The organism is Gorillibacterium sp. CAU 1737, from assembly GCF_039888655.1.
GTDB lineage: Bacteria > Bacillota > Bacilli > Paenibacillales > NBRC-103111 > Gorillibacterium.
Window position 1 is genome coordinate 1 of sequence record NZ_JBDQQO010000015.1, and the last position, 56,047, is coordinate 56,047.

General features: G+C 55.2%; 59 protein-coding genes, 1 tRNA gene, 2 pseudogenes and 1 riboswitch (1 of these 63 cut by a window edge). Of the genes and pseudogenes, 9 read left to right on the plus strand and 53 right to left on the minus strand.

Translation table 11 applies throughout. The features are described 5' to 3' along the window. Nucleotides 1-187 precede the first annotated feature (187 nt). The 5 genes from ftsH to AAFN83_RS20895 form a co-directional block, all read right to left on the minus strand. Nucleotides 188-2,227, minus strand: a complete 2,040-nt coding sequence (gene ftsH / locus AAFN83_RS20875) for an ATP-dependent zinc metalloprotease FtsH (RefSeq protein ID WP_347773001.1) — start codon at nt 2,225-2,227, stop codon at nt 188-190. Nucleotides 2,228-2,333: 106 nt separating this feature from the next. Beyond that, nucleotides 2,334-2,876 (minus strand): hypoxanthine phosphoribosyltransferase, encoded by a 543-nt coding sequence (hpt, locus tag AAFN83_RS20880; protein WP_347773003.1) that lies wholly within the window; start codon nt 2,874-2,876, stop codon nt 2,334-2,336. A gap of 18 nt (nt 2,877-2,894) precedes the next feature. Then, entirely contained in the window at nt 2,895-4,364 is a 1,470-nt protein-coding gene (tilS, locus tag AAFN83_RS20885; RefSeq protein WP_347773005.1) for a tRNA lysidine(34) synthetase TilS, read from the minus strand. A gap of 28 nt (nt 4,365-4,392) precedes the next feature. Then, complete coding sequence (locus tag AAFN83_RS20890; protein WP_347773007.1) at nt 4,393-5,316, minus strand: protein kinase domain-containing protein; 924 nt, start codon at nt 5,314-5,316, stop codon at nt 4,393-4,395. After that, the gene (locus AAFN83_RS20895; RefSeq protein WP_347773009.1) at nt 5,300-6,061 is read right to left on the minus strand and encodes a vWA domain-containing protein; all 762 of its coding nucleotides are present in this window, start codon (nt 6,059-6,061) and stop codon (nt 5,300-5,302) included. The genes AAFN83_RS20890 and AAFN83_RS20895 overlap by 17 nt, the downstream gene beginning before the upstream one ends. Nucleotides 6,062-6,215: 154 nt before the next feature. Here AAFN83_RS20895 and AAFN83_RS20900 point away from each other — a divergent pair, with 154 nt between their 5' ends. From AAFN83_RS20900 to AAFN83_RS20910, 3 genes are read left to right on the plus strand one after another with little or no spacing between them, the layout of a single operon-like run. Further along, nucleotides 6,216-6,569, plus strand: coding sequence for a PadR family transcriptional regulator (locus AAFN83_RS20900; RefSeq protein ID WP_347773011.1), 354 nt, complete (start codon nt 6,216-6,218; stop codon nt 6,567-6,569). Then, nucleotides 6,566-7,117 (plus strand): DUF1700 domain-containing protein, encoded by a 552-nt coding sequence (locus tag AAFN83_RS20905; RefSeq protein ID WP_347773012.1) that lies wholly within the window; start codon nt 6,566-6,568, stop codon nt 7,115-7,117. The genes AAFN83_RS20900 and AAFN83_RS20905 overlap by 4 nt, the downstream gene beginning before the upstream one ends. A gap of 29 nt (nt 7,118-7,146) precedes the next feature. Next, nucleotides 7,147-8,235: a hypothetical protein gene (locus tag AAFN83_RS20910; protein ID WP_347773014.1), complete on the plus strand. Its 1,089-nt coding sequence runs from the start codon at nt 7,147-7,149 to the stop codon at nt 8,233-8,235. Nucleotides 8,236-8,296: 61 nt separating this feature from the next. Here AAFN83_RS20910 and AAFN83_RS20915 read toward each other — a convergent pair whose 3' ends face one another. The 7 genes and pseudogenes from AAFN83_RS20915 to AAFN83_RS20945 form a co-directional block, all read right to left on the minus strand. Beyond that, a complete protein-coding gene (locus tag AAFN83_RS20915) occupies nt 8,297-9,148 on the minus strand; it encodes a phosphotransferase family protein (protein WP_347773136.1) in 852 nt (283 codons plus the stop codon). Nucleotides 9,149-9,161: 13 nt separating this feature from the next. Next, nucleotides 9,162-9,836 (minus strand): HAD family hydrolase, encoded by a 675-nt coding sequence (locus AAFN83_RS20920; protein ID WP_347773016.1) that lies wholly within the window; start codon nt 9,834-9,836, stop codon nt 9,162-9,164. A 23-nt stretch (nt 9,837-9,859) separates the two neighbouring features. After that, a complete protein-coding gene (locus tag AAFN83_RS20925) occupies nt 9,860-10,702 on the minus strand; it encodes a M55 family metallopeptidase (protein ID WP_347773018.1) in 843 nt (280 codons plus the stop codon). Nucleotides 10,703-10,739: 37 nt separating this feature from the next. Then, nucleotides 10,740-11,156 (minus strand): hypothetical protein, encoded by a 417-nt coding sequence (locus AAFN83_RS20930; RefSeq protein WP_347773020.1) that lies wholly within the window; start codon nt 11,154-11,156, stop codon nt 10,740-10,742. A gap of 37 nt (nt 11,157-11,193) precedes the next feature. Further along, nucleotides 11,194-11,880, minus strand: coding sequence for a hypothetical protein (locus AAFN83_RS20935; protein WP_347773022.1), 687 nt, complete (start codon nt 11,878-11,880; stop codon nt 11,194-11,196). A gap of 175 nt (nt 11,881-12,055) precedes the next feature. Beyond that, entirely contained in the window at nt 12,056-13,273 is a 1,218-nt protein-coding gene (locus AAFN83_RS20940) for a glycoside hydrolase family 5 protein (RefSeq protein WP_347773024.1), read from the minus strand. Between the two features lie 301 nt (nt 13,274-13,574). After that, a pseudogene (locus AAFN83_RS20945) lies at nt 13,575-13,676 on the minus strand (VOC family protein); the annotation flags it as partial. 540 nt (nt 13,677-14,216) lie between these two features. Here AAFN83_RS20945 and AAFN83_RS20950 point away from each other — a divergent pair. Next, nucleotides 14,217-14,828 (plus strand): hypothetical protein, encoded by a 612-nt coding sequence (locus AAFN83_RS20950; protein ID WP_347773026.1) that lies wholly within the window; start codon nt 14,217-14,219, stop codon nt 14,826-14,828. 71 nt (nt 14,829-14,899) lie between these two features. Here AAFN83_RS20950 and AAFN83_RS20955 read toward each other — a convergent pair whose 3' ends face one another. From AAFN83_RS20955 to AAFN83_RS20990, 8 genes are all read right to left on the minus strand, one after another. Then, on the minus strand, nt 14,900-15,805 hold the full coding sequence (locus AAFN83_RS20955) for a restriction endonuclease (protein ID WP_347773028.1): 906 nt from the start codon (nt 15,803-15,805) through the stop codon (nt 14,900-14,902). 71 nt (nt 15,806-15,876) lie between these two features. Further along, nucleotides 15,877-16,335 (minus strand): Imm30 family immunity protein, encoded by a 459-nt coding sequence (locus AAFN83_RS20960; RefSeq protein WP_347773030.1) that lies wholly within the window; start codon nt 16,333-16,335, stop codon nt 15,877-15,879. A 21-nt stretch (nt 16,336-16,356) separates the two neighbouring features. Continuing rightward, nucleotides 16,357-17,160, minus strand: coding sequence for a hypothetical protein (locus tag AAFN83_RS20965; protein ID WP_347773032.1), 804 nt, complete (start codon nt 17,158-17,160; stop codon nt 16,357-16,359). 24 nt (nt 17,161-17,184) lie between these two features. Beyond that, a complete protein-coding gene (locus AAFN83_RS20970) occupies nt 17,185-17,901 on the minus strand; it encodes a hypothetical protein (RefSeq protein WP_347773034.1) in 717 nt (238 codons plus the stop codon). After that, complete coding sequence (locus AAFN83_RS20975) at nt 17,891-18,229, minus strand: hypothetical protein (RefSeq protein ID WP_347773036.1); 339 nt, start codon at nt 18,227-18,229, stop codon at nt 17,891-17,893. Before AAFN83_RS20975 ends, AAFN83_RS20970 begins: the two co-directional genes overlap by 11 nt. Before the next feature lie 323 nt (nt 18,230-18,552). Continuing rightward, nucleotides 18,553-18,915, minus strand: coding sequence for a hypothetical protein (locus tag AAFN83_RS20980; RefSeq protein WP_347773037.1), 363 nt, complete (start codon nt 18,913-18,915; stop codon nt 18,553-18,555). 38 nt (nt 18,916-18,953) lie between these two features. Then, complete coding sequence (locus tag AAFN83_RS20985) at nt 18,954-19,415, minus strand: VanZ family protein (RefSeq protein ID WP_347773039.1); 462 nt, start codon at nt 19,413-19,415, stop codon at nt 18,954-18,956. A 172-nt stretch (nt 19,416-19,587) separates the two neighbouring features. Next, the gene (locus tag AAFN83_RS20990) at nt 19,588-20,067 is read right to left on the minus strand and encodes a hypothetical protein (RefSeq protein ID WP_347773138.1); all 480 of its coding nucleotides are present in this window, start codon (nt 20,065-20,067) and stop codon (nt 19,588-19,590) included. Between the two features lie 97 nt (nt 20,068-20,164). On the opposite strand from AAFN83_RS20990, the pseudogene AAFN83_RS22180 reads away from it, so the two are divergent. Together AAFN83_RS22180 and AAFN83_RS21000 are read left to right on the plus strand one after the other, a co-directional pair. Next, nucleotides 20,165-20,270: pseudogene (locus AAFN83_RS22180) on the plus strand (IS1595 family transposase); the annotation flags it as partial. Nucleotides 20,271-20,381: 111 nt separating this feature from the next. After that, on the plus strand, nt 20,382-20,903 hold the full coding sequence (locus AAFN83_RS21000; protein WP_347773041.1) for a hypothetical protein: 522 nt from the start codon (nt 20,382-20,384) through the stop codon (nt 20,901-20,903). A 118-nt stretch (nt 20,904-21,021) separates the two neighbouring features. Here AAFN83_RS21000 and AAFN83_RS21005 read toward each other — a convergent pair whose 3' ends face one another. The 29 genes from AAFN83_RS21005 to AAFN83_RS21145 all read right to left on the minus strand — a co-directional run bounded on the left by AAFN83_RS21005 (nt 21,022) and on the right by AAFN83_RS21145 (nt 48,786). After that, entirely contained in the window at nt 21,022-22,218 is a 1,197-nt protein-coding gene (locus AAFN83_RS21005) for an S-layer homology domain-containing protein (protein WP_347773043.1), read from the minus strand. Nucleotides 22,219-22,348: 130 nt separating this feature from the next. Next, a complete protein-coding gene (locus AAFN83_RS21010) occupies nt 22,349-22,915 on the minus strand; it encodes a GNAT family N-acetyltransferase (protein ID WP_347773045.1) in 567 nt (188 codons plus the stop codon). 182 nt (nt 22,916-23,097) lie between these two features. Continuing rightward, nucleotides 23,098-25,593: a stage II sporulation protein E gene (gene spoIIE / locus AAFN83_RS21015; protein ID WP_481810539.1), complete on the minus strand. Its 2,496-nt coding sequence runs from the start codon at nt 25,591-25,593 to the stop codon at nt 23,098-23,100. 548 nt (nt 25,594-26,141) lie between these two features. Then, nucleotides 26,142-26,215 (minus strand) — tRNA-Met (locus AAFN83_RS21020). A gap of 151 nt (nt 26,216-26,366) precedes the next feature. Beyond that, nucleotides 26,367-26,858, minus strand: coding sequence for a S1 domain-containing RNA-binding protein (locus AAFN83_RS21025; protein ID WP_347773049.1), 492 nt, complete (start codon nt 26,856-26,858; stop codon nt 26,367-26,369). 160 nt (nt 26,859-27,018) lie between these two features. Next, nucleotides 27,019-27,342 (minus strand): FtsB family cell division protein, encoded by a 324-nt coding sequence (locus AAFN83_RS21030; protein ID WP_347773051.1) that lies wholly within the window; start codon nt 27,340-27,342, stop codon nt 27,019-27,021. Nucleotides 27,343-27,464: 122 nt separating this feature from the next. Next, nucleotides 27,465-28,076 carry a spore cortex biosynthesis protein YabQ gene (yabQ, locus tag AAFN83_RS21035; protein WP_347773052.1) on the minus strand — a complete coding sequence of 204 codons (612 nt, stop codon included), beginning with the start codon at nt 28,074-28,076 and terminating at the stop codon, nt 27,465-27,467. After that, nucleotides 28,073-28,357 (minus strand): sporulation protein YabP, encoded by a 285-nt coding sequence (gene yabP / locus AAFN83_RS21040; protein ID WP_347773054.1) that lies wholly within the window; start codon nt 28,355-28,357, stop codon nt 28,073-28,075. The genes yabQ and yabP overlap by 4 nt, the downstream gene beginning before the upstream one ends. A gap of 124 nt (nt 28,358-28,481) precedes the next feature. Beyond that, a complete protein-coding gene (locus AAFN83_RS21045) occupies nt 28,482-28,748 on the minus strand; it encodes an RNA-binding S4 domain-containing protein (RefSeq protein ID WP_347773056.1) in 267 nt (88 codons plus the stop codon). Further along, complete coding sequence (locus AAFN83_RS21050) at nt 28,748-29,020, minus strand: HU family DNA-binding protein (protein ID WP_347773058.1); 273 nt, start codon at nt 29,018-29,020, stop codon at nt 28,748-28,750. Before AAFN83_RS21050 ends, AAFN83_RS21045 begins: the two co-directional genes overlap by 1 nt. Nucleotides 29,021-29,105: 85 nt before the next feature. Beyond that, nucleotides 29,106-30,584 carry a bifunctional methyltransferase/pyrophosphohydrolase YabN gene (gene yabN, locus AAFN83_RS21055; protein ID WP_347773060.1) on the minus strand — a complete coding sequence of 493 codons (1,479 nt, stop codon included), beginning with the start codon at nt 30,582-30,584 and terminating at the stop codon, nt 29,106-29,108. Nucleotides 30,585-30,693: 109 nt separating this feature from the next. Beyond that, entirely contained in the window at nt 30,694-32,271 is a 1,578-nt protein-coding gene (locus AAFN83_RS21060) for a putative polysaccharide biosynthesis protein (RefSeq protein ID WP_347773062.1), read from the minus strand. Between the two features lie 204 nt (nt 32,272-32,475). Then, complete coding sequence (spoVT, locus tag AAFN83_RS21065; RefSeq protein WP_347773065.1) at nt 32,476-33,018, minus strand: stage V sporulation protein T; 543 nt, start codon at nt 33,016-33,018, stop codon at nt 32,476-32,478. Nucleotides 33,019-33,234: 216 nt separating this feature from the next. Beyond that, nucleotides 33,235-34,329, minus strand: a complete 1,095-nt coding sequence (locus AAFN83_RS21070) for a peptidylprolyl isomerase (RefSeq protein ID WP_347773067.1) — start codon at nt 34,327-34,329, stop codon at nt 33,235-33,237. Beyond that, nucleotides 34,316-37,834, minus strand: a complete 3,519-nt coding sequence (gene mfd, locus AAFN83_RS21075) for a transcription-repair coupling factor (protein ID WP_347773069.1) — start codon at nt 37,832-37,834, stop codon at nt 34,316-34,318. Before mfd ends, AAFN83_RS21070 begins: the two co-directional genes overlap by 14 nt. 151 nt (nt 37,835-37,985) lie before the next feature. After that, nucleotides 37,986-38,216, minus strand: coding sequence for an anti-sigma-F factor Fin (locus AAFN83_RS21080; protein WP_347773071.1), 231 nt, complete (start codon nt 38,214-38,216; stop codon nt 37,986-37,988). A 93-nt stretch (nt 38,217-38,309) separates the two neighbouring features. Beyond that, nucleotides 38,310-38,873, minus strand: coding sequence for an aminoacyl-tRNA hydrolase (gene pth / locus AAFN83_RS21085; protein ID WP_347773073.1), 564 nt, complete (start codon nt 38,871-38,873; stop codon nt 38,310-38,312). 171 nt (nt 38,874-39,044) lie between these two features. Continuing rightward, the gene (locus AAFN83_RS21090; RefSeq protein WP_347773075.1) at nt 39,045-39,671 is read right to left on the minus strand and encodes a 50S ribosomal protein L25; all 627 of its coding nucleotides are present in this window, start codon (nt 39,669-39,671) and stop codon (nt 39,045-39,047) included. Nucleotides 39,672-39,789: 118 nt separating this feature from the next. Beyond that, on the minus strand, nt 39,790-41,166 hold the full coding sequence (gene glmU, locus AAFN83_RS21095; protein ID WP_347773077.1) for a bifunctional UDP-N-acetylglucosamine diphosphorylase/glucosamine-1-phosphate N-acetyltransferase GlmU: 1,377 nt from the start codon (nt 41,164-41,166) through the stop codon (nt 39,790-39,792). A gap of 270 nt (nt 41,167-41,436) precedes the next feature. Beyond that, the gene (gene spoVG / locus AAFN83_RS21100) at nt 41,437-41,721 is read right to left on the minus strand and encodes a septation regulator SpoVG (protein WP_058300453.1); all 285 of its coding nucleotides are present in this window, start codon (nt 41,719-41,721) and stop codon (nt 41,437-41,439) included. A 145-nt stretch (nt 41,722-41,866) separates the two neighbouring features. Beyond that, nucleotides 41,867-42,250 carry a RidA family protein gene (locus tag AAFN83_RS21105; RefSeq protein ID WP_347773080.1) on the minus strand — a complete coding sequence of 128 codons (384 nt, stop codon included), beginning with the start codon at nt 42,248-42,250 and terminating at the stop codon, nt 41,867-41,869. A 17-nt stretch (nt 42,251-42,267) separates the two neighbouring features. Next, nucleotides 42,268-43,113, minus strand: coding sequence for a pur operon repressor (gene purR, locus AAFN83_RS21110; RefSeq protein WP_347773082.1), 846 nt, complete (start codon nt 43,111-43,113; stop codon nt 42,268-42,270). A 72-nt stretch (nt 43,114-43,185) separates the two neighbouring features. After that, nucleotides 43,186-44,040 (minus strand): 4-(cytidine 5'-diphospho)-2-C-methyl-D-erythritol kinase, encoded by an 855-nt coding sequence (gene ispE, locus AAFN83_RS21115; protein WP_347773084.1) that lies wholly within the window; start codon nt 44,038-44,040, stop codon nt 43,186-43,188. 265 nt (nt 44,041-44,305) lie between these two features. Continuing rightward, on the minus strand, nt 44,306-44,485 hold the full coding sequence (locus AAFN83_RS21120; RefSeq protein ID WP_347773086.1) for a small, acid-soluble spore protein, alpha/beta type: 180 nt from the start codon (nt 44,483-44,485) through the stop codon (nt 44,306-44,308). A 173-nt stretch (nt 44,486-44,658) separates the two neighbouring features. Next, nucleotides 44,659-44,934 carry a biofilm formation stimulator Veg gene (veg, locus tag AAFN83_RS21125; RefSeq protein ID WP_347773088.1) on the minus strand — a complete coding sequence of 92 codons (276 nt, stop codon included), beginning with the start codon at nt 44,932-44,934 and terminating at the stop codon, nt 44,659-44,661. A gap of 155 nt (nt 44,935-45,089) precedes the next feature. Then, complete coding sequence (yabG, locus tag AAFN83_RS21130) at nt 45,090-46,001, minus strand: sporulation peptidase YabG (protein WP_347773090.1); 912 nt, start codon at nt 45,999-46,001, stop codon at nt 45,090-45,092. Between the two features lie 77 nt (nt 46,002-46,078). Continuing rightward, a complete protein-coding gene (gene rsmA / locus AAFN83_RS21135; RefSeq protein WP_347773092.1) occupies nt 46,079-46,966 on the minus strand; it encodes a 16S rRNA (adenine(1518)-N(6)/adenine(1519)-N(6))-dimethyltransferase RsmA in 888 nt (295 codons plus the stop codon). Then, a complete protein-coding gene (gene rnmV / locus AAFN83_RS21140; RefSeq protein ID WP_347773094.1) occupies nt 46,963-47,520 on the minus strand; it encodes a ribonuclease M5 in 558 nt (185 codons plus the stop codon). Before rnmV ends, rsmA begins: the two co-directional genes overlap by 4 nt. Nucleotides 47,521-47,622: 102 nt before the next feature. Continuing rightward, nucleotides 47,623-48,786 carry a ubiquitin-like domain-containing protein gene (locus AAFN83_RS21145; protein ID WP_347773096.1) on the minus strand — a complete coding sequence of 388 codons (1,164 nt, stop codon included), beginning with the start codon at nt 48,784-48,786 and terminating at the stop codon, nt 47,623-47,625. Between the two features lie 250 nt (nt 48,787-49,036). Then, nucleotides 49,037-49,221, minus strand: a riboswitch (cyclic di-AMP (ydaO/yuaA leader). Between the two features lie 334 nt (nt 49,222-49,555). On the opposite strand from AAFN83_RS21145, the gene AAFN83_RS21150 reads away from it, so the two are divergent. Both AAFN83_RS21150 and AAFN83_RS21155 read left to right on the plus strand, forming a co-directional pair. Then, complete coding sequence (locus AAFN83_RS21150; protein WP_347773098.1) at nt 49,556-50,311, plus strand: ABC transporter ATP-binding protein; 756 nt, start codon at nt 49,556-49,558, stop codon at nt 50,309-50,311. Continuing rightward, complete coding sequence (locus AAFN83_RS21155) at nt 50,308-51,552, plus strand: ABC transporter permease (RefSeq protein WP_347773100.1); 1,245 nt, start codon at nt 50,308-50,310, stop codon at nt 51,550-51,552. Before AAFN83_RS21150 ends, AAFN83_RS21155 begins: the two co-directional genes overlap by 4 nt. Before the next feature lie 223 nt (nt 51,553-51,775). On the opposite strand, the gene AAFN83_RS21160 is transcribed toward AAFN83_RS21155, so the two are convergent. Beyond that, the gene (locus tag AAFN83_RS21160) at nt 51,776-52,543 is read right to left on the minus strand and encodes a TatD family hydrolase (RefSeq protein WP_347773102.1); all 768 of its coding nucleotides are present in this window, start codon (nt 52,541-52,543) and stop codon (nt 51,776-51,778) included. Nucleotides 52,544-52,575: 32 nt separating this feature from the next. Beyond that, complete coding sequence (locus AAFN83_RS21165) at nt 52,576-53,868, minus strand: HD domain-containing protein (RefSeq protein ID WP_347773104.1); 1,293 nt, start codon at nt 53,866-53,868, stop codon at nt 52,576-52,578. Between the two features lie 297 nt (nt 53,869-54,165). Between AAFN83_RS21165 and AAFN83_RS21170 the strand changes: the two genes are divergently transcribed. After that, a complete protein-coding gene (locus AAFN83_RS21170) occupies nt 54,166-54,420 on the plus strand; it encodes an AbrB/MazE/SpoVT family DNA-binding domain-containing protein (protein WP_347773106.1) in 255 nt (84 codons plus the stop codon). Nucleotides 54,421-54,555: 135 nt separating this feature from the next. Here the strand turns inward: AAFN83_RS21170 and rsmI are convergent, their stop codons facing one another. Together rsmI and AAFN83_RS21180 are read right to left on the minus strand one after the other, a co-directional pair. Continuing rightward, complete coding sequence (gene rsmI, locus AAFN83_RS21175) at nt 54,556-55,425, minus strand: 16S rRNA (cytidine(1402)-2'-O)-methyltransferase (protein WP_347773108.1); 870 nt, start codon at nt 55,423-55,425, stop codon at nt 54,556-54,558. Nucleotides 55,426-55,469: 44 nt separating this feature from the next. Further along, a protein-coding gene (locus AAFN83_RS21180) for a tRNA1(Val) (adenine(37)-N6)-methyltransferase (RefSeq protein WP_347773110.1) crosses the window boundary here: on the minus strand, nt 55,470-56,047 show its 3' portion. Its footprint extends 193 nt past the window's final position; the window shows 578 of its 771 coding nt (coding positions 194-771); its start codon lies beyond the right edge, outside the window — the gene reads right to left on this strand; the stop codon is at nt 55,470-55,472.

Below are 56,047 nucleotides of genomic sequence, written 5' to 3' on the forward strand. Positions count from 1 at the left end.
TCAATTCTTCCGTATACGACTGGAACTTCTGTCCTTTTCTCGCCATAAAAAATGCACCCCCTAGATTTTCATCGGATTTTCCCAGGGGGTTTTTCCAATGTCTATTCTAAGGGGTGCACTTCACAAGGGGAGTCCGGCTTTTGCTATGCGGGAGAGCGCGGCCTCATGGCCCGCCTCCCTGCTTCGCTTACTTGTCTTCGTTCGGCTCGTCGTTCGAAGCACCATCCGTGCCCCGGCCGATCTCGCCAAGCTTGTTGGCTTCGTTATCTTGATCCTGGCTTTGGATGTTCACTTTGACATCATCGGCACTGATCGAAGTTTCCTCCGACGTCGTCGATTCTCCCTCTGTGAGGCCATCGTCGCCTTCGATAAAGCCGTTCTCGATCAGCTGAACGATCTGCTCCTTATCGAGGGTTTCACGGCGAAGCAGCGTCTTGGCGACGAGGTGAACCTTGTCACTGTACTCCTGCAGAAGCTCGCGAGCCCGCTCATAGCAACGGCGGATCATGACTTGCATTTCCTGATCGATCTCATAAGCGATGGCGTCGCTGTAGTTCTGCTCATGACCCAGGTCGCGGCCCAGGAAGACCTGCCCGCCTTGGGAATGGCCGAACTGCATCGGCCCCAGCTTATCGCTCATGCCGTAGTCGACGATCATGCGGCGGACGATGTCAGTCGCCTTCCGGAAATCGTCATACGCTCCGGTGCCGATCTCTCCGATGAACAGCTCCTCGGATACGCGGCCGGCCAGCAAGCCGGTCACTTGATCTAGCAGCTCGGTCTTGGTCACCACAAGCGGATCCTCTGCATCCTTCGGAAGCATCATAACATACCCGCCAGCACGTCCCCGTGGAACGATGGTGACCTTGTGAATCATATGGGCATTGCGTTCATAGTAGCCGATGATGGCGTGGCCGGCTTCATGGTAAGCCACCGTACGCTTGTCGCGCTCGCTGATGACGCGGCTTTTCTTTTGCGTCCCGACAATTACGCGGTCGTAGGCTTCTTCCACTTCCGCCATGGAGATGTCCTTCCGGTTGCGGCGAGCGGCGATCAAAGCCGACTCGTTCAGCAGGTTCTCCAGATCCGCTCCGGTGAAACCGGTGGTATAGCGGGCCAGCGTGTCGAGGCGAACGTCCTTGGCCAGCGGTTTGTTGCGGGCGTGTACCTTGAGTACCGCTTCGCGCCCCTTGACATCCGGACGATCGACGGTGATTTGCCGGTCGAAACGGCCTGGACGGAGCAAGGCCGGGTCGAGAATGTCGGGACGGTTGGTAGCGGCCACGATGATAATGCCTTCGTTGGCTCCAAAGCCGTCCATCTCAACAAGCAGCTGGTTGAGTGTCTGTTCGCGTTCGTCATGTCCGCCGCCGAGTCCGGCGCCGCGCTGACGACCAACTGCGTCAATTTCGTCAATGAAGATGATACAAGGTGCGTTCTTCTTCGCGTTCTCAAACAGGTCGCGAACCCGTGAAGCGCCGACACCGACGAACATTTCCACGAAGTCAGAACCGGAGATGCTGAAGAAGGGAACGCCAGCTTCCCCTGCTACCGCACGGGCAAGCAGCGTCTTACCGGTACCCGGAGGGCCGACGAGCAGCACGCCCTTCGGAATGCGGGCGCCGACAGCGGCGAACTTGCGCGGGTCCTTCAGGAATTCGACAACTTCCACGAGCTCCTGCTTCTCTTCATCCGCACCGGCCACGTCCTCGAACGTGACACGCTTCTTCTCTTCGTTGTACATCCGGGCACGGCTCTTGCCAAAGTTCATGACCTTGCCGCCGCCGCCCTGTGCCTGATTCATCATAAAGAAGAACAGGATGAAGATGATGATGAGCGGGAAGAGCGAGGTCAGGAACGTGAGCCAGATGCTCGTTCCTTGCTGTTTCTCGTACTGGTATTTCAAGGCTTTATTCGGATCGGTTACGGAATCGGCTGCGGATGCGACCAGCTTGTCGGTTTCATCCGTATTGGGAGCGATCGTACGGAAGGTTTTGCCCTCATAGTACGACCCATGGATGACATACATGCCGCCTTCCGGCTGAATGGTGATGGACTTGATGGTGTTGGCAGTCGACTGGTTCGCTATATTTTGCAGTTCATTTCGGAATTGACTGTAGGTCTTCTCCGTCTCCATTTCATTCTGGGTTGCAATGACACGGACGATTCCGATAATGATCAAAATAATTAGCAGATAAAAGCCGGTGCTGCGGAGGATTCGATTCATCCCCAACCTCCTCTCATGCTTGTTTTATTTTACCACAGCGCCAATTTGCTTCTCAACTGAACCGAAGGGGGGCCCTCCGGCGGCGCGGCAGGAATGAATCCAATCCTTATTCTCCCGAGTAGACGGATTCCTTGAGGATGCCCACATAGGGAAGGTTGCGGTACTTCTCGGCGTAATCGAGACCGTAGCCCACAACAAATTCATCCGGAATCTCAAAGCCCCGGTAATCCGGCTCCAGCGGAACGGTGCGGCGGGCGGGCTTGTCGAACAGAGCCACAACCTTCACGGATTTTGCGTCGCGCCCTTCCAGGAGATCAATCAGGTAGCTCAGCGTCATCCCGCTGTCGATGATGTCTTCCACGATCAGCACTTCGCGGCCTTCCACCGGTACATCAAGGTCCTTGATGATGCGAACCACGCCGGAGGAACGGGTGGAGGCTCCGTAGCTGGAGACCGCCATGAAGTCGAGCTCGAGCGGGATTGTGATCGTTTTGACCAGATCGGACATGAAGATGAACGCGCCCTTCAGGACACAAATGACAAACAGATTTTTCCCTTCGTATTCGCGGCTGATCTGTTCGCCCAGTTCCCGGATCTTCGCTTGAATCTGTTCTTCGGTGTACATGATTTCCTTAATGTCGTTTTGCAACCGTTGACCCTCCCACAATTATCCTATGAATCCATGCTGTGATGCATTCGAGCCGAGCGGTTCATCCTCGAACCCGATAAACGTCATGCAAAAGAAGAGCCTCGTCTTCTCTGTCACGACGGAATGCGCGGCTTGACGAAGGCCGGGAAGCCATAGAATGAGGCCGTTGTCCCCTTCAACAAGGGGCCAGACTTCACGTCTGCGGGCGGGGATCTTCTCATCAATGAAGATATCTTTTACCTTTTTGACGCCCTTTAATCCCAGCACCTCAATGCGATCCCCAGCTTGTCGGCTTCGAACTCGAAGCGGAAACTCCAGCGTCTCGCGATCGAATATAGCGTAATCCCGTCCGTTCCTGCCCTGGTTCGGAAGCTCCTTCCGGTCCCTCGTCGTAAACCCGACGAGTCGTCCTCCGGTCTCTTCCAGCCGAAGCGAAAAAGACCCTGCGTCATCCGCTCCTATATAATGAAGGAATGGATGCGGCTCGGATGGCGCCATAAGCTCCACTCTGTCGTATTCGCGACAAAGCTGCAGGTTCCCCGCAAGGTCGAGGGTGAAATTCGGGGGCCCCTCCCGCAGCACCGCCTCTCGAGCGAGCTCCGTCAAGGTGTAGCCGAAATCCTCCTGCTTATCCGTTCCGGTGGCAAGATAATCTAATAGTAGTTTAATCAACCGCCTTTGTAAAGCGAGATGGAGCCCCGCGAAAGCGCTCCGGGAAAAGGCAAATCCCCCTTTTGCCGGACGGACCAGCTCCGCAAAAGCGGCCTCTGCGGCTTTTGCCAGATAGGCATTCTCCGCCTGCATGACCTCAGCCAGTCGACCAAGGGTCTCCTCCAGTCGAGGATTATAAGCCGTAAGCGTCGGCATTAGCTCCAGCCGGAGCCGGTTGCGGGTGTAGACGCGCTTGAGGTTGCTGCTGTCGATTCGGTACGGAATGCCCTCCGTCTCGCAATAGCTGACAAGAGCGTCCTTGTTTATACGAAGGAAGGGGCGGATAAGTTCCACATTTGCAAAAGTTCGTTCCGCCGCCATCCCGGAGAGCCCGGCCGGACCTGCTCCGCGGAGAAATCGCATGAGCACCGTCTCCGCCTGATCGCCCGCATGGTGCGCGAGCGCGATCTTGGTCGCGCCGCATTCTCGGGCGACGGAGGCAAGATACCGATAGCGCTGCTCGCGCGAGGCCGCTTGCCCGTTCATGCCCGTCTCGCGGATGTAGGCGGGCATATCCAAGCGGGCCACGCGGCAAGGCAGGCCGAGCTCTGCGGCGCAGGTGCGGACGAGCAGCTCGTCCGCATCGGATTCCTCGCCGCGAAAGCCGTGATTCACGTGGGCGACGGTAAGCCGAAGCCCAAGCTCCGGCGCCAATCGAGCGAGCAGATGGAGGAGCGCCATCGAATCCGGCCCGCCGGAAACCGCCGCGACCACCGCATCATTCGGAACGAAGCTGCCCTCCCGGCGAATCCTTTCCTTAAGCTCTCGTTCCTGCATTGGGTTCTTCCCCTTTTCCTTACGGGCTTCACATCAAGTCTCGTATATATAAATACACCACCGAAAGAAATAGAATCGCAGATACGGCGATTCCCGTCTTGAAGCCCTTTCCGAGGGCGGAGCTTTTGCGCACGGGGCGCTTGTTCCACGAGTAGACCGTCGCTCGCCAATGCTCGCAGGCCTCTCGGCTGGACGAATAACCCCCGCCAAGCAGGCGGCGGAGGCAGGGCAAATAAGGACGGCAGGAGGCCGATGCCTCCGCCGCCTTCAAGAGCAGCTCCGGGCTGCGGTTTTGCGGCAGCAAATCACGCCGGAAGCACTCCTCGCCCGCCCCCAAGAGCCGCAGGCAGAGAATACCGAACGCAAACAAATCGTAGCCGGCATCCGCCGTCCGTGTCCCCGCGTTCCAATAGCCGCGGTCATAGATTTCGGTAAATTGCTTGACCGAGCGGCCGATCGGCGACAACCCGCCGAAGTCGACGAGATGGGCCTCTCCATAGGAGGAAACGAGCACATTCTCGGTCTTAAGATCGCCGAATACCCACCCGCGTTCATGCAGGTGGGTCAGTTGAACGAGCAGCTTCAGCCCAATCACGCTGAGCCACTCGGAGCCCTCCTTATCCAAAAAGACAGCGGATTGAAGCCCCTCTACATATTTCATCACGTAGAACGAATAACTCGTGCCCTTCCAGATGAAATCATCCGTGTCCACGAGAAATCCGGCGAGCGGGCCTCCCCCTGCCGTGATGGCCGTAAGCGCGTTCACTTCCGATTGGACGTCTGCTGCATCGAGGCCGACCTTCAGCGCATGCCTGCGCCCCTCGCAGCTGACGAGAAATACCGTTCCGTTCGCCCCTTCGCCCAGCTTGCCGAGCACGCGATAGGAGCGGCCTTTCCACTTGCCCGTCAGAATGGTTCCGGCGGCCGGTTCGGGCCTATACGACGTAGTCACTCCAAATCCCGTCCTTCTTCTGCCGATATGCATCGGTCGATTCCGTGGCTTTCTCGTGAAGCCTGCTTCCGGCACTGCCCTCCGCAAAATAACTGACGGCGCGAAGCAGCGCAGGTCCGGTCGGTGTCGTTCCCTTCATGTTTATGTTATAGAATAACTCGCCCACTTTTGCAAGGCGGTTCGACCAAGCCTGCTCCACGCGAACCTCTTCCCCCGATGTTCCGGGAAACCGGAGGACAGCCAGGCGGCTCTCGCCAGAGCGGGCTTCCAGGCTCCTCATCAAGTCGCGCACGGCTTCGCGGACGGCCATGAGCTTCGGCTTCATGCTGGCACTTGCATCGACCAACAGGGCCACCTCAAGGGCTGCCGTCTCTTCCATCTCGTCGATCACGCGGACCACTTCGGCACGCCGATCCGGCGGCAGATCGGTGAGCTCGACAGATTCTCGGCCCATGATCGCCTTCAGCTCGGCTCCCACCACCTGTCGGATCGTATGGGAGACGGTTTTACGCGTCATCATCTGCACCGTCTGCGACAGGTTAGCTGAGCCTACCATTCGGGAGAGCCCTCCTCCGGCCCGAGCAATCTCACGAATCTCTTCTGATCCGAGCAACCCGATCTCTCCTTGATCGACCACACCCACAACATTTACCGTAATTCCTTCGGACAACGCATGCGCTGCCGCCACCACTGGGCTGACGCCCACATTTGAGCAGCCGTCTGTAATCAGGATGATCTGTTTCATCTTGGGCTTGCCTCCTTGTGTCTCTCTACTTCCAGTCTTGCCTTCGTGAGAGACTTCTAAACCAGTGCCCTCCTACCCTTGAGCAACCTGTTCAAAATAGGTACTGTACACTGCAAGGTACTGTGTGGTACATTGGTCCATGAGGGGGAGGAAAATGATGGAGATTACCGAATGGGTTTCCCAGGTGCGCCGAGGACTTCTCGAATTTTGTGTCCTGCGCCTCATCGGCACAGAACCCCGCTACGGTTATGAGCTGGTGACCACCTTGAACCGCTGGGACTTCCTGGCCGTTACGGAAGGCACCTTATACCCGCTGCTGCGCCGCCTTTTGAAAGAACAGTACATCGAGTCGAGCTGGAGGGAATCCGAAACGGGCCCGCCTCGCAAATATTACGCTTTAACGGCAAGCGGCTGCGAACTGCTCGCCTCTATGTCCGCCGAATGGGAGAAGATCACGCAGGCGATTGAGGACCTGCAAACCGATAACAAAGGGAGGAACTGGCTATGAGTTGGAACCGTGAGACCTATCTGAATGCCTTTGGCGAACGCCTTCGTCATCTTCCAGAGGAAGAGCGGCTCGATGCCATCCGGGAGATTGACAGCACCATTTTCGACGGGATCTCCGATGGTCTGTCCGAAGCGGCTATTCTGAACCGATTGGGGGATCCCGTTCGGTTGGCGAAAGCCTATCAAAGCGATTATTTCCTGCAGAGGGAATGGAAGAGCCCCCTGCGAAACATTTGGCTCATGATCAGCTTTTACAGCACCACCGGCCTGCTGAGCGCGATGGTCGTTCCCTTGCTGGCCACCATCACTTACGGCTTCGGGTTTTGTGCCGCCGTCACTCCCCTGGCCGGGCTACTGCGCACGTTTGGGGTGAACTGGATCAGCATGAGCCTGGCGGGAGAAAACGACGTTCCCGCCATCTGGAGCCTTCCGTATGCACTCGTCGTGGCACTCTTCCTCGGAGCAATCGCCTATGGAACCCGCAAGCTGCTGCACCGCTATTTTCGCTTCGTCTCTCGCCAGCACCGCAAGCTGCTGCCAAATAAATAAAGAACATTAGGAAGAAAGCAGGCCTCCGTATGAATGGAACCAACCGCAAGCTTTTGTCGCTCTTGCTGTTGCTAGCCTTAGCCGCCGCAACTGCCGCATGCAAGGACAACCGTGAAGAAGGCAAGGAGCCCGTCGGACAGGCGACCCCGTCCACTAGCTCTACCACCGCCTTAGCTGAGTCCCCCTCCCCGCTCGCAGCCTCTCCCGTGAAAGAGGAATCGGCCTCCGCCACCGTTGTCCCCCCGACTGTCTCGCCTACGGATAAGCAGGCTGCTAAGGGGTCAAATCGAAAAACCGAACTCGATGAATACCTGGAGCAGGGGTACCAGGTGGAAGCCAAGCATGTGTTTATTCACGATTTCGAAGGGATCGGCAAGCTCACGATTACACCGGTAACCATAAATTCCGTAGGCGAAGGGCTGCCTCCTTTTTATTTGATCGCCTCCATGAACGGGGTAGAGTACCAGATCATGAAGCCGGAGGGGGAGGACTCGTATCCGATGCTGAGCTCCTTTGAGGCCATTGCTTTCGCCGATATCGATCCGCACAGTCTTAAATCCGGCTATACGGATATAATCGTCATCGCCGACTTTATCACCGGGGCAGGTCGGGAGGGAACGGTTCCTTTCTCAAAGGCCTTCATCTTCAAAAATGATTCGTGGGGCAACTTCCTGGAGGACAAGGAACTGGAGCATCGGATCGCGCATTCTGCCACGACCCGAACTCTTACCGTGAAGCAGGTGCTCAAGCTGGCAGAGCCCGTGGACATCAACCGCTTTCGTGGGACCTACACCCGAGAGGGGTCCTCGGAGTACCAAGCCGGAACGATCACCATCAAGCGCATTACCGACAGCCAGGTATCTTTTTCATTCGATGGACACCACGTCAACGGGGGCGAGGAAGGGCTTAAGCTCGGAAACGTAAACCTAGGGAACCTGGAGAATGCGGAAGCCTCCATCACGGAAAGCGGGCAATCGGCCATCTATCGGGATGAAGAGTACGGTTATGAGATGATCTTTTATTTCTACTCGGACGGCACCTTTGAGATAGTCGAGGACGGAGGCCCTGTCTACGGGCACAATGTTACGGCAGAGGGAATCTACAAGAAGGACCGCTAACCGGCATTGTTCCCTAGATAAAAACTTCCTACATAAAGAAGAGAGGGCGTACGCCCTCTCTTTACAGGTTTTGCTGAATAAACGAAACCAGCTGTCCCTTCTCTTCCTCCGATATTGCATCAGCGGACAGCTTTCTTGCCGCGACAGGCATAATCCATGGATAAACCTCTTCATAGGTTAATCCGGAGAGCCTCGTATACTCGTCCATGAAGGTGTCGATGACCGCTTCTCGAAAAGCAGTAAAGCTTTTTCGGAGTTCGCTAGGTAGATCTTCGGGCAGTACGGCGTACCGAATCATGATGATATACTCGGCAAGGTCTCCTTCCGGATTGCCTACCGTCGCATTCATCCAATCAAGGATGACTGAGCTGCCATCATCTCTGACCATAATGTTGCCGGGATTGGGGTCGCCATGGCAGAGGACGTGCTTGGCCGGAAGTCGGTCGAGGGCAGCCATCACCCCTTTCTTCTCCTTGGAGGTCAAATGGCTGGTGTACCGAATGTTCTGCTTAAAGCTTTCCTTTTGCGATGATAACGGATGAGTAGGTGCGGATTGGCTATGGATGGCATGGAGAATGCGAGCGGTTAGTCGGATATCCTCTCCCTCCAACTCCGAGGTATCCACGAACGGCTGCTGCAACTGCTTCATAAAACGAGCTGCCAAGGTCTCCCCATGGATCCGCTCAAACACGATTCCGGCGCGTCCTTCCACCTGCAACCATTCATAGGGGCGCGGTACAGGAATTCCACATTCCCACGCTGCGAGGGTGTTTCGGTATTCTCTTCGCATCGCCTCATCGTCTGTGTTAGGCTTGGCCAGCTTGATGATCTTATCGGCGTCCTCCCAGACGAACACTTCCGAGCAACCGCCCTCCGCTATCTTTGCTCCATCCCCAGCTCCCTTTCCCTCTATTCATTTCGCCGAGTCATAGAATGTCTCTCAACTCATGAAGGGATTCGACGATATAATCCGGTTTGGATTCATGGCTCCACGTTCTCCCGTCTCGATTCAACCAGCAAGCTGCCAACCCCTGGCGTTTCGCTCCCGCTACATCCGAAACGGAGTCGCCGATATGGATCACTTGACTGGCATCCACTGCATAATGACGAAGCATCTCTTTGAACATGGTGTTGTTCTCGTCGTTTTTGTAAGAGCGATGACGCTCCGACGTGAACAGCTGGATTTTGTAATCCTGGTGAAAGCTTGGAACCATGGCATCGTCAGCATCGCTCACGATACAAACGCAGTACTTCTTCGTAACGTGATCCAAGAAGGTAAGCGTATCTTCATAGAACTCAGACTGCGCTTGTTCTCGAAAGAGGATGGTGCTCGCTTCGGACACGTCATAGGATACCTGCGCATGCTCGAATACATCTACGAAACTTCTCTCGTAGACGTCCTTCAATAAGCAGAATGACCCTGCCTCTCTCCGCTCGGCCCAGTGCACCAGGAAACGAGACAGCAAGAGCCGAGCATTCTCCACCGCCCGTTCGGGAGTAAACCGATCTGCCAGGATCGGCTTCCAAATGTGCTGCACCCTGGATTCGACATTCACCAAGGTTTGAAACATGTCCAAACTGACCACTTTGAACTTTCCCAAGTACGATCACCCTCATATCTTTATCATTGCGAAGGTGCTTTACGTATGCATTCCCTTACATAATGGAATAACTCGGAACCGATCTCAAAGGAAGGAGCTTCCCACCTTGCTTCTTGGTTTGAAAAGCTCCCTCTCCACGAGAAAGCCTCCGGCCGTTCAAAATAAAATCCGTCGCATAGCTCAAGCCGAAAACGATAAGGACCTTTAAGGGAAACTTCCTCCAGATTGTCATAGTCATCCAGAGCACGAAGAACACCTTCCTTGATAATCGAAAAAGTCTCCTTCACACCGGGCTCCCATCCGTTTTTTTTGTCCTTCACTGAAATGTGATGAACGGTTGAAGTCAGTTCTCGGGCTTCCCTTTGTGAGGCTGCGCATCCGATATTAGCAATGTACTTGGTCCCGTGGAATTGGAGGACGGACGATCCAATCTCGGCAATGTGGCGGTCGTTCAGCCAGTACCCTTTTATGGGAGGAGATTGAATGGTATGGGGAAAATAGGCATGGTCTTCTCCTAATCTGGAGTGCTGTCCCACCGTGATAATTCCATACGGCTTCAAGAGAGCCTGTCCCCTTATCCGTCTCCAGAAAAAACAGCGGTCGGGGACATCGAATACCCGTACATTTGCGGGCAACTCCTCCAACCTTACATTGAATCCGGGAGTTCCAGCGAAATGACTGTCGTAGTAAAGAATCTCGTCCACTCCCGCTTCATTGGCCGCCTCACATACGGCCCGTACGTCGGAGGTCATCTTGTCTCGCCCGTAATCCTCCCACTTTTCTGTCCCCGTGAGCAGTTCATCTCCATTCGAATCAAAAATGCCAGATGCCCCTTCCATATCGGAAATCAGAATGAGCTGTTTCATCTTTTCCTCCTTATCAAAGGGACGCCTTTCGGCGCTCTTACTTCTTAATCGTAAACGTAAACTTCCACTTGGCACTGTTCCCGGAGTAACGTCCCCGATTTTCCACAACCTTGACGGTGAGCGCTTTTTCCTTCTTTTTCGTGATGGAGGATGCCTTCAAGGAAGCAGAGGATGTGCCCACGTCCGGGATCTTGTCCTGTTCCTCCGCATAGGCCTCCAGCTTGACGCTTTCGGTCGGTTTCAGGGTTACCGTGACGGTATCGCCTTCCCCAATTTCTTCACCATTCACATAAGCCGTGGTATACCATTCGTTCCCGACATGGTTGTTCTCCACTAGCTCGACACGGTCAAGCGTCACTTTGATCTTGACGGTCTTGGAAGCTGCGGATACCGGCTGGACAAGGAAAAGAACGAGCAAGGAGAAGACAACGAGCAGCTTGAGCTTCTTGTTCATCAAAGGGTGCCTCCCTATTCGATGATTGGAATGAACCTTAACCAGGTGGAAGGTGTGTCATTACTTCTTTAAAATAGGCATACAGGATCTTGGGGCTAAGCATGTAGAAGCCGGGGTGCAGAAATTCTACCAATAGCATGTTCGGATAGCGCGCCACTCTCGCACCGGAATCCGAATGGGTATAAGGAACACCCAGTACCTCGCAGATCACATCAAACGTTCCCCCGCAGATAACAAGGTCCGGGGCGATGATTTCGAGTTCTTGAAGGAGTAAAGCTTTATTAGCAAAGGCGTGGGTCCGAATCTCGTCCATATTGCTGACGTTTTGGCCGCCCGTCTTTTTCAAATTGATGAGAGCGAGATTCTCCAGCCCCTCCTTGATGCAAGCGGGCTGTGTGACGCCGGTATTGTAGGGAGGAAAGCCGTGATGGAACCCATAGCTCAACTCACCCAAACGTTTGAAGATGGTCAGGAATTTCATCTCTTGGATCTGCTTGTCGATAAGCTCAACCAGCGACCACTTATCGTTCTTGGTCTCGTCAATGACTTCCTTTAAGAGAAAAAGCAGCTTGGTCTTCTGCTCTGCATAGCGTTCTTCCTGAACCACCCCACCGTAGACGTAATGAGGCACTTCTTTGAAAAAGAGGTCATATTCGCCCATCAGCTGTTGATTGATCATAGTGAGGTTCCTTTCCGAACGCTTGAGAATATTGGAACCATCCATGAAGTACCATTTCACTATACCATGTGGGTATTCGGTTGTTTTTTACAATTCGACAAACATTTGCATTTCGACCTCATATTCGTGGGAAGCCATTATCTATTCTCTGCAATAGAAAAGACAGCGCGTTCCTTTAACGGAATCACGCTGCCTTCACATGAGCTTCCTCTCAGACGCTTTATTGCATCCCCTGCATAATGGCATTGATGATGCCTTGCTGGGTTACGGTATTGATCGAACGATTAAACAACCCAAAGCCATGCTGACCGTTGTAGCCATTGTCCCAGTAGACGGGAACCATTTTGTACTTCTTGGCGGTTGCAGTAACCGCTTTGGCAAAGGCGGCGCGGTACGTATTGTTGGTGGAATCATAGGTGGTCTTGTCAATGGAGCCGAACTCGCCAATTACCACCGGGTACCCTTGCGTCACAAACTTATCGTACATGGACTTGAATTGCGCATTCAGGTAATCTTCCTGACCCCAGGTCGACTTCTTGGACGGATTGGTCGCGGTCGCTCCCCATTGCGTAATGTTCCCGTTTTCCTCTCCGGCAAAATCCCACGGGGAGTAATAGTGCGCCGAGATCATGATGCGCTTTTCTGAGCTCGGAATGGTGGAGGAACGGTACGAATCGGTCGGAAGAACGAAGCCATAATTGCCTGCCGTATAGTCAATGTTCGTATTCCAGCCCGGAATGAGCAGCCATCTTGCGCTGTTATTGCCGCCGGTCTGACGTACGGTGTTCACGAAAAGCTGATTGTACGCGTTGAGATTGGCGTAATAGGACGGATTCGGATTGTTGTAATTGCCGTCAAACACCTCGTTCATCGATTCGAAGACGAGGCGCTCATTGTAATTGACGAACTTGTTCGCAATCTGCTGCCAAACACGCTGGTACTTCTCCTTAATGGCGGTTTGATTGCCGCCATTCACCAGCAGCCAGCCACCGGGGATCGTATTGTAGCCATCGCCATGGATATTGATGATGACATACAGGCCTTCATTGTAGGCGTAATCCACAACCGTCTTGACCCGGTTCAGCCAAGTCTCGTTAATCGTATAGTTGGGAGCTCCTCCAATATAGCTTAAATAGGAGACCGGGATCCGGATGGTCTTGAAGCCTGCAGCCTTCACTTTCTGAATGAGCTGAGGAGTAATGGTCGGATTTCCCCAAGCCGTCTCGCTTGGCGTGCCGTTCACCGTCGCCTCCAGTTGATTGCCCAGATTCCAGCCTGCACCCATTTCATAGACCACTTGCGAAGCCTGCAGCGAACGGAAATCGGATGTGATAGGTGTTGCCGCTGATGCTCGGGTGCTCCACCCGGTAAAGACTACGGTAGCCAGCAATACAAGGGCCAGACCGAAAACTCCACTTTTCTTCATCCTAGCGAACATATCAAACCCTCCATCTTCTAAATGATTGTGCTGCCTGTTAAACCATACCTAAGAGCATGCTCCGACAACGGGACCCGAACCTTACGTTCCCCCTCTCTACCAAATTCCAACTTAGTAAGCGCTTTCTTTTCTAATAATATCATATTTTTGGTAAATATTGTGATTCTATTTGTAGCATTTATTTGATTTTTAAGGGGCAACGTTCCATTTGCTTGTGTACAATTCGAGTGCCCTTAGCAAACAATCAAAATACACCTGCATGCTCTCGCATACAGGTGTTATCCGTCTCCCGGTACAGGAGTTATTTCGTTCTCTTCATCAGCGGATGATCCTCGTTCAATTGAAGCAGATCCCACTGATTTCCGTACAGGTCCTGGAAGACCGCAACCATTCCATAGGGCTGGCTCGTAAAACATTCCCCTGCGGTCTCTCCATGGATCCGTTAAAAATAAAATTTACGCGACGTCCATCTTCAATCATTCACAGGGAAGCGACACTGGAGGCATGCATTTCCCAGTACTATCTATGCATTACCTCATCGTCTCTGTCCGGTTTCGCCAGTTAATACTCCCAGACATACCAGCCGTTGCTACGGAAGCCGTATCTGCTAACTTTACTCCAAGTCTGATTGTCATAATCGCCCTTCCTATTCTTGTAAATAACCATCCTGTTTAATTTCTTTGAAATTGACGTTGTTTATCATAGTAAACTTTTTTAGGCCCTCAATCTGCTCCTTAGCAGTCGTCCTCCAACCATCTTACTAAACTATTATTGGTCATTCTCAATAACCATGAAAAATTCTAGAATTCGTGACTAATTTAACTTTCAACTCAACAAATTTAGATATACCTTTGTTAAAGTAAAGTTTACTATGCAAAACATTAATAGAGGTGAGTAACTAGTGTATCTCTTTGAAAAGATATTCATGAGGTTCAAAAAAGACTTGTCCACAAGAAAAACAATCTTACGATTTATCCCAAAAAAAGGATGGAGAAAGATTGTCCTGTTTATGGTTATTTCTTTAATATTTGGCGAACTAGTTCCTGTAACAGACAATAATCTTTTTATGATTCCTTTTATAATATCTATGGTAATTATGCTTTGGATTATTAACAAAGAATTTAACTCTATTCGAGCAAAAAAATATGGAACAAATGAAAAATATCAAAAAAAACGGTATGATCTTTTAATAAATATTTTGGAACAAAACTCTATTTATGACCCCAATAGAAGAGATTGGACCGAAGGGAAAATCGAAACCCTAATTCAAATTTGTAATATAAAGCTAAGGAAACCCAAATTCAGTTCGAAAACGGTTAGTATCAGTGGAACAATATTAGCTATTGCAATTCGTACTTATCCTCCAGCAAAATTAAAAATATTTTTAACCCAATTTCCTGAACCAATAGCGATAAACGTAATAATACTATTAATCCAGTTAATAGGGCTAGCTATAATGATTGTTCCCATATTATTTGAGTTAGCTGACAGAAAACACAATAAAATTGTGGAACTAAGAAATATGCTGCTTGAAATTCGCCTAAAGTACCTCTAATTACTTTTCAATAACTAAATAAGCTATAAACTACGAGAAACCAATTATCGCAATAAATTTCTATTATAAACCTACCTCATACCCCGAAGCTTCTTGCCCTTCCACCTCTTCAACATATCGTCCAGTATCAATCCATTGATCAGCCTGATATTTAATCGTTCTGCAGCTTCCCTGGCTGCTTTAGTGAAATTGCTCGTTGTCACGATCCAGGCATCATAGCAACCATGCACCTGTTTGCCTGCCTTAAGCCGCAAAACAATATCGTTACCAACGTCCTGTTTCCACCTCTTACATTGGACAGCGATCTTGTAGCCCTCTTTTCCTTTCAAAATCAAATCCACCTCATGATCACCCGCTCCACCTATTCTTTGCACGGTATAACCCTGATCCATATAATAAAGCTCCATCAATCGTTCAAAGTCCGTTCCTGATAAAGCTTGAGCATCAGCTTTTAGAATTTCTGTGTCCGAGAACTTACGGCTCAGGGACCGGTTTGCGTTAGCCCGAGGATTCCCTTTCGCTTTGGCCGCTTCAGTGGTGACTCGCCTTTTTGCTGCCGAAGTCGTGCCCGCTTTCTTGGCCTTTCGTCGTTTGGTTGTCCACCGATTTCCACAGATTTCACCTATGAGAACCGAACCAAATAAGATGCCAAAAAATACGCCCCAGTGCAATCCGGGTACTGCAAAGTATACTCCCATTCCCCCAAGAAGAGACAATCCCGTTATCGCCTTTGCTACTTGTCTGCCTTCTGCATAATACGTCCTAGCCATTTTTCCCCCACCTTGTCTTCCTAGCTCAGTTGGTATGACAGCGCCGCTCATCAAGAGGATTTGTGCGATCCCAGCAAAATTGCGACATTTTCTTGCACACTCTTCTATAATTTTGGATATTATGCCCAATATATCATAGTCCCAGTCGTCCTTGGCATCATAGACGCAAAAAACACCCACACGCTTTCGCACACGGGTGAAATTCAAATTATAGAGCATCCTCTACTCTCGGCTGATAAGATTCCTCCACCGATAGATTGAAACACGCGGCCTATGTTCTATGTGAGGTACATTAGAACTTCTAAAACGGAGGCTTCATATTTCGTTGGATTCTTATCCTTTATTTCATTTAATAGCGCTACAAGAAGTTCCTTAGTCCGTTTATCTGCCTTGCTTAACGTTGCCCCGTATAAGGCCCGATAATCCTTATGATTCAGAATCCGGCGGGTTAAGAGTTTCAACCATTCGTTAGCCCTCTCCAGCATCTCCGGCATGGCTTTGACCAGCTCTGCACAAGCCTCTTCGCCGTCAAAAGCTTCTATCGCATGCACTAGCCCCCACATCACTTCATCCTGCTCTGTTTGATCGTCGAAAGCTTTGCACAACCCGCCTATTATGCGATAGTTCCCTGATCTATACAGCTCTTCTAATGCTTCCTCAAAATTACGCACTTCCGTTTCGGTGTTCATCAGCCGATTCTCATACAGCCGCTGCGCTTCCTGACCCAAATCCCCCACTCTTTCGTCCCCCTGTTCCCCTCAACGGTATTCCAACGGATAAACGTCAACATGCAGTCTTCCATCACTCTCGGATAAGTAGGGCTCCCTGTTCTTAAGGTACTCATACTCAGGCAGCCTGGAGAGAACATTGCGTAGTATGTATTTCGCCATTACGTTTACGTACCGATCGTTCTCGCTGTTCATGACATAGCTTTTGCCGAGTTGTCGAAGAAGTTCATTCTGAGAGGAACGGATTTCACTCTGCACCAGATCAAGCGGCAGTTCTGACAGGGCCAATCGATAATAAAAAGCGGTCCCCGAATGGCGTGAGCGATCCCCCATATGCGCCTTTATCCCATGAAGCAATTTCTCGAGCGAAGCCATCTCATCAGGGAAGGCCCGACCCCAAAACCGCAGAACATGAATCGATGTCTCAAAGCATTCGCCGTCCTCGCAAAACCGTCCAAAGCAGGTCCGGGACAACCGCTCCTTCGTCTTGGAGAGCATCTCATGGACGAGTTCGTTCTCCCGACCCAGGATGGCAAGCAGGCCCAGAATCTCAAGCTCGTATGCATTCGCGGAGAAAAGGTGCGAGCGGGGAGTGACCCGGGTGAGGGTCACGTGCTTCTTGCCTTTGTCAGAAGGAGGGACATAAAACAAGGGGTACCGATAACGCTCCTCTCCATCTGCCGCCCCTCCTTTGCGATAGAATTGACGGACGGTTTCAGGATCGCAGACAGCTTGAAGCAGCACATGAACGGAGGCCAGCCGTTCCTCCTCCGGCAGAGATTCGCCTCGAAGGAAAGAAGAATTCCATCTGACGACCACTTCAAAAGGCGTCATGCCCTTCATCCTCTCTGTTGTCCTCTAGACATGCAAGACGGCATTCTCTCGGCAAAACATCAAGTACTTGCCTATGGGCCCTTGATCTTCGGCAAAAGCCGGCTTTCTCGGTTGGCCATTGCCTTGCGGAGACAAGAGATCGCTCATTCGATGAAAGGTCATGGTGTGCTGGTTTTCGTTTGACTCCAACTCAATGACGAACTGCTCCTCCGACAGATGGACACCCGTAATGGTACTGCCGTTGATAACGCCCGATAGGTCGTCCCATTGATTCTCGTCGCTCTCCCCTGCCCATCGTGAAGCCCAGGGATGGTAGTCCGCGTTATACCTGATGTGACATCCCACAACGCGGTCATCCATCGTCAAGTGTTGCTCCGATGCCCAGATCGTATACACCAAATACTCGTATCCCTCAGCCCGATCCAGCAGTAATCCGAAGAAGCTGGGACCGCCCGTTCCATAGGAGCCCAGCTGCGTCGAAAAATTCACGATGCGCCTTCCTACGAGGCTCTCCATCTCTATGTCCAGTAAGGTAACAGGTCGATTCAATAAAAGCACCTCATTCTCCTTCGGCTCGTAGCGGAACTCTTTGAACGAATGATCCTCTTTCCATCCCGTTGCAGTCCACTCAGCCGCCCCCCCCTTTGGCACGATCATGGAGTATTGCTTGACCAGTCCCATGTTCAATTGACGAAAGGGATGTTTCTTCTCTCTCCAGCTTTGAAAAAGGTTATGAACCATAGGTGGTTCCTTTCTGTAGGGCTTCCTCATCAGGATAGCGAATTAACATATCCTCAAGTCGTTCCGCCAGATTCTTTCTAAGGCCACCTTCACCGATTCGGATGGCATCGGCCACTTCATTGTAGATCCATTTGCATCCATTCACGGCCATGATGGCCATAAGAATGCCACCTGTTGCCCACACGAATAGAATGATCACATCTGCATCCACCGTAACCTTCTTGAAATAATAAGAGAGAACTTGAACCCAGAGCGGAATAAAGAGGGAGATGAAAATTCCCGGAATGAGCAGGGGTGGAAGCTTTCTTTTTTCGATATCTTTGTTCAATGCCTCCAGGATCAGCTTGATTTTGGCTTCATTGTACAGATGGTTCCTCTTGAAGTACTCAACCAAGATGTTCCTCTGCATTCGGTCAAATTCTCGGGACCTCCAAAACCGCCCACCGGGCCTCATTCTATAGCGATGCCTAAGAATGGACTTGGCCTCGTTATTATGCATTACACAGGAAAGCGCAAACAGGGCCGAGCATAATAAATAGAATGCGCATGTAGCGGAAAACCAGATGGTACGTGGACGCATTCTTTTTATCATACTCTACTAGTTGGTCAACCATATCGTTTCCCCTGTCCTCTGGTCTTCTATAGGTTTCTTCACTTGCGGAAACTGTTATCATTCGTGGTTCTCAAGCAGATCGCGGGCCTCGTCTCCAGCAGGAGTGTCTTCATTGTATCCTCGTCACTAAACAGGAATGTTGCCTGTTCTTTCCCCGTTCCCCTTTCAATCTCCATTCCAATTATGTTTTCAAAAGTCAGTTCGTAGAGGATTCGGTCTCCAGTCTTAAGCGTAAGGGACAGAACTCCATGTGCAGGCTCAAGAGAACACTCCAATCGATCCTGATCGCGGATTAAGGTGAAGAACAAGCTATTATAAAACCAGGGAGTTGCCTCATCCAGGACGCGCGGCTCTGATTCAAAGAGACCAATAAGCTCATGTTCCTTCGGAAATGGATTCACTCTATTCAACTCCTCAACTGTGGAAATGCCTCACCTAATCAAAAAGGCTTTCTCTTAAAAACTGACTTGATAAAAATACGGATAACTCCATATCCGATGCATGCGCCAAATGCATTCAAAAGAAGATCATCAACATCAAAGCTTCCTAAGCGGGTGATCAATTGTGTCCCTTCAATGAGGACCAAGATGGTTAGTGCAATCAAAAGGAACCTAACAAATCGAAAATTCGCCCTATTAAGCAGCGGCAAGCAAATCCCTATAGGAATAAACAGAACGATATTCCCAAATAAATTCTTTACCCACGTTCTCGTACTAAAGTAATCTCTGTTCACGATATACTGGTTGATTGTCTCAAAAGGAGTGAGATTATAGCTATACTCCGACAAAACAGGTCGATCAAGAAAGAAAAGCAGTGAGATCATTATCCCTGCGTAGAGCAGGGTCGCCATAACAATCGCAATGTTTACCATAGGTTTTTGAAAATAAGCGTTTCTAATCATAATGAGATCCTCATCCCGTACTTTTTACAACCGACGAATGCCCCGGCAATTTGTATCCCATTATTATACATCTATCAATGATAGGGAGAAAACCCCTCTACCTTTTCAGGCCTCCCTTTCCCACATTCGCTCCGTCCCCTACAAAAAGAGAGCAGCCCACTGGCTACTCCCCTTACTCACCATCCCCTTCATCTCGAGGATTTCCCAACGGACTGATCACGATTTTGGTTACTCGCTTCTTTATCTTATACCTTTTGCACAAGTATTCACCAACGGTCTTGTTCTTGTGCCTATGGGAGGAAGAGAACGTGATCACATTCCGGCTTTTTAACAAAAGTCGATACTTCGCCTCCTCACGACTGCTTACGTTGATGGCATCCATATCGCGACGGCTATAAAACTCAACAAGCTCAATATCGCCGATCGGGATTTCAACCCATTTGAAGGCAAAAAAGTACTTACTCAGCTTGTCATCCTGAATTCGATAAGTAATGGAAAAAAGAAGAAGGATCGCTATTCCTGATGCAATCGAGGCCACCACAAACGCTAAACGGGGTAGACCAGTATAGACAATAACGTTTACGAGTACAAAAAGCAGGATAACCCCCACTTTTGTGAAGAATGTACATTTAAAGACCAACGATTTTGCCACTCCTTATTCTGAAACCTCGCTTCATTTTGGCCACACTGCCTATGCAAGTGCTAAAGGCTTATCTCACTACCGATTCAAGTCCGATGGCAAACAACGGGTGAAGGGAGTATACCACATCCAAAACGTAAACAGCTATCACAGTCGTTTGAAGAAATGGATGGACCGCTTAAATGGTGTAGCAACCAAATATTTGAAACATTATTGGGCTCGGTTCCGTTATATAGACAGCAAGGAATATGAGATTACGGCATCGAACAAGAAAAATATGTTGGTTAAATCATGCCTGTTTTACAATGGGAGGAATGAGACTTTTGATGAACAATTTCAAATCGAGAATTTTATTTATATTATTTGGAGCATTATTATTAGCTGGTTGTAGTGGGAATGCGGTTACCTTACAAGACGGGGATACGCATGTAACCAAAGAAATGAATGAAGTCATTTCTGATCACATGATTCAAATGTCTTCATCCTCACATTATGAAACAGAAAAGCAATTTGAAATCCATAAAGTGTATGGCACAAATGAATCGGACGGGGTAATAACCGTCTATATGTGGTCTTTTTATGGTGGCTTTAATAAATCGACTGGAACAGAATTTCAAGAGGGGCATTCACTTCCTGCCGTGATTCAGTTAAGTAAAAATGGAGAGAAGTATTCTGTTATTGAATACATACAACCTCAAGACGGTGATATGTATCAGTCCTCTCTGAAAAAAATGTTTCCCAAAAAGTATTTGAAATTGGCTCAACAAGATCTTGAGAATCCAAAGGATTTAAGACAAGAAATGGTTGAAAAAGTAACCCAATGGTTAGAAAAACCAGAACCGTTGTGAATTAAATTTGAGGTAAGGGTTAATGGTCCAGTCAACCGCCTTTCAAGGCGGTTTTCTTTTGGTCATAAATCAACATTGAAATAAAACAGAGCCTAACAAAAAAAGAGCAGCCTCCCGGCTACTCTTCCTCCCAACTCCACTCATACCAGGGGACGGCTGCGTCCTTCACATAAATCATCACTTCATTATCGGTTTCTTCCGTGAGCTGCTCGGGGTACCGGGCTTCTCCCCGGACGTGGAAGCTCTTTACTCCATCAACAGTAAGCTCGATCTGAGCATCGTTGGCAAACTCTTCGTACGGATACTTCGTGGTCTCGCCGGCAACGGTTACATAGATGTCCATCACCTGACGGGACTCGATCCGCAGATTCGCCTTTACGACCACCCCACCCGCGTTTTTACTCCATTCAGGAGCAGGGACCACCACAATATCGGTATCCGGTCCTCCGTAAAAAAGGTTGGCGCCAAACGCCGTTTCGCCGCCTGCCTCCAGGGTCTGATAGGACCGAGGTTCTTCCTGATCCTCGATTTCTATGTAGGCGTAATCTTCTCCGGCAGCCTTTCGCATTCGATCGAGGATGGTGACGATCTCGGCGCGCGTAACCAGCCGGTCTGGATAAAAGTATCCCTTCGCATCTGGCGTCATGATCCCCAGCTTTATGAAACGGAAGAGCGCGCTTGCTTTGGCCGCATCCATATCGCTGCCCCACCACTCTTCTCCGTCTTCGATGAGGGCCAGATGGGGAGACATCAGGGAGAGGGGCAACCCGCTTTTCTCATAGTTTTCATAGGAAGAGAATCGGCGCTGTGGAACGTCCTTCACCTTGGCCAGCTCCTTGGCCAGTTCCTCGGGTTCGTCAGGTCTTGCCATTCGGTCGAACAGAGCGTCCAGCGTCATGAGCACTTCCCAGCGGGTCATTTTCTTTTCCGGTTTATACTGGTAGCTTTCATCCTGGTAGTCTTGGACGTCTGCGGCATAGATGGGCCGTATCGTGCTGTACAGCTCGGCAAACTCCTTGCTCGCCCAGTGGTTCTTCGGCACTCCGTTAATGGCAAGCGGCTCGGGGTTGCGAAGCAGCGGGAAGAGGCGGTACACCATGACCGTGAATTCCGCTTTGGTCACCGATTGGCCGGGCCGGAACGTTCCATCGGGGAAGCCCGTCAGAATGCCCCGCTTGTTCATTTCGTCAATGGACGGCTGGGCCCATTGGTATTGGCGATTGCTGTCCACATCCTTAAAGCCGGCCAGAGCAGGCGTTACCCAGGCTGCGGAGAAGAGGATGAAGGCCATACAAGTCAAAAGCAGTTTTTTCAAGAGGGATACTCCTTTGGGTGATGTCTGGATGCAATCGTGATTCCAGCAGGAGTAGTTTACCAGATTGTGTGGAAGAAAGGCTACGATCTACTGAAAGACCTGCCTCTGTGCCCATCATAAAAAGAGAGAGTTACTCATGAGCGGGTGATAGCAAGGAGTACATGTAGCAATCATCGTGCTTACTCCCCCGTTCAAACCGGCGCCTTAACAAGCCTTCTTGGAGGAAGCCGGCTTTCTCCAATGTTCTTTGCGAGCCCTTATTGCTTGTATGGACTTGGGCCTCAACCCGCTTGATCTTCATGGTTTCAAAGGCAAAATGACTGACTTCTTTCAGCACGGCCGTGTTGATTCCTTTGTTCCAGTACTCCCTCTTTATAAAAAAGCCAACCTCTGCGCACGTATTGGAGTTTTGAAAATGAAACAATTGGATTTGCCCGGCCACTTTCCCTTTGTAAACAACCGTCCAAGAATAATCGTTGCCGTTAACGAAGTTGCGGATGCGGCTAACCAGCACCTTCCGGAAAGTGTCATCGTTGTTGCCGGGCTTCTTGTACCCGCCAAAATAGCAAAAGGCTTCCTCATCACAATAAATGTCATAGAAAGCTTGCACATCTTGGTCCGGATTCACTTGGCGCAAGAAGATATCTTCCGATACGGAAATGGATTGAAATTGCTTGAAATGATCCTTAAAAGCCATCTGATGCCCTCCATCGATTCGATCTGCATAGCATTCCTCCATCATTATACGAGAAGGAAGTTCTTCCCTACCGTTAAGAAGGGCACAGAGGGAAAAGAGCAGCCTCGCGGCTGCTCTTCCTCTCCATCCACTATGTTAGGTTAGGGAGACCGGTCGGGTGGGCCCCGGTCCACACCGCTCCCCTAGCTCACCACCTTCGGTCGCTCTATTCGGCTCACGCCGGGCCAACGGAAGGTGGCCCATTCGGGGTGGAAGCGGCTCACCTTGGCGACGATGACGGTCATGTCGTCGTGAATGTCTCCCTGCTGATGGCGCACGACCCGTTCCAGCAGGCAGTCCGCAAACTCCTGCGGGTCGTCCGTGCGAATCTCCTGGATGACGCGCTTCAGCCACAGCTCCTTGTTCACCGCATAGCCGGGGGCATCAAAGATGCCGTCCGTCATCATGATGAGCGTGTCACCGGGAAGGAGCTGCACGCTCACCAGGTCGACCTCGATGTCGCTCAGGATGCCGACCGGCAGGTTGCTCGCCGTGATCGGGATCACCTCGCCCGCGCGCTTGATGAAGCTCGGCGTCGAGCCGATCTTCATGAACGTCGTCTCGGCGTTGTACAGGTCGATGATGGCCATGTCCACGGTGGCGTAGATCTCCTCCGGCGAACGCAGCATGAGCACGGAGTTCACTGATTTGATCGCCAGCTTCTCATCCATACCGGACTGCAGAAGCTGCTGCAGGATCTCAAGCGCCGTGCTGCTCTCCAGCCGCGCCCGCTCGCCGTTGCCCATGCCGTCACTCAGCGCAACGGCAAATTTGCCATTGCCGAGCTCGACGGCCGTGAAGCTGTCGCCCGAGAGCAGGTCCCCGCCCTTGGCGGCCCCGGCGACGCCGGTCAGCACCTCGAACGCCTTTGCGGAGCCGAAGGTGACCAGGCTGTACGACGGCCCGCGGTCCGTCGCCTGTTCCTGGGTCACCGTGATCGTCTCGCCCAGGATGTCGGAGAGCATCGGCGCAATGATCTTGCGGCATTCATCGAAGCCGCGCGTATATTGGTGCACGATCTCGATCTCCACGTTGCCCTCTTCCAGGCTGACGATGTCGATACTGAGCACCGAGAGGCCGAGCTGCTCCAGCGACGAGCGGATCTGCTCCTCCTGCAGGTAGAGCTGCTGCCCCTCGCGCTTGATCTCACGGGCGAGGTCCTCCATTACCTGCGAGACGCCGACGAGCTGATCCGCCACCAGCTGGCGGCTCTCCACGATCTGCCGCCGCCAATGCTGATCGTTGCGATAGAGCGCGTACAGCTCCTTCATCGTCGCCATAACCTGCTCCGGCTTTTTGCAAGCGTTTCGCCATTCGGGCCGAATCTCCCTCTTCTCCCGCTTGTTCTTGCTCTCCCCCTCGATCGCGGACATCATCTCTGTCATCACCGCGTAGGTATCGTAAAACTTTTCGTTCCAGCATACCTTCTGGCGAAAGCAATTCGCGCAGGTCTTCTGTGCCACCGCTTCCATGAAATGCTCCTGCTCGGCCTTCCGGCGCTCGCCGCCGGTCCCCTCCGCCGCAAGCTGGGTGAAGCTGCGCGACAGCTGACGGAACACCTCCGAGAACTGCTCCACTCGGCTCGCCGTAATATCTCGAATCCGTTTGGCATATTCATAATGAGACTTGAGGTTTTCTTGCGTACCCGGCACGTAGCGGGACAACGTATGCACGAGCCCCCTGCTGGTGAACAAGAAAATCGCGATAGCGGCGAGCGATTCCCAAGTGGAATGAAGCACCGACGCCTGATCCCCGATATAGAACGAGAGGATCGAGGAGCCGAGCAGCATGCCGAGCGCTACCGGAACGCGTCCGCCCTCCTTGAGCAGCCCCGCCAGCATCCCGGAAAAGGCCAGTAAGCTGATCTGATACACCGCATTCGGGTCGGCCAGGCTCAGGATCATCCCCGCCACCACGCCGACCGAAGCCCCGAGCGGGGCCCCGCCCACCAAGGCGAACAAAAGCACAAGGTAGCGGGACAGGAAATGCTCAACCGTCACCGGTCCAAGCCCCCACCCAACCGTGCCTGTCATGACGGAAGCAAGCAGAATGATCAAGCAGATGATCTCCTCATTCCGCAAATGATAGGATTTGCGCGCCGGAGCGAAGATCGGAATCGCCTGTACGAAGATTAACGACAGAATAAGGCCGAGGCCGGCATCGATCACCGCCATGACGATCGGAAACCAGCCGTTCACCGGCCCCACCAACGCCAAAAAGAGTTGGACAAGCAAAATCGAAGCCCCCGCAAGAACCGGAGCATGTGACAGGTCGGTCCGTTCGAATTTCTCCATCGCCTTCTGCAGGAGAAGGAATACCGCCATCTCACCAAGAAGGCCGATGGGGTACGCCACCGAGGAGAGCAGACAGCCCGCCGCTGTCGCGATCCCGACCCCAAGCGCCAGATCCTTGCGCAAATAATAAATGACCGCGAAATAGGCGAGCGCAAAAGGCGCAAGCTGGTCCAAAATGGCCGCCCGGCCAAGTAAAAACCCCATCAGCGCGAGCAAGAGCCCCCAGCGTTTCACCGAGAGCAGCTGCATCCACTTTGTTCGTTGCAAAACCGTCCATCCTGCTTGCTTCCACGTATCCCATCCGTTTCGAATCGCGTCCATCGCCCCGCTTGTCCCCTTTCCCATTTCCATTCGTCCACACCACCTAGTGGTTAGTGTTGCCTATTATAAGCGGCATGGCGGAGAAAGTTTGTCAGAAAAGCGGGTGGCGGGGACAAGAAATTTCCGACACACCTCGGATGCCCCTCGTCGACAAGCGAAACCCTTTAGAGCCGCGCGGCTTTCGCAACATTTCCCCTGTGCCGAATCCAACCGTGTGGGCCTGCTGTTCCGGGGGATTGTGCCCGATCCTGACAGCGCGAGATGTCGAGCGCTCGTCCTTGTATTGGGATTGTTCCTCTGTGTTGCCCTGGCTATCCGATCCTCGATCCGCCGAAAAGTCCCCGTCTAGCAGGCATTCGCCTCAATACCCGAAAGAGGCGGCAGGTGTCGATTTGTTTTTTTGGGAACACCTCCCTTCCTTCCTCCCGTCTCCTCGTTCACCATTCCTTGCAACGCTCCCCCGCTTGCTGTCGCGGGGTGGGGACTTGGCAGGAAAGCCTGTCTCCGTTGTCACCCTGTGCCTGGCGACAACAAAAAAAGCCCTGTCTCCAGGGCTTTCATAATCCAATCAGTAGCGGCGAAGGGAATCGAACCCCCGACCTTTCGGGTATGAACCGAACGCTCTAGCCAGCTGAGCTACACCGCCATATACGGTAGATTATACCTCGTCGTTGCCGCCAGCGTCAATGGACGAGGTTTCGCATTCTCAAGCAATGCGGACGGCACCCGCCCCCAGCAAAGAAGGCAAAAAAACCGTCGCCGACCAGGGCCGACGAACGGTTTCTATCTGCAAAGGATCAATCCCGGCGAGCCCCGCGGCCGCCGCGCTTGCCTTCGGTGTTCTTCTTCAAGGAGGAGATACGCTCTTCGCTATCCTTCAGGAACTTACTCACCTTGTCTTCGAAGGAAGGTTTGTTGTAGCTGGGCTTCCCGCCGTATCCCGACTTGTTGAACGGACGTCCGCCGCGATCACGGTTAAAGCCACCGCCGCCCTCTCTTCTCTCGCCAAAGCCGCCGCTCGGTCCCGTACGCACGGGCCTTTCGGATACCGGTTTATCAACCGCTTGCTTAATGGATAAACCGATCTTGCCGTCTTTGTCCACATTGATCACTTTCACCGTTACGATATCGCTCAGCTTGAGGTGATCATTTACGTCCTTGACGTAGTTGTCCGCGATCTCGGAAATGTGAACAAGACCGGTCCCTCCCTCTGGTAGCTCAACAAAAGCTCCAAAGTTCGTGATGCCTGTCACCTTGCCTTGCAGTTTGGCGCCTACTTCGATGGCCATAAGGTAATACGTTCCTCCTCATAATGGTTAGAAAAACAAGGGCTATGCAGATTATACCCGATGCCAACGGCGAAAGCAAGAAACCCGTGCCCCGCACGAGTTGGCAATTGAAGCCTGGGCAGACCGATTCACGCGGTGTTCCATCCTCTGCGCTCCCGGTTTATTTGGGCGGTTTCACGGAATCAAACACCGTTTCCCCTTCTTTGGCCTGGTTCAGCTCGCTGCGGATGATTTCCTCCCGATATTCGGGGTCGTTCATCCGTTTCAGTTCCAGCTCCATGGCATCATTGGTCTTCGTCTTCGCGTCCAACTGACCGCGGTAATCATTCAATTGAGCGTTCTTCTCGTTCAGCTTGGCAATTTGTCCCCACGCCGTGTAAGCGAAGGGAATCCCGATCGCCAAGACAACCAGCAGGGCAAGCCTCATCCGACGAACGGACGCTTTTCTCCCACGCTTGGGCTCCCGATTGGGGGATGGCGGCATACGACGGACCTCCTGCCTGTCGATGGTAGTCTATGCAATGGACGCAGAAATGGTGCCTGTCCTGGGTAAAACCAGGGCTAGCGCCTGCAATCCGATGGATCTCGAATCCTTACCCATTCCTTCTACCGGCGAAACAAGGAACGGCACCAGCTCACAAACAACCGGGTCCGGCGAATCAGCTTGTCCAGCCTCGATACCCGGAGAAGCTTGCTCCCCAGAACTTTCCAGTTCACCCTGCCTCCAGTCAGCTTCCACAACCAAAGGAGGAGAATTTGCAACGGGTAGGTCAATTTTAGCACACCTTTTCCTAGGAAAATAGAGACGGAAGCCGCAATTCCTAGGATAACAAGCACCAAACGGAGCAACAGAATGAGAGGCTTTACGACGAACCATTCAATCAACCGACGGATTGCGCGGATGAGCCAGCGAACGATGGCGATCCCCTTGTGGACGAGCCAAACGGTAAAGCGGCTGAACAGCAGGTAATACAAAAGCACGCCAAGCGCGAGACCCAAAAAGACGAACGAGCGAAGCTGGCCCTCGTTGCTTCGATTCAGCGCCAGAAAGACAAATACAGTGGAGGCCCCCCAATACAGGAGGTCAAAGAGCGGCAGGAGCTTGCGGAGGACGGTCACCTGCCCGCTCATGACCCGATACGCGTCGAAGACGACGCCCATGCCGAGCCCGCAGCCCAGCATGACCGCCAAGGTGAGCGCTTGCGTCTCGAGCGTCATTTAAACAGCTTGCCGAGCAAGCCCTTGGATTTGCCCGGACCTCCCGTTTCTCGATAGGCAAGCTCCTGGACGAGACCTTCGAGGGCCACGAGGCCTTGCTCCAGGTTGAGGTTCTTGATATGCAGGTTGCTCCCCTTGATGGTAAGATAACCGCATTCCGTCTCCAGCTCGAACTCCTCGCTGTCGAAGCTGTCGACGTTCAGCACTCCCGTCACTTCCAACACCTTGCGGTTCAGCATGCGGATCTCTTGCCGCTTCATCTTGTTCTGCGGTTCGGCCATCATCCGTCCCTCCTTCTATCCTTACCCTATGGGGGGATGTCCGGTTTTAGAACAAGCTGCGGGGATTCCCGGGAAGAGACAAAAGCAGGCGCCCCGCTGGAGCGGAGTGCCTGCCTGTGGATGCTTATTCTTGTGATGATCTTGGCTCTTCCCTCAAGAGGGTGTACATCTCGCCGGCTTCGTCCTTGCGGACGGTTTCGGCAATGCGTTCAACCCGAACGGTGACGTTCTTCTGCCCGAAGCCGATGGTCAGTTCGTCACCCGGCTTTACCGTGCTCGATGGCTTCGCTTCGCGTCCGTTGATCCAGACGCGTCCTTGATCGGAGACATCCTTCGCCACGGTGCGCCGCTTGATCAGACGGGAGACCTTGAGGAACTTGTCGATCCGCATTATTTTACGGCTTCTTTAAGCTTGTTGCCGGCTTTGAAAGCAGGGATGACGGATTCCGGGATGGTGATGGCTTCGCCGGTTTGCGGGTTGCGGCCCGTGCGGCCGTTGCGCTTGCGGGTTTCGAAGGTGCCGAAGCCAACCAGTTGAACCTTGTCTCCGGAAGACAGGGCGCTCGTTACTTCACCGAAGAATCCGTTCAGTACGGCTTCTACGTCCTTTTTGGCCATGCCGCTTTTTTGCGCGATATTGTTAACCAAGTCTGTCTTATTCATGTGAAAATCCTCCTCTAAATTGTGAGCTAACCCTCACTATATTCTTTATTACCGCCGTAATTCCTGCTTATTCGCGTGATTTTTCTTAGCGCTCGGATTTGGCTTCCTGCCAATACCGTTCCATTTCATCGAGAGAGGTGTCTTCCAGCCGACCGCCCTTTGCCCGAATCTGCTCCTCGATATAGTGGAAGCGCCGGATGAACTTGCGGTTGGTTGTCGAGAGCGCCTCTTCCGGATCGGCCTTGAGGAAGCGCGACAGATTCACAACGGAGAACAAAAGGTCCCCCAGCTCGCCTGCCGTTTCCTCGGCATTATTCCCCGCCATGGCCTCTTTTACCTCGGCCAGCTCCTCCTCGACCTTCGCGAGCACATCATGGACATCGCTCCAGTCGAAGCCGACGGAAGCGGCCTTCTTTTGCAGCTTCCAGGCTTTGAGAAGCGCCGGAAGCTCGCGAGGAATACCATCGAGCTGAGAAGCCGGAGCCTTCTCTTGGCCTTCCCTCTCCTGCCGCTTGATCTCCTGCCAGTTGGCAAGCGCCTCGTCGGCGTTCTCTGCTGCCACGCCCCCGAATACATGCGGGTGGCGGCGAATGAGCTTCTCGTTCAACGTGCGCACGACATCGTACACCGAGAATGCGCCGGTCTCTTCTTCGATCTGGGCATGAAGCATCACCTGAAGCAAGAGATCGCCGAGCTCTTCCTGCATGTGGTCGGGGTCATCCTCGTCAATGGTCTCCAGAACCTCATACGCTTCCTCGATGAGGTTCTTCCGCAAGCTCTCATGCGTCTGCTCCCGATCCCACGGGCAGCCGCCCGGGCTGCGAAGGATGTGGACGATCTCATGCAGGCGGCCAAATCGGCGATTCAAGAGCTGCTCGTCCGTCGAGCGCGGCACGTAGAGAAGCGAGAGGTTGCCGTAGCCCTCCTCGCGATCCAGCTCATAGAGCGGAACCGTGAGAATGCGTTCTTCTCCCGCGACGCCGAGCGCGTGGCCGATGGTCACCGGATAATCGTCCGGATACAGCTCCATCAAGGCGAGCTTGGCATCGGACGCCGTGAAGGCGTCGTAGACCTGGCCGATGAGAAGATGCTGGCGCGGATCGAGGCGATCGGCAGCCAGCTCCGTCGCATCGAGCAGCTGAAATCCTTCGACCGGATCGAAGCCAAAGCGCAGGAACGCCTGGTCGAGGAAGCTCTCCCCGCCGAGCGCCTGGAAGGCGATGCCCTGCTCGGCTGCACGGTCTCGCAGCAGCACCGTGGTCTTCTCGGCCACCCAGGGATGGCCTGGAACGGCATAGACGAGTTCTCCTTCGTCCAGAGCCTGCACCTCGTCAAGAAGGCGCTGGACGATCTCCTCGTACACGGCGAGGAAGTCGGCGTGCCGCTCATACACCTCGTCGAACGTGTCGAAGGCAATGCCGCTCGTACGGAGAAAATCGACAACCGGGTGGTCCGCCGTTCGGAGAAACAGGCGGCGGGTCTCCTGAAGCTTTCTCCAGATGCCGAGGGTAAGTTGGGATTCGTCGCCGGATCCGAGTCCGATGACGGTGAGCGTAGCAGCCATGGGCAACTCCTTTTGGGCCTGCCGCGTGGAACGCAGGCGTCGTAGTGATCGAGCTAAAGCGGAAGCGAAAGCAGCGGAAGCGCCGAAGAGCGGCGCTCGATTCCCTATTCTAGCGCAGAAGGCGCAGCCGCTCAAGCCAAGGGACAAGCCGCGAGGAGCCGCCGGGCAGCGCCGAAGCATCCGCGCGCGTCACCGCCCCCGTGCGGAAGAGCGCGGCGACATAGACAACGGCGCCGGTGACGACCGCGGCGAGCGCGGTGAGGGAAGCCGCGCTGCGACCTCCGCCCAGGCCGAGCAGGCCGATGCGGATGGCCAGCACGGCGGCGACCATCGCCAGCACGGCCACGAACGGCCGCGCCAGGTATGTCGCCGTGCCGAAGCGCACGCCGGTGAGCCGCGTAAGCGCGGCAAGGTTGGCGCCAGCGGCGAGCGCATAGGCGACGACGGCGGCGATGGCGGCGCCTTCGATGCCCGCGCGCGGCACGAGGAGCGCGTTCAGCGCGAGCTTGACGAGTGCCGCCGCGAACAGGTGCAGCGCCGGCCGCTTGGCCGCGCCCAGGCCGATGAGCACGCTGCCGCTCACGATCTGGAGCGTGCTGAACGCCGCCGTGAAGGCGAGGATGGCCATCGTTCGCGTGCCCTCGGGCGACGTGAACATCATGATGTTGATCGGCTTCGCCGACGCGGCCAGGCCGAAGGAGGCGGCGAGGCCGATCAGCCAGGCGAAGCGCACGGACAGCTCCGTGCGCCGCGCCACCTGATCGGCGCGCCCCGCGGCCCGCGCTTCGGCGATGGCCGGCACGAGCGCCGCCGTCATCGAGGTGGCGATGAGCGCCACCAGCTGCACGAGCGGCTGCGCGTGGTTGTAGAGGCCGACCGCGTGCAGCCGCGCCTGCTCGGCGAACCCTTCGCCGCCGAGCAGGCGGGGCAGCGTCGCCGAGTCGACGAGCGTGAGCAGCGGCAGCGCCATCGAGCCGAGGCACACGGGCACGGCGGCGGCGAGAAATCGCCGCACGAAGGCGCCCGTTGGCTCGGCGGGAAGCGAGGCTGCCCGCTGCCGGCTTGTCCCCTCCGGCGGGAGGTCCGGCCGACGTCGGCGCCAGTAACCGAGCATGACGAGGAGGCCCGCTGCCGCGCCCGCCGTCGAACCGAAGGTGGCGCCGGCGGCGATGCGCTCCGGCCCGTAGCCGAGGTGCAGGAAGGCGAGCAGGAGGCCGAGCATCGCGGCCACCCGCACCAGCTGCTCGGCTACCTGCGAGATGGCGGTGGGCGTCATGTCGCCGAAGCCTTGGAAGTAGCCGCGCAGCGCCGCCATCACCGGTGCGAGGAGCAGCGCCCACGAGACACTGCGAATCGCAGCCGCCGTCTTGGGGACCCCGAGCCAGGAGGCCAGCCCGTCGGCACCGAAATAGAGAAGCAGGAAGCACAGGAGCCCGGTTACTCCGAGAACGATAGCAGCGGTCCGCAGGACGCGCCGGGGTTCTCCCGGACGGCCGAGCGCTCTCGCCTCGGAGACGAAGGCGGAGACGGTGAGGGGCAGTCCGGCAATCGCCAGGGTGAGGATGAACGTGTACAGCGGATAGACGACGTTATAAATGCCAAAGGCTTCTTCGCCTGCAAGGTTCTGCAGGGGAATCTTTTGCAGCGTTCCGAGCAGCTTGGACACGATCGCCGCGATGCCAAGCACCGCTGCGCCGCCCAAGTACCCGGTTGGTGAGCTTTTCTTCACACATGTCCCGTCCCTTACGCAAGCTGCCCTTATTATAGCGCATTTAACCGGACGCAACCAATCAGACCGGGACTGGGGCTGGGGCTGGGGTTGCCAATCAACCCCCACATAACAAAACTCCTCCGCTGCCCAAAGGCACGGAAGAGTTTCATGTCCAACCCTTTATTGCTCCATCTGCTTGCCGAGGAATCCGGCTGCGATCTCCACCATCTTCAGCTCCATCTCCCCCATCTTAACGCCCTCTTCCCGGCTCAGCATGATGACCGACCCGATCGGATCGCCGCCGGCCACAATCGGAGCAACGACGTAGGAGGTATAAGCTTCCTTGCTGTCCTTCACGATCTCATAAGCCCCGCCGCCACTCTCCACTGCTGATTTGCGGTTCTCCATCGAGGTCTCGACAAGGCCGCCCACCTGCTTGTCCATGTAGTCCTTCTTGGAGCCGCCGGATACGGCAATGATGTTATCGCGGTCCGTGACAAGGACGATGTGGTTGGTGCTCTCGAAGAGTGAATCGGCATACTCCTTGGCGAAGTCACCCAATTCACCGATCGGGGAGTATTTCTTCAGAATGACCTCTCCATCCCGATCCACAAAGATTTCGAGAGGATCACCTTCCCGAATGCGCAGGGTACGGCGAATTTCCTTTGGAATAACGACACGGCCCAAATCGTCAATACGGCGAACAATTCCAGTTGCTTTCATGCTCGTGTTGCCCCTCTTTCCTCAGATGATAAAAACACTGGATATAAGTGTAAGCTTTAGTCTTCTCCCGGAACGGCTGGCTATGCATCCGGCCTGCTCGTGTTTCGCGGCTTTCCGGCGACCGGTTTTTTTGTCCCCTTCATTATGCCCGGATGCTGGAAAAAGAAACGGGACCTCCGGTTGGAGGTCCCTGGTAGATGTTGGTGTCAATCGATCTTACTTAGCCGGGGACGGGCTGACGGCCGCGCTGGCAGCCGGGCTCGTTTCCGTCGTAGCAGCCGGACTTGCAGCCGGTGCTGCCGAAGGCTGAGGCAGGAGCGACTTGAAGTCGTACGACTTGAAGTCATTTTGAACGAAGTCAGACAGCTTTTCTTGCGCCTTGTTGGAGCGAATGCCTTCCTTCTCATCGTCAAGCGTCAGCGTCTTGCGGGAATCCACCTTGATGATGTGGTACCCGAAGTCCGTTTCGATTGGAGCGCTTACTTTGCCCACTTCCTGTTCGGTCATGGCCTTCAGGAACGGAGCGACAAAGGTCGAGGTCCCGATTTGTTGGTTTTCATAGAGACCGCCGGTTTCCTTGGAGCCCGGATCTTCCGTGAATTCTTTGGCCAGCGCAGCAAAGTCGCCGCCAGCATCGAGTTTGGCCTTCACTTCGTTGGCCAGCTTGAGGGCTTCTTCTTTGGTGCGCTTCTCCTTTGATTCGCCGGAGGAATCGGTTTCCTTGGTGGCGATCAGGATGTGGCGAACGTTCACGACATCGTAGTAGTTCTTATTGGTCTTCACGTTGTCGTCATAAACCTTCTGAACGTCTGCGTCCGTAACGGATTGCTCCATTTGATGTACGATTCCGTAGGTCATGCCCACGTATTTTTTCAGATCGTCCACCGTGATTTTGGCTTCCTTGATGGCGGACTCAAAGGCCGTCTTGCTGTCCTTGTCCATATCGTTAATCTGCTTTTGCAGCTCGTCTGCCTTCTTGTCGCCTTCCTTGCGATTCTCGTTGGTCGTCTTCGTGTCGAGAACCTTCCAGACGGCGAGCTGTTGAATGAACTGCTCCTGGATGTAGCTCTTCAGCTCTTCGCTTGCGAGCATTTGCGCTACTTGGCCGGTCGAGTCCATCACGGTATTGACCCCGAGGAATTTATCGAATTCACTTTGGGTAATTTCTCCGTCCTTGTATGTGGCGATCACCTTGCTATCGTCTTTCGTCTCGGCAGTCTTCTTGCCGCAGGCGGTAACCGAAACGGCGAGGACCAGAGCCAGGCCGAGAGCCGCGACTTTCGTCCAGGTCCGCTTTTTAGTTGGCTGCATTCTGTAATTCTCCTTTCAGGATGTGGGCTTCCGTCATCTTTTGAAGTAGTGTCTCTAGGAGGTGGAACGGGCCCGGTTTGCTGCCTTTCCCTTTGACTTCGATCTGAATCTGAGCACCCGGCAGGAGCCGGATTCTATTCTCGAATTGGGCGGATAGCACGAGCAGGCGCTTGCCGTCCAGCTTATCGTTCTGGCTGGCATGAAGCTTGAGGTGGAAATCCTCTCCTTTCTGGATGATCGATTCGATCTTGAATAAGGAACCGTATACTTTAACCCTTGCGACCGCGAGCAGATTGTCCACGGCCTCGGGCAGATCCCCGAACCGATCCACCAGTTCCTCCTGGAGGTCCCCTGCTTCATCAAGCGTCGTTATACCGGCAACTTTCTTATAGATCTCGATCTTCTGCATACTGTCGTAAATATAATCGGACGGCAAGTAGGCGTCAATCTGCAGATCCAGCTGGGTCGAGAATTCGGTAAGCGGCGCCTGAACGCCCCCGTCCATTTCGGCCTTCCGCTTGTTGATTTCATCGGCCAGCATTTGCGAGTACATGTCAAAACCAACGGAGGCGATAAAGCCGTGCTGCTCGGCTCCGAGCAGGTTGCCCGCTCCGCGGATGGACAGGTCTCTCATAGCAATTTTAAACCCTGACCCAAGTTCTGTAAACTCTTTTATCGACTGGAGCCGCTTCTCCGCGACCTCTGTCAGCACCTTATCGCGCTGGTAGGTGAAGTACGCATAGGCGATCCGATTCGACCGTCCCACCCGCCCGCGCAGCTGGTAAAGCTGGGACAAACCCATCTTGTCCGCGTCGTGAATGATGAGGGTGTTGACGTTCGGAATGTCCACGCCCGTCTCGATGATGCTCGTGCTGACCAGCACGTCATACTCGCCGTCGAGGAAGTCAAGAATCGTCCGCTCCAGCTCCTGCTCGGTCATCTGCCCGTGGGCGTATGCGACCCGGGCGTCCGGCACGAGCGCCGAGATCTGGTCGGCCATCTGCTGAATGCCCTGCACCCGGTTGTACAGGTAGTAGACCTGCCCTTCCCGGGCGAGCTCCCGCTCAATGGCCTCGCGCACGAGTCCCATGCTGTGCTCAAGCACGTACGTCTGTACCGGGAAGCGGTTCTCCGGCGGCGTCTCAATGACGGACAGATCGCGAACGCCGAGCATCGACATGTGCAGCGTCCGCGGGATCGGCGTCGCCGTCAGCGTCAGCACGTCGACATTCGTCTTCAGACGCTTGAGCTTCTCCTTGTGGGAGACGCCGAAGCGCTGCTCTTCGTCGACGATGAGAAGGCCGAGGTCCTTGAACTTGATGTCGGCGGACAGAATTCGGTGCGTCCCGATGACGATATCGACGCTGCCCGCCTTGAGGCCCTTCATCGTCTCGTTCTGTTCCTTCTTGGAGCGGAAGCGGCTCAAGACACCGATCTTGAACGGGTAATCGCTGAACCGCTCCCGGAAGGTTTCGTAATGCTGCTGAGCGAGAATCGTCGTCGGAACAAGGACCGCGACCTGTTTGCCATCAATCGCCGCCTTGAAGGCAGCGCGCACGGCAACCTCTGTCTTGCCGTAGCCCACGTCTCCGCAGAGGAGGCGGTCCATCGGGCGTGTTTTCTCCATGTCCTGCTTGATCTCGGAGATAGCCCGAAGCTGATCGCGCGTCTCGTCATAGGGGAACATGGACTCAAACTCGCTCTGATAGGCCGTATCCTTGCCGAAGGAATAGCCCGGCGCCTGCTGCCGCTCGGCATAGAGCTTGATCAGGTCGTCGGCAATGTCCTTCACGGAGGAGCGAACCTTCGTCTTGACCTTGTTCCACTCGGTGCCGCCCAGCTTGTAGACCTTCGGCTCCTTTTCCTCGGAGCCTACGTATTTCTGAATGAGGTCGATCTGGTCGATCGGCACCGACAGCTTATCGCCCCCGGCATACAAGATGTGCATGTAATCCTTGTGAATGCCGCCGACCTCGAGCGTGCCGATCCCCATATATTTCCCAATTCCGTGGTTGACATGCACCACGTAATCACCGACTCGTAGCTCCTGATAGCTCTTGATGCGCTCCGCATTCTCAATGCGCTTGTCAACGCGCCGAGCCTTGCGCTGCTTCTGCGAGAACATCTCGCCCTCGGTGATGACCACCAGTCGAATCGAGGGCAGCTCGAAGCCGCTCTGCAGGTTGCCATCGAGAATCTCGGGCTCCTCGATGCTGTAGTCCGCCAATACCCGGCGCACCCGGTCCTTGCGTTCGTTTCCTTCCGCCAGAAGGAGCACCCGGGAACCGGATTTCTTCCAACGCTCCATCTCCGCCTTCAGCAGATTCATCTGCCCGTGGAAGCTCTGCATCGTCCGGCACATGAAATTGACGATGTTCTGCGGCTGGGTTTGCGGGACCTGACGCAGGAAGAGCGACAAATACAGCGTTGGAAAAGGCTTTCGGTGCAAGAGGGAATCGTACGATTTGGAGAGGGCAAGCTGCGGCAAGGTCTTTCCATCCTGAAGAAGCCCTGTCACCCACTCCGCCTCATCCCGCTCCAGCTGCTTGGCCGTTTCCAGCAGACGAGCCGGCTCGTCGATCAGGAGCAGCGTGTCGGGAGACACATAGTCAAAGAGCGTCTGCCGTTCCGGATAGAGGAGTGCGATGTATTTCGAAACGCCGGCGAACGGGGTTCCCTGCTCCAGACGGCCGATCTCGTCCTGGATGGTGTCGCGCAGCTTGTGCTTGGCCTGACGGTCCGTCATCTTGCCGAGCTGAACCTCGAGCAGATCCGACGCATGATGAGCCGCCATCTGAAACCGCTTGCCCGACGCGATGATTTCCTTCGCCGGCGGAATGTCCAGAGAGGACAACCGGTCCAGAGACCGCTGGGACTCGGGATCAAAGGAACGAATGGAGTCTACTTCCACATCGAACAGCTCCACCCGGTACGGAGTGGCCGAGGTTAGGGGATAAAGATCGATGATACCGCCGCGAACGCTGAATTCTCCCTTTTTCTCTACCCGTTCCGCTCGTTCATAGCCAAGCTCGGTAATTCGCCGCAGCAACTCTTCCAGCTGCAGCTCTTCGCCTTCGCGAAGGCGAATGCGGGAATCGGCAAAGACGCTCCGCTCCGGAAGCAACCGCCGCAGCCCCGCATAAGGCGTAATGAGCACACCTCGGAAGCCCGCGGCTAGCTTGGACAGCGCGTCGATGCGCTGGGCTTCGGTCTCCGGGCTTGCTGCCGCCGCTTCCACCGCCAGCATTTCCTGCGCCGGATAGAGCAGAACTTGCTCGGGGGAGACGGACTCTACCAAATCCTCTGCTATCTTCTGTGCAGCGAACATATTATGGGTGACGATCATCACGGGGCGATCCGTCTCTTCCATGAGGGCAGCAATCATCACCTGGCGCGAGGAGCCGGCAAGGCCAGCCACCAGTTGCTCCCGCATACCGGAGCGCACACCGGCTGCTATCGCTGCAAAATCCTTGTCTTCTTTAAAGGCGGAGATCAACTCCCGCATGACGCACCTCCTGATCCATCCCGAACAAATGCCCATCAAAAGAACCCCCAAACACGAGCAGCCACCCGGGCTGCACTCGTCTTCTGGGGGAGGTCTTTCTTACCTTGCTTTCTTGCGGCAGGCTTCTATTGGAAAAAAGGCAAACCCGCGCTCATTGCAGCGGGCTGTTCACAAGAGAAAGTTCGGGGTTCGCTTCCAACGCTTCCCGGCAGAACTCGCAAACGACCTTCACGGTCATTCCTCCGTCGGGATTATATGCTATTATATCCCGGCGTTCTGCGAGGGTCAAGAATTGCAGACCCAAGCGCAGCTCGCTCACCGCACCGCTGTCGAGCTCGCCAATCGTAGAACCGCAGTGACGGCAAACATATCGAATCGCCATTCGGGCATACCTCCTGCTACCGTTAGGATATGCTCAGTATGCCCCGGGGAGAAGCCTTTTAGCCGCCACTTTCTCAAGTCATCGTTCTTCGATTCAACTATTAAACTTCGCCATCGTCTGGTCAAACGGGTTGTCCAGAGCAAACCGCATGGCTTCCCCGGTCTTGTCCAGCACTTCGGGAAGCAGCTTTCTTTCTTCCTTGTTGAATTCCCCGAGGACGTAATCCACGACGCTCCTGCCGGCAGGATGGGGCCGGGAAATCCCGATGCGAATGCGATTAAAGGTCTGCGTACCCGCATGTTGAATGATCGACTTGATGCCGTTATGTCCTCCGGCGCTTCCCTGGTAACGGAGGCGTAGACGCCCGATGTCGGTATCCAGGTCATCGTAGATCACGATCATATCGTCCAGACTGGCCTTGTAAAATTGCTGGAACGCACGCACCGCTTCCCCGGACAGGTTCATATAAGTAGCGGGCTTCAGCAGATACACCTTGTGCCCTGCGACGTTGCCCTCCGCGAGCCAGCCCTTGCATTTGCTCTCCTTGAAGGCCAGGCCATGCTCTTCCGCGAATCGGTCAAGCGCCATAAACCCCACATTGTGACGGGTATCCTTGTATTCCCGGCCGGGATTGCCCAGCCCGACAAACCACTTCATTCGACTCTTCCTTCCATGCTGCGGCAGCCCGCAGACTCGATTTCGCTTCCTCCACCGTATCACAATCCCGCCCCTCGGGGCAATCTGCGCAAAAAAAGGGCGGAACAAGCGAGGCCCGCCAAAGGCCTCTCCTCGTTCCGCCCGTTCCTATCGACACGCCCGGTTTGGGCGTTATTCCTTGCCTTCTTCTGCAGCAGAGGCTTCCTCCGAATCGGCCTTTTCCTCGCCAGCGTCGGATTCGTCCGCCTTTTGCGGAGCAACCACCAGCGCGATGACATCGGTCGGCTCGGTCATCAGCTCTACCCCCGGCGGCAGTTGGATCGCCGATGCGTGGATGCTGTCACCGATCCCGAGCTCGCTTACGTCGACCGTAAGCCCGGCAGGCAAGTCCCGCGGCAGACAGCGCACTTCCACCTGATAGTTCTCGACCGTCAGGATGCCGCCTTCCTTCACGCCCACCGCCGTGCCCGCTAATTCAACAGGCAGCGAGGAGGTAATGGGCTCATCCATGCTGATTTGGTGAAAATCCACGTGCAGCACCTTGCCGGACATTTTGTCCCGCTGCATTTCACTGATGATGACCGGCTGCGTTCCTTTGTCCCCAATAACCAGATCGATGACGGCATGAGGATTTTTGCGCAGAAGCGCACCCAGTTCCTTTTCCTCTACCGAAATGGACTCTCCGGACGAGATCTTCTTGCCGTATACCGAAGCCGGTACCCGTCCTCCATTCCGCAACCCTCGAATGGCCGATCGGGTTTTCCCCGAACGGAGTTCGGCTTTCAACTGAATGGACATCGCAATGAACCTCCTTGGACTTCCGTGCTATCAGCTGCCGGGAATACCCCCGACCGCCGCGCGGATGAGAAAATGGAATCTACCCATTTGTTTACCCGAATCCAGGAGGTCTTAAACCTTATTTTTTGAGACGTGCGCGAAGCTTCGAGGCATAGCCCGGCTTGGTGACCTGCCGCTCCCGTGCAATGGCAATCGCATCGTCCTCTACATCCTTGGTAATGGTCGATCCGGCCACGACAAAAGCACCCTTGCCGATCTTCACCGGTGCAATCAGGTTGACGTTACTGCCGACAAAGGCATCGTCGCCGATCTCGGTCAGATGCTTGTTGAAGCCGTCGTAGTTCACCGTAATCGAACCGCAGCCCATGTTCACGTTCTGGCCGACCACCGCATCCCCCACGTAGCTGAGGTGAGAAACCTTGCTGTTGTCGCCCAGGGTCGCGTTCTTGATCTCAACGAAATCGCCGACCTTCACCTTCTCCCCAAGCTTGGCACCCGGACGCAGGTAAGCGAATGGACCTACGGTAGCCAACCGGCCGACGATGGCTTCTGTCAGCACGGAATGCTTGATTTCGGCTCCATCCTGAACCGTGGAGTCCTGAATGTCGGCATTCGGTCCGATGAGGCAGTCCTCCCCGATCTCGGTCTTCCCTCGCAACACCGTTCCCGGTAAAATGCGGGTGTCTGCACCGATAACCACGTCCGCCTCGATATAGGTGGCAGCGGGGTCCTGGATGCTGACGCCGTTCAGCATGTGCTTGCGGTTGATCCGCGCCTTCATAATCGCTTCCGCCTCGGACAGGGCCGCGCGGTCATTGACACCGATGCCCTCCGTCCAATCGGGTGTGCGGTAGACGGCTACCTTTTCCCCGGATTCGCGAAGAATCGAGATGACGTCCGTCAAGTAGTACTCCCCTTGGGCGTTCTGATTGGTCACCTTGCCGAGAGCGGCAAACAGCTTGCGGTTCTCAAAGCAGTAGATGCCGGTGTTGATCTCGCGAATCTGTGCCTGCTCCGGGGTGCAGTCCTTCTCTTCGACGATGCCTATAAGGGCGCCGGCTTCATCCCGCAGAATGCGGCCCAGTCCGAACGGATTCTCCATCTCCGCCGTTAACACAACAGCAGCGGTCCCCTCCCGCTCCGCCATGCCAATCATTTCCCGAAGGCTCTCCTCGCGAATGAGGGGCGTATCTCCATAAAGCACGAAGGTCATGCCCTCGGCTTCTCCGAGAAGCTCCTTCGCCTGAAGCACGGCGTGGCCGGTTCCTAGCTGCTGCTCCTGCAAGGCGAATTCGGTCCGTCCGCTCAGGGCCTCCTGAACCTTCTCCGCCCCATGGCCCACTACGACAACCCGGCGCTCGCAATCGAGCCGATCCAGCACATCCACAACATGGCCGACCATCGGCTTGCCGCACACCGGATGAAGCACCTTATACAGCTTCGACTTCATGCGCTTTCCTTGCCCGGCGGCCAATACGATCCCGTTAATCCGCACGTCTATCCTCTCCATCCTTCGGTTTGTCGCTACACAAGGAAGAGACGCGGAGGATGTGGAACTGGTTTCACCGCGTCTGCTTCGTTACCCCCCACTATAGCGAAAATCGGCCGGAATGAAAACCCCTCCGGGTGTCCAGGCCCGATGTTCGGTGCGTGCAGGATAACACGCCTTTGGTAAAGAGAAGCAAACGGGGAAGAAAAGAGAACCGCCGGCTCGCGCCTGCGGTTCTCCAGTGGATAGAAAAAGAAAACAAACTGCCGCCTGAGATCAGGCACCTTCTTCGATGACTTCTTCTTCGACAGCGGCGTTCTCATACTCGGTCAGCACCGCAGCTTGGATCTTCTCGCGGGTTGCAGACGAAATGGGGTGCGCGATGTCGCGGAATTCTCCGTCCGGTGTGCGCTTGCTGGGCATTGCCACGAACATGCCGTTGTTGCCGTCGATGACGCGAATGTCATGCACGACAAACTCGTTGTCGATGGTAATGGAAGCGATCGCTTTCATTCTCCCCTCGGAGTTGACTCGGCGGAGTCGTACGTCAGTGATTTGCATCTTGGGTTCACCACCTTCTGCTCGAAAAGGACTTGGTATATAATTCCACGCGGAATTCCGAAATCCTTCTCGATTTGGTGAGAAAGTCCCAATTTTTTTTACTTATTTGCGCGAATTATTCTAAATAATTCGCATATTCCCATTATTAGGCAATGATAGCGACGATCAACTCGATTTCCACCTGCGCTCCGCGCGGCAATGCGGCTACTTGCACCGTCGAACGGGCGGGCTTATGATCTCCGAAATAGTCTGCATAGATCTCATTCACAATGGAAAACTGTGCCATGTCCTGCAGGAAGACCGTCGCCTTGATGGCCTGCTCCCGAGTCGTTCCCGCTTCTTTCAGAATGGCTTCCAAGTTGGCAAAGACCTGACGGGTCTCGGCCTCAATGCCTTCCGAGACGAACTCTCCAGCCGGAGTCAAAGCAATCTGCCCGGAGGTAAACAGAAGATTCCCGAACCGAACCGCCTGTGAATACGGTCCAATGGCTGCGGGAGCTTGAGAGGTTGCGACGAGTTCAGGTTTCATGGGGTAGATCCTCCTTTTTATTGAGCAGCGGAATGCGCTTCGTCCATTGGAAAATAATTGCCCAGCGTCACACTGGCGAGCTTGCTCTTCGTGTCGATGTCCTGAATGCGGGCAAGCGATACGTAATCCGTTACCAAGTGCTCTTCTACATCTCCCGACTCTACAAAAACGCCAACTCCGGCCACTTGAGCACGGAATTCGGCGAGAAGGTCCTTCATCCCTTGAATCGTTCCTCCGGCGCGCATAAAGTCATCGACGATGAGGACGCGGGAGCCTTCCTTAAGCGCCCGACGGCCGAGGGACATCGTATGCATCCGTTTGTTCGACCCGGATACGTAATTGATGCTGACAGCGGAGCCTTCCACTGCACTATGATCGCGGCGGACGATGATCACGGGAAGGTTGAGGTAGGAGGCCGTAGCATACGCAAGCGGAATCCCCTTCGTTTCGACCGTCATCACGGCATCGGCCTCTACATCCGCGAACAAGGTCGCGAACGTACGTCCGATTTCACTTACCGTCTGCGGTTCGCCCAGGATGTCCGACATGTACATGTACCCGCCGGGCAAAATCCGATCCGCCTGCTCCAACTGACGGCAAACCCCTTCAATGAATGCCCGGGAACGCGCTTCATGCGCCTTCGGCAAATATTTAACCCCGCCGGCTGCCCCCGCCATCGTCTGCAGTTCCCCGATGCCTTCCTCCTGAAACACTTCCTTGATGATCGCCAGATCCTCGCTAATGGAGGATTTGGCGGATTGGTAGCGTTCAGCGAACGTCGTCAGTGGAATGAGGGTATGGGGGCGGGAAAGCAAATACTGGGTCAATTCCACCAGCCGCTCGCTGCGCTTCAACTTCTTCATCTTGCACCCCCGAAAATCCGAATAATTTGTACTCACTATACCATTTATGTCCGTGTTTATTCAATAGAAGGTTCACGTCAGCAGTCGGACGGCAAAGACGTCCTTGCAGAACCCTCTCAATCCATTGTAAATCCGTTCCGCCTTCGATTCCTTCTCGACCAGGCCGAACACCGTCGGACCGCTGCCGGACATGAGCACGCCGTCCGCCCCGAGCCGTTCCATGCAGTCCCGAAGCCGCTTAACCTCCGGGTACAGGGAGAGCGTGACCTCCTCCAGCACATTGCCCAGCGAGCTGCAGATGCCGCCAAAGTCCTGTGCCTCGATCGCGCTGAGCAGCCCCGCTGTATCGGGATGCCGCTTGATTTCAGCCGCGCGCAGCTTGCCGTATACATCCGCGGTCGACACGTTAAGCGGCAGCTTCGCGAGCACGACCCAGCAAGCGGGAGGGGAGGCAATCGGTGTCAGCTGCTCCCCGCGCCCGCGGGCAATGGCCGTCCCTCCCGTAACACAAAAGGGCACGTCCGATCCAAGCTCGCTACCAAGCGCCTTCATCTCCTCCACCGACATTCCGAGTCCCCACAGCCGGTTCAAGCCTCTCAGCGTGGCCGCTGCATCGCTGCTGCCTCCCGCCAGACCGGCGGCGACGGGGATCTTCTTGTCCAAATGAATGTAGACCCCTTTTTGCACCCCATACCGGTCCTTGACGAGCCGGGCCGCCTGGAAGGCCAGGTTCTTCTCATCCAGAGGGATGTACCCGGCCTGGCTGGAGATCATAATGGTGTCCCGGGGAAGCTCCTTCATTTCAAGGCGGTCGGCCAGATCGACCATGGTCATGACCATCTCCACCTCGTGAAAGCCATCCGGTCGTTTATGTAAAACATCCAAGGATAAATTGATTTTGGCCGGAGCCTTTTCCAGCACCCTCACGAATGCGCACCCACTTCCCTACCGAGGCGATGAAACGCTCGCCCCGTATGCATAACCTTGAATACAGGTCTATCTATTATAGCAAAGGCACTTGTAAAAAGACATCCATGCCAAGGCTGTCGAGGAGCCGAAAACCACCTTCCCCTAAGAACCAAAACCCCTGCCCGAGGGCAGGGGTTTTGATTGCCGGACAGCCGCCGGCTTCGCTTAGGACAGGGTAGCAAGAACGGCATCGCATTCACCGAGCGTCCTTCCGGAAACGAAGTCAGTCTCCCTTGCGGGAAGCCCGCTCCGCTATCTGCAGCGCCCGCTTCACCATGTTGCCGGCTTCCTTGGTGGTGATAGCGCCCCAGCCCTCCCGGTCGACCTTCTCGGCAAAGCCCAGTTCGCGGGCCAGCTCGTACTTGAACGACTCGGACATGGTACCGCCTCGTCTTCGGCTCAACCGAACCGCCTCCTTCAGCGAAAAAAAGTTGGGAACCGGCCATCATCCGTTCGGAGCTGCCGGTTCCCAACTAGTATGCGGCGCCCACGCCGAATTCATTCGGGTGAGCGCCCTGTCAAATCGAAACAGCAGCCCAGTAGGCCGCTGCCTGTTTATCCGTAATGCTCTTTAAGTTAATGCTGGAAATAAACAATCCGAAGCTCTTCCTCGTCCTGGCACACGGTAACCTCCACGGACTCGGTCAAGATATCGGCGTAGCTGTAGGACACTCGTTTAAACGAATGCTGCTCCTCGTCGAGTTTGACGATAAATACAGAAGGGTAGGTCTCTTCCAACACTCCGGAACGTTCGATGGTCTTGCGGCGACCACCGTTCGCCCGCAACATGATCTTTTGTCCCACATGGGGTTCAAGACTGCGTTTGATTTCCAATAGCGCGTTTTTAGCCATTGTCTCCAAACCACCTCTTTCCTTCTTTCCATTATATCGGAAAAAGGGCGTCTTGTCAAATTAACAAATTATTATATCAGCAGGACAATTTCGTTGTCAACAAGTGAATCGGATAGAATCCAAAAAAAAGAGCCGAATATCGGCCCTATTGCAATTCATTTTCTCTTATCGGCTGTTTTACTCACTCGTTCGCCCGCAGTCTCCGTCGTTTCGCTTAATTCCTTCCACTCCACCACAGGCATCCCTACCCGATAGCAGCCCCGCGTTTCGATTCCACCCATCCCTTCCAGCCCGCTGAGCGTCCCGGATAGAACATCCGTGATCTTGACCTGGCTGCGGGACGGCGTATACGCCACCTTCGCGGCGATCACAAGCGGATCCAGAGCATGAATCAAAACGCGTCCCGGTGAGCTGGCAAAGTTCGCTCCCGAAGACAGAATCGCTTCAAAGTGGGACTGACAGGCCCCCGCGACGATGACCAGACTGTCTTTGTTTCGGTCAAATCCACGGGCAACGCGTACAGCATCCATGAAGTGGCGGGAATTTTTGTAGCTCGCCAGGTTTTGCATATCCCGCCCTTTGCTGTTCTTGAGAATGCTGTCGTGTCCGGTCAGAACCACGATATCCGGTGTCGTTCGGGGCAGAAGGGTCGCGAGTGCTGTCGCCATCGAGGATTCCGTGACGAAATATCCCTCTGCCGGTACGCGCAGTTCTTTGTACAACGCCATACTCTTGCGCAAGTAGCCGGGATCTCCATCCAGATGAAGCACCTTGCCCGGCACTTCGAAATAGCCGGTCTCTCCGCCCGTTCGCCGCATCCCCTGCTCTCCGTTCTCGCGGCGAAACCGGTCCAGCTGCCGGATGGAGCGGCGCGCACGCCGATTCTCGTCGGCCAAAGCCGCCTGCAGCGCTTCGGGGTCTGCCAGACGCAGGTCGTGAAGCGGAGCGTCTGCGAGGAGTCGCAGCTCAAGCCCCTTCAAGAGCGCCTGCCCCTGAACGACCGGTCCGAGCGTGAACATCACGTCCCCGCCGTAAGAATTGCGCACTACCAAATCGCCCTGCCGCATTCCATCGCCTCCCCCCACATCCTATGGAGGTGTTGGGCGATTGGTGTATAGCGGCAGCGCGCTTTCGTTGCAGTCTCTTATCCGTTTCGGCGCTCGACGAGCGCGTTCGCCAGCTTGGCGAACTCCTCCAGGCTGAGCGTCTCTCCCCGACGGCCGGGATCGATGTCCAGCTTCGCAAGAAGCTGGGTCATCTCCTCTCGGCCTTCCTTGCCGAAGAAGCGGGCGAGCAGGTTGTTGCCGAGCGTCTTGCGCCGCTGGGCAAAGGCGGCCTGCACCACTTCGAAGTAGAAGCGCTCGTCCGTTACGGTTACGGGCGGCTCCTTGCGCAGCGCCAGCCGGATCACCGCGGAGTCCACCTGCGGCTGGGGAATGAAGACGGTATGCGGCACGATCGTGACGAGCTCGGGCTCGCAGTAGTATTGCACGGCCACGCTCAAGCTGCCGTAGTCCTTCGTGCCAGGGGAAGCCGCCATGCGTTCGGCCACTTCCTTCTGGATCATGACCACGATGTTCGCAAGCGGCAGCTTCTCTTCCAGCAGCTTCATGATGATCGGCGTCGTGACGTAATACGGCAGGTTGGCGACGACGCTCACTTCCTCGCAGCCGCCGAACTCCTCTTCCATGAGCCGGGCGAGGTCGAGCTTCAGCACATCCCCGTGAACGACCTTCACGTTTGGATAGTCCTCCAGCGTCTCCTCCAGCACAGGCAGAAGCCGCTGGTCGATCTCGATGGCGGTTACCTTCTTCGCGGTCCGGGCGAGCTGCTCCGTAAGCGCCCCGATGCCGGGACCGATCTCAAGCGCTCCACGCTCCGTGTTAAGCTTGGCGGCTCCGACAATCTTCGCCAGCACGTTGCGGTCGATGAGGAAGTTTTGGCCCAAGCTCTTCTTCATGGTGATGCCGTGGCGGCGGACGATCTCCTGCGTTCGCTTGGGCGTTGCAATATCCGGTCTTTGCTCGTTCATGCGTCTTCTCCTCCCAGCGCCGCTTCCATGGCCGCGACCGCCTGGCTAAATTCTTCTCGGTTGATCTGAAACATCCGGCAGCGGTTGTAGAACTGCTTGCCATTGGCATAGCCGATGCCCAGCGCGTTGCCGACAAGCAAGCGCCGCTCTGCGGCTCTAGGATGCACCAGAAGGCCGGCCTCCATGAGGTCCCCCTTGGTGATCTCGCCCGGGGCCTCCCGGTATTCGGTCTTCACGCGTTCAAGCGCCAGTCGAATCGTCTCGGGGGAGGCGTTCTCGACCCCGATGTCCTCTTTCTTCCGGCCTTCCTCCTGGGTGATGAAGGCATGCTTGCAGCCCGGCACCCGGGCGGAGATCAGCTTGCGCAGCCGTTCGCCCGCATGATCGGGGTCGGTAAAGATGATGACCCCGCGCGTAGCACTCGCCCGCTCAATGCGCCGGTAGATGGTCTCATTGATCGCAGACCCGCCGGTTTCGATGGTGTCCGCTTCAACCGCTCGGCGGATGGCCGTCGTGTCGTCTTTCCCTTCCACGACGATGATTTCCTTAATCACGGCTTTGCCCCTCATTTCATCAAGAAAAGGAGAGGCAGCAGCCTCTCCCTTGGTTATATCTTCAGTATAGCGAATGATAAGCACTTGTGCAATCGCGCGTCCTTACGGTTTCTTCGGTCCGATGACGTACACGGTGTACCCGCGTTTCAGACCGAATTGTTGGGCATAGGACTCACTGTCGTAATAAACGTCGATCTTGTTCCCTTTGACGGCGCCACCGGTGTCTTCGGCACGGCGGTAGCCGATGCCTTCGATGTACACCCACCATCCGAGCGGAATGATGTTCGGGTCAACCGAAATCGTCCGTCCTTCCGTCACCTTCGTGCCGGTTCGGGTGATGCCGTAGCCGGAATCGCCGGGGTTTTTGCCGGTGGATTCAACGCCTGCGGAGTATGCAGTCAAGGTTACGTTGTTCAGAAGCTTCTTATACGTGATGGGCGTGCCGCTCTTGACGACGGTAAGCGCCTTTGCTTTCTCTGTCTTGGTGGTTGCAGTTGCCGTGCTTGGCTTCGCAGACATGGCGACGACCGGATTCTTGGTTCCGACTGCAACAATCTTGTTCACACTCTTGGCGGCGACGGTCTCTGTGAGGACATTCTCCTTCACCTTGACGCCGTCCTCATACACGAGTTCCTTCGTAACGATCTTCTTGCCTTCTTTGCCCTCCTGGAGGGTCTGCTGCTTGCCCTTGAGCAGCGTTGCGTCTTGCTTCTTGGTGGTGGTAAATGCAATCGACACTTCGGTGTCTTGCTTGGTCTTCGTTACGCGGACAATCTCGACCCGGTTGGTCTCCGACAGAGAGGATCCAATGGCCGGGGTAATGCGGTCATCTTGATCGACGGTGATGTGGAATTGCTTCAGCGCGGCATCCAGCGTTTTCTCCACGGTGTGAAGAGTCTGGACCTTGCCGTCCGCCTTCAGCTCGATGGTGCGGGCCCGCTCGATCTCCACTCGGTCTCCATGCTTCAGTTTCGCATCGAGAGCCAGAGAGATGCGGTCGTAATCGCCTACCGCCACCTGCTGTTCACTCAAAAACTTCTCAACGGTGGTCTGCTTGGTTTTAAAAACCTGCTCTTCCCCACCTACGGCCAGAGCAATGCTCTTGGTCCGGGTACCGCTCAGCAACATGAAAAACATAGTGGTCACCACAAGGGTGAACAATGCGAGATACGTCACTCTGCGCACGTTTTCATGCTTCCAACGCAATGCGAAGGACATGCTGGATGATCGTTGCTCATGGGGGTTCTGGTTCTTCGGTTCTCCCACTTGTTTCGGTCCTCCTTGAAAGCCTCGCCATCGACTGTTATGCATGATTTCATCTGACGTGACTATGGATTTTGGTGAAGCATCCGCCAATTTCCGTTTACAATTTGCCAGATCAAAACGGCACTCTCGTTTCCCCACCTCCGCTCTTTTTCTTCTCCATTTGGCCCTTATGGTATTTTTTGGTCACGTATGGACGCAAAAAAGCCATAAGAAGAGGGCTTCTCGTGGCTACATAGACCCGCCCGATCGATACCTCTCTCTTCAACGCTTACGAGGTTAGCTGACGGATTCGGACGCGAGAGTCGCCCTACGCAAAGAAGAACAGCTTGCTTCCCCTTCGCGATTCACCCCTAAAACCTGCGAATGATCCGGAACCACCCGGCACTCGCATTACGGTTCCCCCGTTTCCCAAATGGAACTCAGCGAACTTGTTTGGAAAATTGGCATGGTTTATTAAGTTATCCTGAATGTATGATACGCCTTCCCGGTAAGACATGTAAAGAGACAGCAGCCTCCCGTAGACAGCAAAAAAGGGCCATCTCCGCCTCTATAGCGGAAATCGCCTAATCAAAAAGGTTAAATGCTCCCTAAATCGCCCATTTTCACAGGGACGCTCACTATTTCATAGTTTTCTTGCTTCCGGACACCCTCCGTTTATAATAAAAGGGAAGATTTGCTCTATTCTTTTAACGCCGGAATGCTCCAAAAAGTTGCGCTGGTCTGAAAATTTGGAAGCGGTTTTTTTACGCCAAAAAGGAGCTTGGATCTCATGCAGTCGATTTTATCCGTGGATGGATTGTTCGGAGGGTATTTGTACCGCAAGCCCGTGATTCGAAATCTTTCTTTTACCGTTGAAAAAGGAGAGATGGTCGGCCTCGTCGGCCTGAATGGAGCCGGCAAAAGCACCACCATCAAGCACATTCTCGGGCTCATGGTCCCGGAGCAGGGAGAAATTCGCGTGAACGGGGTTACGCTCAGCGAAGATGCCGGGCTGTATCGTTCCTCCCTCGCCTTCGTGCCCGAGAGCCCGGAGCTCTACGAAGAGCTTACCATCCGGGAGCACCTGGATCTCACCGCTCGGGTATACGGCATCGATCGACAAGCCTTCGAGGAGCGGGCGGAGCGGCTCATGGCCCTGTTTCGCATGAAGGAAAAGGCGGGAAGCTTCTCGCGGCATTTGTCGAAGGGAATGCGGCAGAAGGTGATGCTGATGAATGCCTTCTTAATAGAAGCGCCGCTCTATGTCATCGACGAGCCGTTCCTCGGCCTCGATCCGCTCGGTATCCGTTCCCTTCTCGAGCTGATGGCTTCTTTTAAAGAGAAGGGCTGCAGCTTCCTGATCAGCTCTCACATCCTCGCCACCATCGAAAAGTATTGCGACCGCTACGTCGTGCTGGAACGGGGAGAAATGGCGGCCGGCGGCACGCTGGACGACATCTGCCGACAAGCCGGCCTGCCGACAGGAGCATCGCTGGACGACGCGTTCTTCCGCCTTGTCGGTGGCGGGGAAGGCGGCGGCCTATGAACGCGCCGGTGAAACCAGGCGGCTGGACAACCGCTGCCCTGTACCGGGAGCGGACGGCCCGTTGGCGCCGGCGCGTCTTCCCGTACTGGCGCGACGTGCTGCGCAGCGGGGCGGGCATGCTCGTGCTGCTGCTTCTGCTCAGCGCCGGCCCCGCCTACACGTGGGCGCTGGAGCAGATGCCGCCCGACTTCCCCTACCTCTGGATCGCGGTCCCGGTGCTCGCGGCAGCGGTGTACCGAAGCCCGATCCGCACGCACCTGGAGGCGGCCGATCGCGTGTTCCTGCTCCCCGCGGAGCCGCGCATGGCGGGCTACCTGTGGAGCGCCCGCCGCTCCGCCGCGATCCGGCAGGCGATTCTCCTGCTGATCGCGCTCGGGGCGCTGTGGCCGCTGTACCTGCGCGCGGAAGGCACAGCGGCCATGCCGTTCGCCGGAGCACTCGTCGCCGCACTCGCCGCCAAAGCCGCCGCCTTCGGCGCGGCCGCGGCAGAGCCCAGGCTCACGCGCCCATCGCTGCGCGGGGCAGCCGCTTTGCTGCGTGCCGTGCTGGCGCTGCACACCGCGTACGCATTGTGGCGCTTTGGCCCACTCGCGGGGGTGACCGCTGCCGCTGGCGATGGAGCCGCGCTCATGGCGCTGCTTGCCGCCTGGCGACGCCAGCCGCTGCCGTGGGAGCGGCTCATCGCCCTGGAGGAGCGGCAGGCCGCCCGCTACTATCACTTCCTGAGCTGGTTCACCGACGTACCGGAGCTGACCGGCACGGTCCGCAAGCGCCGCCTGCTCGGCGCGCTGACCTCACGGCTCTCCTTCCGGCCGGAGTCGGCGCCGCTCTACCTCTACGCGCTCACGTACATGCGCCGCGAGCCGTTCGGACTCGCCCTGCGGTCGACGGCCGCAGCCGGGCTCTTCATCCTGTTCTTCCGCTACCCGTACGCCCAGGTGATTGCCGCGGCGCTCGCGCTCATCATGGCCGGGCTGCAGGCATCGGCGCTCTCGCAGTACCATCGGTACAGCTCGTGGCTGTACCTGTACCCGCTCGCGCCGAACGCCCCGCGCCAGGCCGCTGCCCGCATCGCCGCCGTGTCCCTGACCGGCCAGGGACTGCTCCTGGCTATCCTGCTCGGGCTGGGCGGCCTGCCCTGGCCGCTCGCGGGCGCCTGCTTCTGCGGCGCGGCCGCCTACGCCGCGGCGCTGGGCCTCGCACAAGCTCGGAGGCGCACACGCGAGGAGCGCCTCGGCTGAGCCGTTCCTCGCCAACCTCGCGACATCCGCGGGATATCGCCGATTGCCCCGGCAAAAGGGGACATCTCGTTAAGCCCCTACCCAATTGACGTTGCGCTATACACGAACCCTGCGCTTCCTCACGCTCTTGCGGATGATCACGAAGAAAAGGACCTCGACTCCCGACAAAAGCGGGAATTCGAGGTCCTTTTGTTATCTCTGCCTTGCCGCAAGGGCTAGTCCGCTACTTTAGGCCGAGTACGCGGATGGCGTTCGCCGTCGTGATCTCGGCGATTTCCTCCACGGTCATCCCTTTCAGCTCGGCCGCCGCCTCGGCAACCAGCCGGACGTGAGCCGACTCGTTGCGTTTGCCGCGGAACGGATGCGGCGTCAGGTACGGCGAATCCGTCTCGATGAGCAGACGATCGAGCGGCACCTTGGCCAGCACCTCCTTTGGCTGCTTGGCATTCTTGAAGGTGACCGGCCCGCCGAAGGAGATCATGAAGTTCATGTCCATGCACAGCTTTGCCGTCTCCCAACTGCCCGTAAAGCAGTGCATGATCCCGCCGACTTCGGCAGCCTTCTCCTGCTTGAGCGTCTCCACCACATCGTGGTGAGCATCCCGATTATGGATGATGATCGGCTTGCCCACTTTGCGCGCGAGCCGGATTTGGTCCCGGAAGACTCGGTCCTGCACATCCTTGGGAGACGTGTCCCAATAGTAATCAAGCCCGATCTCTCCGATCGCCACCACTTTCTCGTGGACGCACAGGTCTTCGATCCAGGCTAGATCTTCCGGCTTCATATCGATGGCATCCTGCGGGTGCCAGCCGACGGCTGTCCAGATGAAATCGTAAGCCTCTGCAAGCTGAAGCGAGGTCGGAATCGTCTCCCGGTTAAAGCCGATATTGACGATGCGCGTCACCCCCGCTTCCCTCGCGCGGGCGATTGTCTCTGCGCGGTCTTCGTCAAATTCCGGTGCATTGAGGTGCGCGTGCGTATCGGTAAGCATGTCGTAAGTTCGTCTCCTTCATTCTAAGCTGATTACCCTTTGCGGGAAGTGCCGCGGGAAAGCAGGCGGCGAGCCGACTCCGGCAGCCGCTCGTCCTCCAGCAGCTCCGCGGGGTAATAGATTTGGTTTTTCCCGGAGTGAATGCCGCTGATCGAGCGAACGATCTCCGAACGCCGGGAGATCTCCTCCAGCTCCCCGTCCGGTCCGAGCAGGAGGATCGGCCGCTTCTCGTCTTCCTCGCCCGGGCGGTACACATCGTACGGCAGATCGGACGGAAAGTCGATCTCCAGGTATGAGTCCGGGTCCCAGCCGGCCGCAACAAGATCATCCCGCAGCTGCTCGAACTGCGCACCGGATACATCCTCGGCCGGTACATAGCGGAACAGGCGGCGGTTTAAGAAGCGTTCGCACAGGTCGGACAGGATCGGGTCCTTCTCCTCCAACCATTGCGAGAATGCGGCCTGCATCAAAGCTTCATCCAGCTTTAGATAATCCGGCACCTTCAAATTCCCTTCGAGCAGCCGTTCGATCGCCGGCACCATAAAACCGAACGCATAGCCGTCTTCATATAAGCTTTTGGCCCGGTTCAAAATCTTGGTCAGCACGATCTCCGCGCTGCGAGTGACGGGGTGGAAATAGATCTGCCAGTACATCTGATAACGCGACATCAGGTAATCCTCCACCGCATGCATCCCGCTTTCTTTGACGACCACACCCGTCTTTAAGGGTCGCAAAACCCGAAGGATCCGATCCAGATCAAAGGTTCCGTAGTTCACGCCTGTGCAATAAGCATCCCTCAGCAAATAATCCATCCGGTCAGCATCAAGCTGACTGGCGATCAAGCTGACGGCTACCGGATTGGGATGGGTTTTGCAAATGACCCCGGCCACCTGCTCGGGGAACCCCTCCGACACCCCGCTGAGGATGCGATGGATCTCCGTATCCCCCAGGATGATGCGGCAGGACCAGGCTTCATGCCGTTCCCCAAATATTCTCTCCATCGAATGGGAAAAGGGAGCATGCCCCACATCGTGGAGCAGGGCAGCTGCCAGGCAAAGAAGCCGCTCCTCCTCGCTGTAACCGCCGTACCCGCTCCGCTCAAACTGAGAGAGAATGCGACGAACGATCTCATAGACGCCGAGCGAGTGCGAGAACCGACTGTGTTCCGCTCCGTGGAAGGTCAGGTAGGAAGTCCCGAGCTGGCGGATCCGCCGCAGCCTTTGAAATTCTGAGCTGTTGATGAGATCCCAGATAACCGGATCTTGCACATAAATGTAGCGGTGGACCGGATCTTTAAACACTTTCTCTTCCTGAAGTCGGGCCATTCGCCTCGCTCCTCTCATTTTCGACAATTTCAAAGGTTTGTTAGGTAGTTATGTCGAATGGTGTCATAATGCGCTTACCAATTTTCATTGGATGAATTTCTAAATGATGGATGAATACGGAAGCGTTTTTGATAATTTTCATGCTTCTTCTACAAAAAAATAAACTTTTTTCTTGAAAAATGTCCACAAACCCATTTTTCTCTATTGACTATTATGGGAATGGTTGGTATCATATTGAGAGTTTCCTGTCGAATTATGGCGATTAGACGAGATACATATACATGGAGGGATAAGAAGATGATGAAATCTACGGGTATTGTAAGAAAAGTTGACGAACTGGGCCGTGTCGTAATTCCGATCGAACTTCGTCGGACGCTTGGAATCGGCGAGAAAGACGCTCTTGAAATTTACGTGGACGGCGAGCGCATCATGCTGAAGAAGTACGAACCTGCTTGTATTTTCTGCGGAAACGCCGAAAACGTCACCTACTTCAAAGGAAAAATTGTTTGCCATAACTGCATTCAAGATATGCCGGAACCGGTGACAAAATAATCAAGCTATAGTATAATGGAAGAAATCCCATTGTTATTTATAACCTTTTTCATACTCCTTGTCCCCGAAACATGCGGAACGGCAGCCGCGTGGATCGGGGACCTTTTTTTGTGCAGCCATTCCGACGCCTCACCCTCAAAGCAGCTCTTGATAGATGTCCCGCTTGGAGACGCCGCGGTCTACCGCTGCCCTCTTCATCGCGGCCTTGCGCTCCTCGCCTGCCTCTTCGTAATGCTGGACGTGCTCAGCTACCGTGAGCCCGCCCCACCAGAGGTCCTCCGTATTTGCCGCCTCTGCCTGATCGGCTCCTGCTACGGCAAGCACGTATTCCCCAAGCGGCGGATGCTCCTCCAAATGCTGCGCCAGCTCCTGCAGCGAGCCGCGGACCGCCTCCTCATGCCTTTTAGTCAGCTCCCGCACGAGTGCGGCCTGCCTGTCACCGAAGACTTCACACAGCGCTTCCACCGTCTTCGCCACCCGATGCGGGGATTCATAGAAGAGCAGCGTGGCCGTGAGCCCCTTCAATGCGCCTAGTTCCTCCGCTCGCTTCTTCTTCTCTCGCGGCAGGAAGCCGCAGAAGAGAAAGCGCTCCGTGGAGAGACCCGACATGACGAGTGCCGACAGCGCGGCGTTGGCGCCGGGGACCGGCACCACGGGGATTCCGCGCTCAATCGCGCCGCGGGCCAGATCAGCACCCGGATCAGAGATCGCCGGCATCCCGGCATCGGAGACAAGGGCGACGGTCTGCCCTTCCTCCATGAGCCGAAGAAGCTCTCGACCGCTCGCCTCTTTGTTGTGCTCATGATAGCTGACGAGGCGGCCTCCAATCTCGTAATGCGTAAGCAGCTTGCGCGTTTGACGCGTGTCCTCCGCCGCGATCAAGTCTGCCTCTTTCAAGAGCCGGATGGCGCGGAAGGTCATGTCCTCGAGATTGCCGATGGGCGTGGCGATCAAGTACAGCTTCCCGGTTCCACTTTCTTCGTGAAAGCTCTTTTGCACGTTCATGTCACAGGTTCTTCCTTTCTTCTATAGAACGATACCGCCTTTGGTCAGCGTCCTGACTCCATCGCCTGGATCGGCTCATAGTAAATGCTCATCAGCTCGGGGCAATAGCTTCCATCCTCCTGATAAACCACCAACGGAGGGAGCAAGCGAATATCCGGCCGACCGTCCTTGGCCGCCTCGATGAGCACCATGTTGGCCTCTTCTCCTGCGCGAGGATGAACGAACCGAACCCGCTTCGGCTCCAGCTTGTATTGCCGGAATACGCTGAGCAGGTCGACCAGCCGGGAGGGCCGATGAACCATCGCCACCTTGCCTCCCGCCTTGACCAGCTTGGCGCAAGCGGCCACTACATCCTCCAGCGTACAGTGGATTTCGTGACGCGCGGCTGCAAAATGTGGATTCCCGTTGCGTTCCCCGGTGTGAGCCGGAAGATACGGCGGGTTCACGGTTACCAGATCGAAGCCCCCGTAGCCCAGGGTCTGATGCGCGTCCTTCAAGTCCATGTTCAGCACCTGAACCCGATCCTCCAGCTCATTCAGGCGTACACTCCGCGCGGCCATTCCTGCGAGCCGCTCCTGGATCTCCACCCCCCATACCGAAGCGTTCGTCCTTGCCGTGAGCA

Excerpts from the sequence above, each read along its gene's own strand:
- yabN (WP_347773060.1), bottom strand. The coding sequence starts at position 30,584 with ATGGCTGCTACGCTCACCGTCATCGGACTCGGATCCGGCGACGAATCC.
- spoVG (WP_058300453.1), bottom strand. The coding sequence starts at position 41,721 with ATGCAAATCACTGACGTACGACTCCGCCGAGTCAACTCCGAGGGGAGA.
- AAFN83_RS20965 (WP_347773032.1), bottom strand. The coding sequence starts at position 17,160 with ATGACGCCTTTTGAAGTGGTCGTCAGATGGAATTCTTCTTTCCTTCGA.
- spoIIE (WP_481810539.1), bottom strand. The coding sequence starts at position 25,593 with ATGGGAAAGGGGACAAGCGGGGCGATGGACGCGATTCGAAACGGATGG.
- purR (WP_347773082.1), bottom strand. The coding sequence starts at position 43,113 with ATGAAGAAGTTGAAGCGCAGCGAGCGGCTGGTGGAATTGACCCAGTAT.
- AAFN83_RS20940 (WP_347773024.1), bottom strand. The coding sequence starts at position 13,273 with ATGTTCGCTAGGATGAAGAAAAGTGGAGTTTTCGGTCTGGCCCTTGTA.
- pth (WP_347773073.1), bottom strand. The coding sequence starts at position 38,873 with ATGAAGTGGTTTGTCGGGCTGGGCAATCCCGGCCGGGAATACAAGGAT.
- AAFN83_RS20925 (WP_347773018.1), bottom strand. The coding sequence starts at position 10,702 with ATGAAACAGCTCATTCTGATTTCCGATATGGAAGGGGCATCTGGCATT.
- ftsH (WP_347773001.1), bottom strand. The coding sequence starts at position 2,227 with ATGAATCGAATCCTCCGCAGCACCGGCTTTTATCTGCTAATTATTTTG.
- AAFN83_RS20905 (WP_347773012.1), top strand. The coding sequence starts at position 6,566 with ATGAGTTGGAACCGTGAGACCTATCTGAATGCCTTTGGCGAACGCCTT.
- AAFN83_RS21155 (WP_347773100.1), top strand. The coding sequence starts at position 50,308 with ATGAACGCGCCGGTGAAACCAGGCGGCTGGACAACCGCTGCCCTGTAC.
- AAFN83_RS21070 (WP_347773067.1), bottom strand. The coding sequence starts at position 34,329 with ATGCAGCCAACTAAAAAGCGGACCTGGACGAAAGTCGCGGCTCTCGGC.
- yabG (WP_347773090.1), bottom strand. The coding sequence starts at position 46,001 with ATGCGGCAGGGCGATTTGGTAGTGCGCAATTCTTACGGCGGGGACGTG.
- AAFN83_RS20935 (WP_347773022.1), bottom strand. The coding sequence starts at position 11,880 with ATGGATGGTTCCAATATTCTCAAGCGTTCGGAAAGGAACCTCACTATG.
- AAFN83_RS21165 (WP_347773104.1), bottom strand. The coding sequence starts at position 53,868 with ATGGCCCGACTTCAGGAAGAGAAAGTGTTTAAAGATCCGGTCCACCGC.
- AAFN83_RS20985 (WP_347773039.1), bottom strand. The coding sequence starts at position 19,415 with ATGATTAGAAACGCTTATTTTCAAAAACCTATGGTAAACATTGCGATT.
- AAFN83_RS21160 (WP_347773102.1), bottom strand. The coding sequence starts at position 52,543 with ATGCTTACCGATACGCACGCGCACCTCAATGCACCGGAATTTGACGAA.
- AAFN83_RS21045 (WP_347773056.1), bottom strand. The coding sequence starts at position 28,748 with ATGCGGATCGACAAGTTCCTCAAGGTCTCCCGTCTGATCAAGCGGCGC.
- AAFN83_RS21090 (WP_347773075.1), bottom strand. The coding sequence starts at position 39,671 with ATGTCCATTCAGTTGAAAGCCGAACTCCGTTCGGGGAAAACCCGATCG.
- AAFN83_RS21050 (WP_347773058.1), bottom strand. The coding sequence starts at position 29,020 with ATGAATAAGACAGACTTGGTTAACAATATCGCGCAAAAAAGCGGCATG.
- AAFN83_RS20930 (WP_347773020.1), bottom strand. The coding sequence starts at position 11,156 with ATGAACAAGAAGCTCAAGCTGCTCGTTGTCTTCTCCTTGCTCGTTCTT.
- AAFN83_RS21010 (WP_347773045.1), bottom strand. The coding sequence starts at position 22,915 with ATGGCTTTTAAGGATCATTTCAAGCAATTTCAATCCATTTCCGTATCG.
- AAFN83_RS21080 (WP_347773071.1), bottom strand. The coding sequence starts at position 38,216 with ATGGCGATTCGATATGTTTGCCGTCACTGCGGTTCTACGATTGGCGAG.
- AAFN83_RS20910 (WP_347773014.1), top strand. The coding sequence starts at position 7,147 with ATGAATGGAACCAACCGCAAGCTTTTGTCGCTCTTGCTGTTGCTAGCC.
- tilS (WP_347773005.1), bottom strand. The coding sequence starts at position 4,364 with ATGCAGGAACGAGAGCTTAAGGAAAGGATTCGCCGGGAGGGCAGCTTC.
- veg (WP_347773088.1), bottom strand. The coding sequence starts at position 44,934 with ATGGCTAAAAACGCGCTATTGGAAATCAAACGCAGTCTTGAACCCCAT.
- AAFN83_RS20900 (WP_347773011.1), top strand. The coding sequence starts at position 6,216 with ATGATGGAGATTACCGAATGGGTTTCCCAGGTGCGCCGAGGACTTCTC.
- AAFN83_RS21105 (WP_347773080.1), bottom strand. The coding sequence starts at position 42,250 with ATGAAACCTGAACTCGTCGCAACCTCTCAAGCTCCCGCAGCCATTGGA.
- yabQ (WP_347773052.1), bottom strand. The coding sequence starts at position 28,076 with ATGACGCTCGAGACGCAAGCGCTCACCTTGGCGGTCATGCTGGGCTGC.
- AAFN83_RS21025 (WP_347773049.1), bottom strand. The coding sequence starts at position 26,858 with ATGGCCATCGAAGTAGGCGCCAAACTGCAAGGCAAGGTGACAGGCATC.
- spoVT (WP_347773065.1), bottom strand. The coding sequence starts at position 33,018 with ATGAAAGCAACTGGAATTGTTCGCCGTATTGACGATTTGGGCCGTGTC.
- rsmI (WP_347773108.1), bottom strand. The coding sequence starts at position 55,425 with ATGAACGTGCAAAAGAGCTTTCACGAAGAAAGTGGAACCGGGAAGCTG.
- AAFN83_RS21030 (WP_347773051.1), bottom strand. The coding sequence starts at position 27,342 with ATGCCGCCATCCCCCAATCGGGAGCCCAAGCGTGGGAGAAAAGCGTCC.
- mfd (WP_347773069.1), bottom strand. The coding sequence starts at position 37,834 with ATGCGGGAGTTGATCTCCGCCTTTAAAGAAGACAAGGATTTTGCAGCG.
- rsmA (WP_347773092.1), bottom strand. The coding sequence starts at position 46,966 with ATGAACGAGCAAAGACCGGATATTGCAACGCCCAAGCGAACGCAGGAG.
- AAFN83_RS21150 (WP_347773098.1), top strand. The coding sequence starts at position 49,556 with ATGCAGTCGATTTTATCCGTGGATGGATTGTTCGGAGGGTATTTGTAC.
- AAFN83_RS21000 (WP_347773041.1), top strand. The coding sequence starts at position 20,382 with ATGAACAATTTCAAATCGAGAATTTTATTTATATTATTTGGAGCATTA.
- yabP (WP_347773054.1), bottom strand. The coding sequence starts at position 28,357 with ATGGCCGAACCGCAGAACAAGATGAAGCGGCAAGAGATCCGCATGCTG.
- AAFN83_RS21170 (WP_347773106.1), top strand. The coding sequence starts at position 54,166 with ATGATGAAATCTACGGGTATTGTAAGAAAAGTTGACGAACTGGGCCGT.
- AAFN83_RS20895 (WP_347773009.1), bottom strand. The coding sequence starts at position 6,061 with ATGAAACAGATCATCCTGATTACAGACGGCTGCTCAAATGTGGGCGTC.
- AAFN83_RS20970 (WP_347773034.1), bottom strand. The coding sequence starts at position 17,901 with ATGGTTCATAACCTTTTTCAAAGCTGGAGAGAGAAGAAACATCCCTTT.